Genomic DNA, 56,872 nt, shown 5'->3' with positions numbered 1-56,872 from the left:
GGCCCGGCGGGTGGCGAGCCCCTGGGTGGTGCCGGTGCTCGGCGCGGACGCCGAGGCGGACGAGCCCTGGCTCGCGACCGCGTTCGTCCCCGGGCCCTCGCTCGTCGAGGCGGTCGGCGCGCACGGCCCCCTGCCGTCGTCCGCCGCGCGGACCCTCGGCCGGCTGCTGGCCGAGGCCCTCGCGGGCCTGCACACGGCCGGACTCGTGCACCGGGACGTCAAACCGGGCAACGTCCTGCTGGCCCTAAACGGGCCGCGGCTGATCGACTTCGGTGTCGCCCGCGCCGAGGACGACACCGCCCTGACCGCCTCCGGCCTGGTGGTCGGCACCCCCGGTTTCCTCGCCCCGGAGCAGGCCCGCGGCGAACCGGCCGGCCCCGCGAGCGACGTCTTCGCGCTGGGCGGTGTCCTGACCTACGCGCTGACCGGCCGCCCGCCCTTCGGCACCGGCGAGCCGGAGGCCATGCTCTACCGCACCGTCCACGACGAACCCGTCCTCGACGGGATCGAGGACGGCCCGCGTGCCCTCGTGGCCCGCTGCCTGGCCAAGGACCCGGCTCAGAGACCGACCGCCGAGGAACTGCGGCGGCTGCTCGCCGCGCCCGAGGACGGGGCGGACGGGTCGGACGGGGGTGGCTGGCTTCCCGACGCGGTCGCCCGCATGATCGCCGTACGCTCCGCCGAAGGGCTCGCGCTGCCCGAGATCGAGCCCACGGCCCTCGACGAGCCCGGTGCGACCCGCCCGGAGACGGACGGCGGCCCCGAGGACGCCGCCCGCCGTCCGGGACGCCGCCGGCTGCTGCTGGCCGGCGGGGCCCTGGTGCTGGCCGCGGGCGGCGGGACGGCCGCCGCACTGCTCGCCACCCGCGACGACGGGAGGAAGACCCCGACCGCCACTCGCCCCGTCCACGTCCTGGGCGTGCACAGCACGACGGGCGCCTCCGCTGCCCTCCTCAGCCGGCCCTGCGAGCGCGCGGCCCGGCTCGCGGTCGCCCAGCACAACGCCACCGCCGGCCGCGCCTACGACCTGGAGGTGCGGGTCCTGCGCGATGGCGGCGACGCGGCGAGCGCCCAGCAGGTCGCCGGACGTTTCACCGCGGACCGCGCCGTGGTCGCCGTGTTCGGGCCGGTCGGCGAGATCCCGATGCGGACGGCGTCGGCCGTCTACGGACAGGCCGGACTGACCAACGTCTCCAGCACCACGGGCCAGCAGGACTACTTCGTCACCTCGCCCACGTCGACCTTCCAGACCGGCACTCCGCACACCGTGCTCGGCGGCCTGATCGGGTTGCACGCCCTGCTGACCAAGCAGCTGGGCCGGATCGGCGTGGTCCTCGACCGGTCCGGCGGCACCGCCGTCCAGGACCAGGGCAGCCTGCTGGTCAGCCAGTGGCGGGACACCCTCGGCGGCGCGGTCGTGCCCAGGGTCGTGGCGGAGGACACCGGCGACGGCCCGGCGACGGTGCGTTCACTGCTCACGTCCGACGTCACCGCCTTCGCCTATCTGGGCCCGCTGGACGCCACGGTCCGCGCCTCCCGGGACCTGGCCGCGGCCGGTTTCCGGGGCCCCCGCTGGATGCAGCACCTGCTGTACGGCTCGGACTTCCCGCGCCTGGCGGGCGCCGCTGGCGAGGGCTGGTACGTGGTCGACTCCGCCGTGGATGCCTCCGTACTGACGTCGAAGAGGGCACGCGACTTCACCGCCGCCTGGCGCAGGCGCTACGGCGCCGTCCCGGAGCCGCACGCCGCCGAGGCGTACGACACGGTACGGATGCTGCTCACCGAGTTCGCCCGCACGGTGCCGGCCGGGGCGGGCGGGCGCCCGGTGCGGGCCGAACTCGGCGAGCGGCTGGCGAAGGCCAGGTACCGGGGCATCGCGAAGACCTACGCCTTCGGGGACTACCACCAGTACCAGGCGGGTTCGGACGGCTGGGAGGAGAGCACCTTCGTGCACGTGGTCCACGACGGGCGCTTCCGGCAGGTGGGGTCGATCGGGGACCTGCACCGCGCGAGCAAGGCCCAGGGCTGACGGCGGAATCGGAGGGCGCACGGCATGGAACGGCTCCTGTCCTCCGACCCGTCCGTGATCGGCGGGTACCGGCTGGTGGGCAGGCTCGGCGCGGGCGGCATGGGCGTGGTCTACCTGGCGCGCTCCCCGCTCGGGACCTGGTGCGCGCTGAAGTCGATCCGCTCCGAGCACGCCGACGATCCCGGCTTCCGGGCCCGCTTCCGGCGGGAGGCGGAACTCGCGGCGCGGCTGACGGGCCGCTGGACCGTGCCCGTCGTCGCGGCCGACGCCGAGGCCCGCTCCCCGTGGCTGGCCACCGCCTACGTGCCCGGTCCCTCCCTCGCGGAGGCGGTCGCCCGGCACGGCCCCTGGCCCGAGACGCATCTGTTCTCGCTGGGCGCCGCGCTGGCGGAGGCCCTCGACGGGGTGCACGCCTGCGGACTGGTCCACCGGGACGTGAAACCGGCGAACATCCTGCTCGCCGCCGACGGGCCGCGGCTGATCGACTTCGGGATCGCCCGCGCGGTCGGGGCGACCGCGCTCACCGCGGACGGGTCCGTCATCGGCTCGCCCGGCTACCTCTCACCGGAGCAGGCACGCGGGCGCACCGTCGGCCCGCCGAGCGACGTGTTCTCCCTGGGCTGTGTCCTTGCGCACGCGGCCACCGGCCGGCCGGTGTTCGGCTCCGGCGGGGCCGCGGGCGTGCTGTACCGGACCGTGCACGAGGAACCCGACCTGGACGGTCTGCCCGACGGACTCGCCGGGATCGTCCGGCCGTGTCTGTCCAAGGATCCGGAACAGCGGCCGGGCATCGCCGAACTCCGGGACAGGCTGGGGCCGTTCGACGAGCGGCTCTGGCTGCCGGAGGGGCTGCCCGCCCTGGTCGCCGCCAGGGCCGCGCGGGTCCTCGACCTGCCGGTGCCGGACGCCACCGTCGCCGACGGCCCTCCCGCGAACGCCGAGGTGCCGGACGCCGGGGGGCCGGGAGCAAAGAGGTCCGACGCAAAGAGGTCCGACGCAAAGAGGCCCGACGCAAAGAGGTCCGACGCCGGGACGCGGGGCGACGCGACGGGCCTCGCGGCGGGGGCACCCACCACCCGTCGGCGTCTGCTGGCCGCCTCGGGCGCGGTCCTCGGCGTCTCGGCGGCCGGCGCGGGCACCTGGTGGTGGCGGTGGGGCCGCCCCGCCCCCTCCGCCCCGGCCGGCTCCGCTCGGCGTCCCCGGCGGGTGGTGGCCCTGCTGGGAGACCGGTCCGACCCCGCGTTCACGGCCCATGAACGCGGTGCCCGCCTCGCCGTCGACCAGCACAACCGGAACCCCTCCCGGCCCTTCACCCTCGCCCTGCGCACAGCCGACGACGGCGGCACCGCCCGGAGCTCCGCCGCCACCGCCACCGCGCTGGCCGCCGACCCGGAGGTGACCGTGGTGATCGGCGCCGGAACGAACACGACCGTGCCGGCGGCCGTCCCCGTGTGCACCCGGGACCGGGTGACTCTGCTGGTCACCCGCGCCGACACCGACCAGCTGGACGGCGTCAACGAGACCACCACGCTGTTGCTGCGCTCCACGAGAACCGCCGGGCCACCCGCGATCCTGCGCTATCTGAACCGGGTGGTGAGACCCTCCCGCACGGTGGTCGTCCACGACCTGACCGACGCCGTGGACGCACTGCAGACGGTCCGGATCGTCACCGTCTACGGGAAGCTCGCCGGCGCCACCACGGTCGAGGAGGTCGCCGCCGGCCGGGACTTCACGGCGACCGCCCGGCGCATCGCCGCCCGCCCCGACGACGCGGTCCTCTTCGCGGGCGTACGTCCCGACCGCGCCGCCGCCTGTGCCCGCGAGCTGCGGGAGGCGGGGCACCGGGGCGCGCGGGTGGCCACCGAGCACGTGCTCGGCGGCCGGTTCCTCGCGGCGGCCGAGGGCTGGCGGGTGGGCACGGCGTACACGGACGCCGCCGTCGATCCGCGCACCGCGAAGTTCGCCGCTGCCCACCGCGACCGCTACGGCTCCGCCCCCGCCCCCTGGGCGGCCGAGGCCTACGACGCCGTACGCTTCGCCGCCCACGGCCTGACCGCCGCCGGCGACGAGGCCCGCGCCGCCCTGCGCTCCGAACTCCTGCGCCGCCCCTGGCAGGGCATCACCCGCAGCGTCCGCTACGACCCGGACTCCCAGTTCTTCGAGGCGGCCGAGGACAGCGGCGAGTTCCTCTACGAGGTGACAGGCGGCGCGGCTCGCTTCGTGGCCCGCGCCGGCGACCTCGGCGGCACGACCTGAACCTGGGCTGAGGAGGCCGGCAGGCGGGTCAGCCTGCGGTCTTCTCCCACACCGACACGTGCTGCCGGCTCTCGCTCGTGAAGGGCTCCCGCGTCCACCCGTCCCACCGCTCGCACAGCCGCATCCCGGCCAGCCGTGCCATCAGGTCGAGCTCCGAGGGCCAGACGTAGCGGAAGGGGACGGCGAGATACGAGCCGTGGCCCTCCCCGTCGACCCGTACGTGGTGCGAGCTCATCGACTGGGTGGCGACGTCGTAGAGATCGAACCCGAGCCGTCCGTCCCCGACATGGAACGGCACGGCGTTCTGCCCGGGCGGCAGCCTGCGCAGATCGGGGACGCCGACCTCGACGACGAAGCGGCCGCCGGGTTCCATGTGCTCGGCGACGTTGCGGAAACAGTCGACCTGGGCGTCCTGCGAGGTGAGGTTCATGATCGTGTTGAAGACCAGGTACGCCAGCGAGAAGCTGCCCTCCACCCGGGCTGTCGCGAAGTCCCCGATGGTCACGCCGATCGCCTGACCTCCCGGCTTCGCCCGCATCCGCTCCACCATCGCCCGGGACATGTCGATGCCGTGCACCTCGACACCGCGCCGCGCGAGCGGCAGAGCGACCCGTCCCGTGCCGATGCCGAGCTCCAGCGCCCGCCCGCTCCCGGCCAGCTCGGCCAGCAGGTCCACGGCCGGATCCAGCCGCGCCGCTGCGAACATATCCGCCGATGACTCGTCATACCCCGCCGCGACGGACTCCCCGAAGTAACCGTCCTCATCGATCACCGGGGGACGGTACTGCGGGGACGGTGGACGGCGCGCGCGAATTTCGCTTCAGCAGCGAGACTTCCCGGAGGCTCCGCGAACGAAGGCGGAGAAGGCGGCCGGGCCGAGGGTGAGGACCCCGGCGGAGGGGTTCTTGGAGTCGCGGAGTTGGGCCCGCATGACCTGCCGGCCGCCGATCTCCCGGTGCAGCACGGCTTCGTCCAGCACCACCCACAGCACGGGCGGCTCCTCCCGCTCCAGGATGCGTTGGCGATCGAGTCGCGCCGCCACCAACTCGTCGAGCCGGTCCGAGTGCTCCACCCCGATCACGGCTCGTGCGTACTCCTCCGTCTGCAGCAGCCCGTAGATCAACTGGCACTGATACGTCGAGAGATACCCCGTCGTCTCGATCTGGCCGATCAACGACCCCGTACAGAACACGATCGACCCGAGTGATTTCTGCGTCAGTCCCGCCGCCTCCCGAACCCGGCGCAGCTCGTAGCCGTAGTAGTCCAAGGGTGACGCGCCGGGATCAAGTTCGCGGATATGCACGGCCACCACCTCCCATCACGCAGAGTAACTGAACGACTGCGCAGAGATCCCGGGTTGTGGAAAACCGGCAAATTAATGCAAGCACGCTTGCTTGTTTCTGGGCCCCCTGCCATGCTCGCCCCATGGCCGACCCGACGCCCGTCATCGACGATCTGCGTGCGGAGAGCGAGGAACTCGACCGGCTCGTGGCCGAGTTGAGCCCGGAGCAATGGGCGCTCGCGACTCCCGCACCAGGCTGGACCATCGCCCACCAGATCGCCCACCTCGCCTGGACCGATCACTCCTCGGTGCTGGCGGTGACCGATCGGGAGGCATTCTCCCGCGAGGTCGAGCAGGCGCTGGCCGCACCCGGCGACTTCGTCGACAACGGCGCGGAGGAGGGAGCCGGGAAGCCGCCCGAGCGGCTGCTCGCTGACTGGCGTGCCGGACGCGAGGCGCTGGAGGAGGCCCTGCGCTCCGCACCCGAGGGCGCCCGTTTCCCCTGGTACGGGCCGCCCATGTCCACCGCCTCCATGACCACCGCCCGTCTCATGGAGACCTGGGCCCACGGTATGGACGTGGCCGACGCCCTCGGCGTGAAGCGCACCCCCACCGACCGGCTCCGGCACATCGTCCGCCTCGGCGTCCGCACCCGCGACTTCGCCTTCGGCGTGCACGGGCTTCCCGTGCCGTTCGAGGAGTTCCGCGTGGAACTCGCCGCGCCATCGGGGGAGTTGTGGCTCTACGGCCCCGAGGACGCGGACGACCGCGTCACCGGCCCCGCCCTGGATTTCTGCCTCCTCGTCACCCAGCGCGCCCACCGCGCCGACCTCGCCCTCGAAGCCGTCGGCCCCGACGCCGACCGCTGGCTGGACATCGCCCAGGCCTTCGCCGGGCCGCCGGGTGCCGGGCGCCCGCGCAAGGGGGAGGGCGCATGACGGCGGCCCTGCGCGTCGGCAACGCCTCCGGCTTCTACGGCGACCGTTTCGACGCCATGCGCGAGATGCTCACCGGTGGCGAGCTGGACGTGCTGACCGGGGACTATCTGGCCGAGCTGACCATGCTGATCCTCGGGCGGGACCGGCTGAAGGACCCCGGCGCCGGATACGCCCGTACCTTTCTGCGGCAGCTGGAGGAGTGTCTGGGGCTCGCCCACGCGCGCGGGGTGAAGATCGTCGTCAACGCGGGCGGGCTCAATCCCGCCGGACTGGCGGATCGGGTACGGCAGTTGGCGGACCGGCTCGGCATCCCTGTGCGGATCGCCCATGTCGAGGGCGACGACCTCACCGCCGTCCACCCGAGCAGCCTCGCCGCCCACGCCTACCTCGGCGGCTTCGGGATCGCCGCCTGTCTGCGGGAGGGCGCGGACGTCGTCGTCACCGGGCGCGTGACGGACGCCGCGCTGGTCACCGGGCCTGCCGCCGCCCACTTCGGATGGGGACCGGGGGAGTACGACCGGCTCGCGGGGGCCGTTGTCGCCGGTCATGTCCTGGAGTGCGGGACGCAGGCCACCGGCGGCAACTACGCCTTCTTCACGGAGGGGGGTCGTGACGTCCGGAGGCCCGGGTTTCCCCTCGCCGAGATCCATGAGGACGGCAGCTCCGTCGTCACCAAGCATCCCGGCACCGGCGGCTTCGTCGACGTCGGGACCGTCACCGCGCAGCTGCTGTACGAGACCGGGGGCGCCCGGTACGCGGGGCCGGACGTCACCGCCCGGCTGGACACCGTACGGCTCACCCAGGACGGGCCGGACCGGGTGCGGATCGACGGGGTGCGCGGTGAGGCACCGCCGCCGACCCTCAAGGTCGGCCTCAACCGGCTCGGCGGCTTCCGCAACGAGGTCGTCTTCGTCCTGACCGGCCTCGACATCGAGGCCAAGGCCGCGCTGGTGCGGGAGCAGATGGAGCCGGCGGTGAGCAAGGTCGCCGATGCGCGCTGGGAGGTGGCGCGCACCGACCGGCCCGACGCGTCCACCGAGGAGACGGCGAGCGCGCTGCTGCGGCTCGTGGTGCGGGACCCGGACCAGGAGGCGGTGGGGCGGGCGCTGAGCGGGGCCGCCGTCGAGCTGGCGCTGGCCAGCTACCCGGGGTTCCATGTGCTGGCCCCACCCGGAAAGGGTTCGCCCTACGGGGTCTTCGAGGATGTGTACGTCCCCCATGGTGCCGTCGACCAGGTGGCCGTCCTCCACGACGGGCGCCGGGAGCCGGTGGCGCCGGCCCACGACACCCTCGTACTCGACGATCCACCGGCCGTAGAACTGCCGGAACCGCTTCCCGCCGGGCCCCTGCGCCGTGCTCCGCTCGGGCTCCTCGCCGGGGCCCGCAGTGGGGACAAGGGCGGGAACGCCAACGTGGGGGTGTGGGTGCGGACGGACGAGGCCTGGCGGTGGCTCGTCCATGAGCTGACGGTGGACCGTTTCCGGGAGTTGATCCCCGAAGCCGGCGAACTGCCCGTCACCCGGCACGTCCTGCCGAACCTGCGCGCCCTGAACTTCGTGGTCGAGGGGATCCTCGGGGAGGGCGTCGCCGCCCAGCACCGCTTCGACCCGCAGGCCAAGGCGCTCGGCGAATGGCTGCGCTCCCGCCACCTGGACATCCCGGAGGTCCTGCTGTGACCGTCATCGAATCCGGCCTGGACATCGCCGGTCCGGACTACCGGGCCAACCGCGAGGCCATGCTGGCCAAGCTCGCCGACCTGACGGCCGAGCACGCGAAGGCGCTGGCGGGCGGCGGTGAGAAGTACGTCCAACGGCACCGCAAGCGGGGGAAGTTGCTGGCGCGTGAGCGGATCGAGCTGCTGCTCGATCCGGACTCGCCCTTCCTGGAGCTGTCGCCGCTGGCCGCCTGGGGCAGCGAGTACACCGTCGGTGCCTCGCTCGTCACCGGCATCGGGGTGGTGGAGGGCGTGGAGTGTCTGATCACCGCCAACGACCCGACCGTGCGCGGCGGTGCCAGCAATCCCTGGTCGCTGAAGAAGGCGCTGCGGGCCAACGACATCGCCCTCGCCAACCGTCTGCCCTGCATCAGCCTGGTGGAGTCGGGCGGCGCCGATCTGCCGTCCCAGAAGGAGATCTTCATCCCCGGGGGCGCCATCTTCCGGGATCTGACGCGGCTTTCGGCGGCCGGGATCCCGACCGTCGCGGTCGTCTTCGGCAACTCGACGGCGGGGGGCGCGTACATCCCCGGCATGTCCGACCACGTGATCATGGTCAAGGAGCGCGCCAAGGTCTTCCTCGGCGGGCCGCCCCTGGTGAAGATGGCCACCGGTGAGGAGAGCGACGACGAGTCCCTCGGCGGTGCCGAGATGCACGCACGCGTGTCGGGACTCGCGGACTACTTCGCCGTCGACGAACCCGACGCGCTGCGGCAGGCACGGCGGGTGGTCGCCCGCCTCAACCACCGCAAGGCGCACGCCGATCCGGGGCCGGCCGAGCCCCCCAAGTACTCCGCCGACGAGCTGCTGGGCATCGTCCCGGGGGACCTGAAGATCCCCTTCGATCCGCGCGAGGTCATCGCCCGGATCGTCGACGCCTCCGACTTCGACGAGTTCAAGCCGCTGTACGGGACGAGCCTGGCGACCGGGTGGGCGACCCTGCACGGCTATCCGGTCGGCATCCTGGCGAACGCCCAGGGGGTGCTCTTCAGCGAGGAGTCCCAGAAGGCGGCCCAGTTCATCCAGCTCGCCAACCAGCGCGACATCCCCCTGCTCTTCCTGCACAACACCACCGGCTACATGGTCGGCAAGGAGTACGAGCAGGGCGGGATCATCAAGCACGGCGCGATGATGATCAACGCGGTGAGCAACAGCCGGGTCCCGCATCTGTCGGTGCTGATGGGCGCCTCCTACGGCGCCGGGCACTACGGCATGTGCGGGCGTGCGTACGATCCCCGCTTCCTGTTCGCCTGGCCGAGCGCCAAGTCGGCCGTCATGGGCCCGCAGCAGCTCGCCGGCGTCCTGTCGATCGTCGCCCGGCAGTCGGCGGCCGCGAAGGGGCAGCCGTACGACGAGGACGGCGACGCCGCCCTGCGGGCCATGGTGGAGCAGCAGATCGAGTCGGAGTCGCTGCCGATGTTCCTGTCGGGGCGGCTGTACGACGACGGCGTCATCGACCCGCGCGACACCCGCACCGTCCTCGGCCTGTGTCTGTCGGCCGTCCACACCGCGCCGTACGAAGGTGCGCGCGGCGGCTTCGGCGTCTTCCGGATGTGAGGGATCCAGTGACTTCCATGATCACTTCCGTACTGGTCGCCAACCGGGGCGAGATCGCCTGCCGGATCTTCCGCACCTGCCGCGAGCTGGGCATCCGGACGGTCGCGGTGCACTCCGACGCCGACGAGAACGCGCTCCACGCGCGCGTGGCCGACGCGGCGGTACGGCTGCCGGGCGCGGCACCCGCGGAGACGTATCTGCGCGGCGACCTGATCGTGAAGGCGGCGATCGCCGCGGGCGCGGACGCCGTGCACCCCGGTTACGGCTTCCTGAGCGAGAACGCCGACTTCGCGCGGGCGGTCCTCGACGCCGGCCTGGTCTGGATCGGGCCGCCCCCGTCCGCCATCGAAGCCATGGCGTCCAAGACCCGCGCCAAGGAGCTGATGGGGCTCGCGCCCCTGGCCGAGGTGACCGAGGCCGACCTGCCGGTGCTGGTGAAGGCGGCCGCGGGCGGCGGGGGGCGCGGGATGCGGGTCGTGCGCCGTCTTGAGGAGCTGGGCGCCGCTCTGGAGGGCGCGCGTGCCGAGGCCGCGAGCGCCTTCGGAGACGGCGAGGTGTTCGTCGAGCCGTACGTCGAGAACGGCCGCCATGTCGAGGTGCAGGTGCTCGCCGACGCGCACGGCACCGTGTGGGCGCTGGGTACGCGCGACTGCTCCCTCCAGCGGCGCCACCAGAAGGTGATCGAGGAGGCGCCCGCGCCCGGGCTCTCCGAGGCGCTCGAAGAGGAGTTGCGCGCGCTGTCCGTGCGCGCCGCGCGCGCCGTCTCGTACGTCGGCGCGGGCACGGTGGAGTTCCTCGTCGCCGACGACAAGGCGCACTTCCTGGAGATGAACACCCGCCTCCAGGTGGAACACCCGGTCACCGAGGCCGTGTTCGGCATCGACCTGGTCGCGCTGCAACTCCGGGTCGCCGAGGGACACGCCCTCGACGGCGAACCGCCACGCGCGCGTGGCCACGCCGTCGAGGCCCGCCTCTACGCCGAGGACCCCGCGCGGGACTGGTCCCCGCAGACCGGCACCCTGCACCGCCTCGCCGTCCCCGGCATCCGCCTGGACACGGGCTACGAAGACGGCGACACCATCGGCGTCCACTACGACCCGATGCTCGCGAAGGCCGTCGCCCACGCCCCCACGCGCGCGGAGGCGGTCCGCAGACTCGCCGGAGCCCTGGAACGCGCCACGGTCCACGGCCCCACCACCAACCGCGACCTGCTGATCCGCTCCCTGCGCCACGAGGAGTTCACCGCGGCCCGCATGAACACGGGCTTCTACGACCGCCACCTGGCCGCCCTCACCGAACCGGCCCCCGACCCGCACGCCCCCCTGGCCGCCGCCCTCGCCGACGCCCGCGCGGGCGGCTCCCGCTTCGGCGGCTGGCGCAACGTCCCCTCCCAGCCGCAGGTCAAGCGCTACGCGGCGGGGGACGAGGAGCACGAGGTCCACTACCGGCACACGCGCGGGGGCGGCCTGGCGGCGGACGGGGTCCGGGTCGTGCACGCCGCCCCCGACCTCGTCGTACTCGAAGTGGACGGCGTACAGCGCAGGTTCGCGGTGTCGAGGTACGGCGACGAGGTGTACGTGAACGCCACGGCGCTCACGGCCCTGCCCCGCTTCCCCGACCCCACCGCCCAGCACGCCCCCGGCTCCCTCCTGGCCCCCATGCCGGGAACGGTCGTGAAGGTGGCCGAGGGACTGGCCGTAGGAGCCGCCGTACGGGCCGGGGAGGCCCTGCTGTGGCTGGAGGCGATGAAGATGCAACACAAGATCGCGGCACCCGTCACGGGAAGGCTCAGCGCCCTCCACGTGACCACAGGCCGGCAGGTGGAGGTCGGCGCGCTGCTGGCCGTCGTGGAGGAGGAGCAGTGAGCGTCATGATCGAGACCGAGGAACACAAGGCCCTGCGAGCCGCCGTCGCCGCCCTCGGCAAGCGCCACGGCCGGGACTACGTCCGCGAGGACCTCTGGTCCGAGGCGGCCAAGCTCGGCTACCTGGGCGTCAACCTCCCCGAGGAGTACGGCGGCGGAGGCGGCGGGATCGCCGAACTCTCCATCGTCCTCGAAGAACTCGGCGCCGCCGGCTGCCCGTTGCTGATGATGGTCGTCTCCCCGGCGATCTGCGGCACGGTGATCGCCCGCTTCGGCACGGACGCCCAGAAACACGCCTGGCTCCCCGCCCTCGCCGACGGCACCCGCACCATGGCCTTCGGCATCACCGAACCCGACGCCGGATCCAACTCCCACCGCATCACCACCACCGCCCGCCGCGACCCCGACACCGGCGACTGGCTGCTCACCGGCCGCAAGGTCTTCATCTCCGGGGTCGACATCGCCGACGCGACCCTCATCGTCGGCCGCACCGAGGACTCTCGCACCGGCCGCCTCAAGCCCTGCCTCTTCATCGTCCCGCGCGACGCCGAAGGCTTCACCCGACGCCAGATCGACATGGAACTCCAGGCCGCGGAGAAGCAGTTCGAACTGGTCCTGGACGACGTACGGCTGCCCGCCGACGCCCTGGTCGGCGACGAGGACGCCGGTCTCCTGCAGCTGTTCGCCGGCCTCAACCCCGAGCGGATCATGACGGCCGCCTTCGCGATCGGCATGGGCCGCTACGCCCTCGGGCGCGCCGTCGAGTACGCGCGCGACCGCGCCGTCTGGAACACCCCCATCGGCGCCCACCAGGCGATCGCCCACCCCCTCGCCCAGGCCCACATCGACCTCGAACTCGCCCGCCTGATGATGCAGAAAGCAGCCCACCTCTACGACGCCGGGGACGACGTCGGCGCGGGCGAGGCGGCGAACATGGCGAAGTACGCGGCGGGGGAGGCGTGCGTGCGGGCGGTCGACCAGGCCGTGCACACCCTCGGCGGCAACGGCCTCACCCGGGAATTCGGGCTCGCCTCGTTGATAACCGCCTCGCGCGTGGCTCGTATTGCTCCGGTGAGCCGGGAGATGATTCTCAACTACGTCTCCCACCAGACCCTGGGCCTGCCCAAGTCGTACTAGGAGGAACCGTGTTCCGGAGCGAGTACGCCGATGTGGCGGCCGTCGACCTGCCCATCCACGACGCGGTTCTCGGCCGAGCCGCCCAGTACGGTGACGCTCCCGCCCTGATCGACGGGACCGACGGCACCACCCTCACCTACGAACAACTCGACCGCTTCCACCGTCGCGTCGCGGCCGGGCTCGCCGAGGCCGGCGTCCGCAAGGGCGACGTACTCGCCCTGCACAGCCCCAACACCATCGCCTTCCCGACCGCCTTCTACGCCGCCACGCGCGCGGGTGCCTCCGTCACCACCGTGCACCCGCTCGCCACGCCCGAGGAGTTCGCCAAGCAGCTGGGGGACTCGGCGGCCCGCTGGATCGTCACCGTCTCCCCGCTGCTTCAGGCCGCGCGCCGGGCGGCCGAACTCGCGGGCGGAGTACGGGAGATCTTCGTCTGCGACAGCGCGCCCGGTCACCGCTCCCTCATCGACATGCTGGCCTCCGCCGCCCCCGAACCGGCCGTCGACATCGACCCCGCCGAGGACGTCGCCGCGCTGCCCTACTCCTCCGGGACGACCGGCATCCCCAAGGGCGTGATGCTCACCCACCGGCAGATCGCCACCAACCTCGCCCAGCTCGAGTCCGTCATGCCGGCCGGACCGGGCGAGCGCATCCTCGCCGTCCTGCCGTTCTTCCACATCTACGGCCTGACCGCCCTCATGAACGCGCCCCTGCGGCTCGGCGCCACCGTCGTCGTCCTGCCCCGCTTCGACCTCGACACCTTCCTCGCCGCCATCCAGAACCACCGCATCACCGGCCTGTACGTCGCTCCGCCGATCGTCCTCGCCCTCGCCAAGCACCCAGCGGTCGACCAGTACGACCTGTCGTCGTTGAGGTACATCCTCAGCGCCGCCGCCCCCCTGGACGCCCACCTCGCCGCGGCCTGCTCCCGGCGGCTCGGCCTGCCGCCCGTCGGCCAGGCGTACGGCATGACGGAACTGTCCCCCGGCACCCACGTCGTCCCCCGCGAGGCCATGCCGGACGCCCCGCCCGGCACCGTCGGCAAGCTCATCGCCGGCACCGAGATGCGGATCGTCTCCCTCGACGACCCCGACAAGGACCTCGGTGTCGGCGAGTCCGGCGAGATCCTCATCCGCGGCCCCCAGGTCATGAAGGGCTACCTGGGCCGCCCCGACGCCACCGCCGCCATGATCGACGCCGACGGCTGGCTGCACACCGGCGACGTCGGCCATGTGGACGCCGACGGCTGGCTGTTCGTCGTGGACCGGGTCAAGGAACTCATCAAGTACAAGGGCTTCCAGGTGGCCCCCGCCGAACTCGAGGCACTGCTGCTCACCCACCCCGGCATCGCCGACGCCGCCGTCATCGGTGTCTACAACGACGACAACAACGAGGTCCCGCACGCCTTCGTGGTCCGCCAGCCCACCGCCACCGACCTCTCGGAGGGCGAGGTGATGATGTACGTCGCCGAACGCGTCGCCCCCTACAAGCGCGTCCGCCAGGTCACCTTCATCGACGGCGTCCCCCGGGCCGCCAGCGGCAAGATCCTCCGCCGACAGCTGCGGGAACCCAGGGAGCGCGCATGACGCTGATCGGACGTACCCGCGCGCGGGGCGTCGAGACCCTCAGCCTCGACTCCACCGCCAACCGCAACGCGCTCTCCGCCGCCCTGGTCGGCGAACTCGCCGGCGCACTCACCGACTGCGCCAAGGACAGCGACGTCCGCGCGGTCGTCCTCACCCACACCGGCAACACCTTCTGCGCGGGCGCCGACCTGCGCGACCCACCGCCCCCGGACGCCCTCGTCGGGCTGCTGCGGCAGATCGTCGAACTGCGCAGACCGGTCGTCGCCCGGGTCACCGGACACGTCCGCGCCGGCGGCCTCGGACTGCTGGCCGCCTGCGACATCGCGGCCGCCTCCACCGACTCCACGTTCGCCTTCACCGAGGTCCGCATCGGCGTGGCCCCCGCCGTCATCTCCCTGCCGATCCTGCCCCGCACCGACCCGCGCGCCATCGCCCGCTACTACCTCACCGGCGAACGCCTCGACGCCGCCGAGGCCGCTCGCATCGGCCTGCTCACGGCCGCCGGGGACGACGTGGACGCCGTACTCGAACCCGTCCTCGACGGCCTGCGCCGGGCCGCGCCCCAAGGACTGGCCGAGACGAAGGCACTACTCACGGCCAGGGTCCTGGAGGCCTTCGACCGGGACGCGGCCGACCTCACCGCGCTCTCCGCCCGGCTCTTCGCCTCCCCGCAGGCCCGTGAGGGAATGACGGCCTTTCTGGAACGACGGGATCCCCTATGGGTGCTGTGACCACCGACCAGCGCGAGGAACGCGCCGAGCGCGTGCCCAAGCAGGACCGCAGCCGGGCCACCCGGCAACGGCTCCTGGAAGCCGCCGTGGCCTGCCTCGCCGAACACGGCTGGGCCGGCTCCACGGTCACCGTCGTCGCCGAACGCGCCGGCGTCTCCCGGGGCGCCGCCCAGCACCACTTCCCCACCCGCGAGGACCTGTTCACGGCGGCGGTGGAGTACGTCGCCGAGGAACGCTCCACCGCCCTGCGCGCCCTGTTCCCCCAGGGCGCCGCGGACCGCCGGGTCGTCGTGGCCGCCCTCGTCGACCTCTACACCGGCCCCCTCTTCCGCGCCGCCCTCCACCTCTGGGTCGCCGCCTCCAACGAGGACCAACTCCGTCCCCGGGTCACCGAGTTGGAATCCCACGTCGGCCGCGAGACCCACCGCATCGCCATCGAGCTCCTGAACGCCGACGAATCCCGCCCCGGCGTCCGCGAAACCGTCCAGGGCCTGTTGGACATGGCCCGCGGCCTCGGCCTCGCCAACCTCCTGACGGACGACACCGGGCGGCGGGAGCGGGTGGTGGGGCAGTGGGCGGAGATCCTGGACCGGGTCCTCGGAGACGCGGCTGACGGCGGCCGAGCCACCGGGGACGGACCCGCCGGCGGCTGAGCGCGGGCCGGGTCCGGACGCCAGGGGCCGAGCGCGGCCGGGTCGCTAGGGGCTGAGCCGTTCCACGCGCCAGCTTCCGTCCGGCTCCGCCACGTAGCGCAGCCGGTCGTGCAGGCGGTTCTCGCGGCCCTGCCAGAACTCCACCGTCTCCGGGGCCACCCGGAAGCCGCCCCAGTTCGGCGGCACCGGCACCTGTTCGCCCTCCGGGTAGCGGGCCGCGAGTTCGGCGTAGGAGGCGTCGAGTTCGGCGCGGGAGGGGATCACGCTGGACTGGGCGCTGGACCAGGCGCCGAGCTGGGAACCGTGCGGGCGGCTGCGGAAGTAGGCCGCGGTCTCGTCGCGGCCGGTGCGGCGGCCGACGCCGCTGACGATGACCTGGCGGGCCATGGGGTGCCAGGGGAAGAGCAGCGAGACGTACGGGTTCTCGGCGAGGTCGCGGCCCTTGCGCGAGTCGTAGTTGGTGTAGAAGACGAAGCCCTGCTCGTCGAACCCTTTCAGCAGCACGGTCCGCGAGCTGGGGCGGCCCTGGGCGTTCGCCGTGGAGACGATCATGGCGTTCGGCTCGAAGAGATGGGCCTCGGTCGCGGCCTGCGCGAACCAGTGCGCGAACTGCTCCACGGGCGTGGCGGCCAGCTCGGACTCGGCGAGGCCCTCGGCCCGGTACTGCTTGCGCATCGCGGCGGGATCGAGGGGGACGGCGTCTCGGTCGGTCACGCGGTCATCTTGCCGTACGCATGAGTGCCGCGACGAAGCGCCTCCGCGGCACCGAATGAGCACCGAAGTGGCACCGAAGCGCTCAGCGAAGTGGCACTGAGTGCCGTGAACCCTCCCCAAAAGTGGCACTCGGAGATATCGTGCTGATGCCGTTCCGGTTGAACGACCAACCGCGCGGGGCATCACCAGGGTGGCCGCCAGGACCGCGAGTCGCACGAGCCGCCGGGGATCCGACGGGCCGGGCCGCCAGAGCCGCACACACACGAGGAGCCGCCTGATGTCCGACTTCGTACCCGGACTCGAAGGAGTCATCGCGTTCGAGACGGAGATCGCCGAACCGGACAAGGAGGGCGGCGCCCTGCGGTACCGGGGCGTCGACATCGAGGACCTGGTCGGTCACGTCTCGTTCGGCAATGTCTGGGGGCTGCTGGTCGACGGCGCCTTCAATCCCGGTCTGCCGCCCGCCGAGCCGTTCCCGATCCCCGTGCACTCCGGTGACATCCGGGTGGACGTCCAGTCGGCGCTGGCCATGCTCGCGCCCGTGTGGGGCCTCAAACCCCTGCTCGACATCGACGCCGACGACGCCCGCGAGGACCTGGCCCGGGCCGCCGTCATGGCGTTGTCGTACGTCGCCCAGTCGGCGCGCGGCCAGGGCCTGCCGATGGTGCCGCAGCGGGAGATCGACAAGGCGCACTCCATCACCGAGCGGTTCATGATCCGCTGGCGGGGCGAGCCGGACCCGAAGCACGTCGCCGCCGTCGACGCCTACTGGACCTCCGCCGCCGAGCACGGCATGAACGCGTCCACGTTCACGGCCCGGGTGATCGCCTCCACCGGCGCCGATGTCGCCGCCGCGCTCTCGGGCGCCGTGGGGGCCATGTCGGGCCCGCTGCACGGCGGAGCGCCCTCCCGGGTGCTGCACATGATCGAGGAGATCGAGCGGACCGGGGACGCAGAGGCGTACGTCAAGCAGGCCCTCGACAACGGCGAGCGGCTCATGGGCTTCGGGCACCGCGTGTACCGCGCCGAGGACCCCCGCGCGCGCGTGCTGCGCCGTACCGCCCGCGAGCTGGGCGCGCCGCGCTTCGAGATCGCCGAGGCCCTGGAGAAGGCGGCCCTCGCGGAGCTCCACGCCCGCCGGCCGGACCGGGTGCTGGCGACCAACGTCGAGTTCTGGGCGGCGATCGTCCTGGACTTCGCCGAGGTCCCGGCGCACATGTTCACGTCGATGTTCACGTGCGCGCGTACGGCCGGCTGGTCGGCGCACATCCTGGAGCAGAAGCGGACGGGCCGGCTGGTGCGGCCGTCGGCACGGTACGTGGGCCCGGCGGCCCGCAGCCCGCGCGAGATCGAGGGGTACGACGGCATCGCCCGCTGAAACGCAGACGACCCGCGAGCTCTGGTCCCTCCGCCTCAGCGAAGGAGCCGGCCGGACGTACCGGCGAGCTCGCGGGTCGGGTGACTGCTTGGGATTGGGCCGGCTGCACGTTTCGCTCACGTGCTGGTCCGGCACCGCACTCGGTGTGGTGGCGAGCCGCTAGCCCGCAGTCACCTCACGCGTCCGGGTTTCACTCATTTACCCGATCACCTCCTTCCTGTGCTGCGCCACACATTAGGAAGAGCCCGGGCACGGTTCAACCGTTTTTTCGGGATGTTGACGCCATGGACTCCGGCGTAAGGCTGTGCCCGTATCCGTCTCCCCGCTGCAGGAGCCGCAGATGCCAGTGGGAAACGTTGATCCGTCCCTTCGGCGTTGTGAGGCTGTGCTGCCCTCTGGCTCGGACGGAGATACGGTCGGTCCATGTACCCGCCCACTTGCCGGAGGGCATGGCGGCTCGTACAAGGTCGCCGGTCACGTAACCGAAGTGCATCTTGGCGCGGGCTCGACGGAGGCGGGGGAAACCGAATCGGTCCGGGGTTGTGCGGGCGTAGGAGCCCCGGCCTGTGGCCTTGACGACCAGCACCTGCCTGGGGAACCGCACGATCACATCGCCGGCTTCGCGATCAAGGTGCCCGACAGAGGATTTGTCGAACGCTGGAGCGATCTTCGTGCTAGCGCACGCCCCGAAAGCGATGGACGTATCTCCGCAGCTCACCTAGCTTTCGGCGCATGACACAGCGACGCGCGATTCTCAGTGGTTCGGTGTTCGAGGAGCGGATCGGGTATGCGCGGGCCGTGGTGGACGGGGACTGGGTGCATGTGTCCGGGACCACCGGGTTCGACTACGCGGCCATGACGATCTCCGAGGACGTCGTCGAGCAGGCCGAGCAGTGTCTGCGCAATATCGGGGACGCGCTGGGGCGGGCCGGTTGTGGATTCGAGGATGTCGTTCGGGTGCGTTATCTGTTGCCGGAGCGGGAGGACTTCGAGCCGTGCTGGCCCGTGCTGCGCCGGGTCTTCGGTGAGGTGCGGCCGGCGGCGACGATGATGGTGTGCGGGCTGGCCGACCCCCGGATGCGGATCGAGGTCGAGGTGTACGCGCGGCGCAGGACGCTGCGGATCGAGGCCGTGCACGGGGAGGACATGCTGGAGGAGTGGCGGGACGTGCACAACGCCGTCGTGCCGCCCGCCGCCATGTCCCTGGACGATGCGCGGGGGCGGCTCGGGCGTTGTCGGATGGAGAACGCGTATCTCGGGGACGTGCTCGTGGGGTGTTCCACCGTGCGGCCGCCGGAGGGGGAGGGCGCGGTGGCGACCGTCATCGCGCGTGTGCTGCCCGAGTACCGGGGGCGCGGCTTCGGGACCGCCCTGTACGAGAGGGGGCTCGCGCACGCGCGTGTGCTGGGGGCCAAGGGCGTGGAGACGTGCGTGCTGGCGGCCAACGAGGACGGGCTGCGGTTCGCCGAACGGCGCGGGTTCGTCGAGGTGGAGCGGTACGTGCTCGACGGGGAGAGCGATCTCTGGGTTGATCTTCGGCTGGGTCAGGGGTGATCGTGTAGGGGAGTGGCCGGCAACGATTCTCTCAATCTTGGGGAACTCGGTGTGTGCTGCGTCACGTTCCAGTTAGATGATTGCGAGTGAGCGAACCGACGCGCCGTACCTGCGGACGCAGCTGGCAGGGGGTCCAGGTGAGTGCTTCCCGGCGTAGTGGGACCACCGATGAGCTCGGGCCGGACGAGCCCGAGCGGGCCGGCCCCGTGGGCCCAGACGGCTCGGATCTGCTCGCCGCGCTGCTCGACGGGATGGACGCGGCGCTGTGCGCCTTCGACGCGGACGGGGTCGTCACCCACTGGAACCGCGAGGCCGAGCGGATTCTGGGCTGGACCGCGGCCGAGGCGGTGGGCCGGCACGGATTCGCGGGCTGGGCCGTGCGGGAGGCCGACGCGGAGGAGGTCGAGGGGCGGCTGATGTCCGCCATGCAGGCCCCCGGGCGGCAGGTGCACGAGTTCGCGTTGCTGACCAAGGACGGCGGGCGGGTGCTCGTACGGACCCAGTCGGCCGCCGTACGAGGGCCGGACGGGAAGCCCGCGGGGGTCTACTGCGCCTTCAGCGAGGTGCACACGCAGATCGATCTGGAGCGGTCGATCGCGCTGAGCGAGGCGCTGTTCGAGGACGCCAGCTGGGGTGTCGTGCTCGTCGACGCGGATCTGCGGCCGGCGGTGGTCAACGCCCATGCCGCGCGGGCGCTGGGCATCGGGCGTACGTCCGCTCTGGGGCGGCCGCTCGGGGAACTGCTCGCGCAGGGCGTCGAGGAGTTGGAGAGCGCGTTCACGCACGTCCTGGCGGAGGGTGCGCCGCCCGCGCCCGCCGAGATCTGGGTGAGCGTGCGCACGGCGGAGGGTGAGCAGCGGCGGTGCTGGCGGTGCGGGTTCGTACGGCTGGCCTCACCGCTCGCTGAGGAGCCGGTGCCGCTCGGGGTGGGATGGCTCTTCCAGGACGTGACCGAGGGCAAGCAGGGCGAGCAGGAGGCGGCACTGCTGCGGTTCAGGTCCATCCAGTTGCACCGGGCGGCGCGGGCGGCTGCCGAGTGCGAGGATCCGCGGGAGGCGGCGACGGTCCATCTGGACTTCGCGCTCGCCGGGTTCGCCGATCACGCGCTGATCGACCGGGTGGCCGGGGGCGCGGTGGCCGACGCGGCGGCGGAGGGGCCGGTCCGGTTGGTACGGGTCGCCGCCACGCCGTCCGGTGGGCCGGGGCCGAGTCTGCTCACCGGGAAGGCGGGGCTGCCCGTGCGGTACGGGCAGGGGCATCCGGCGTTGCAGTGCGTGGAGCGGGCGGGGTCGGTGCGGGCGAGTGTGGGAGCGGCCGGCGGTGAGCAGGCGCGGGAGTGGGCCGCGGCCCGGCAGTGGCCCGCCGATGTGGTGCACGCGTTGTGCGCGGTGTTGCGCAGTCGGGGGCGGACGTTGGGAGTGGTGACGTTTCTGCGGGGGAGCGGGCGGAGCCAGTTCGAGCGGGCCGACGCCGTGTACGCGGAGGACGTGGCCGTCCGGATCGCCGCCGTGCTGGACCTGGCGGGGGTTGTGGACGCGGGCTAGGCAATTCTGTGTGAGGCCGGCGGCGGGCCGGGTGGATCCAAACGGCCGGCCGGCTCCAAGCGGACATGGTGAAGTCCGCAGCGGTTCGGTAGCGCCCCCGAAGGGGCGCGGGGCTGCGGTCGATGTGCGGCTCCGCCGCGCGGGCGCGACCGGCCACGACGGCGCCGCGGACGACCGACGGCACAGCGCGGCACTTCCAGCGGAGCGCTTAGCGCCGGTAGAAGATGCGGTCCGCGTACTCGGTCATCACCCTGCCGTTCCAGTCGTGGCCGCCGTCCACGTTGCCCGACCTCAGCAGCGGGGGCTCGATGCCCCGCTCGGCCAGAGACCCCGCTGCCGTCGCCATCACGGCCTGCATGATCGCGCTGGTGACGACCGTGGAGGCGGGGGCGAAGGGGGCCGGGACGGTGTCCAGGGTGAGGGTGGCGTCCCCGATGGCGATCTTGGAGTCCAGGACGATGTCGCAGTGGTCCTTGAGGTAGGTGCCCGAAGCGTGGCGGGAGCGCGTCTCCCTCGTGTACGCCACGGACGTGAGGCCGATGACCTTCACGCCGAGGGCGCGGGCTTTCATGGCCATCTCCACGGGGAGCGCGTTGCGGCCGGAGAGGGAGATGATGACCAGCGCGTCGCCCGCGCGGAGCGGGGAGGTGTCCAGGACGGCGCTCGCGAGTCCGTCGACGCGCTCCAGGGCGGAGCCGAGCGTGGCCGGCATGACGTCGACGCCGACGACGCCGGGCACGGCGAGCAGGTTCATCAGGGCGAGCCCGCCGGCGCGGTAGACGACGTCCTGGGCGGGCAGCGAGGAGTGGCCGGCGCCGAAGGCGAAGAGGCGGCCCCCGTCGGCGACGGTGTCGGCGAGCAGCGCGCCCGCCGCCGTGACGGCCTCCGCCTCCTCGTCCCGGACCCGTCGCAGAAGCTCGATCGCGGCGTCGAAGAACTGGTCGGCCAGTGTGGCGTCGCTCATGCGGGTCCCTTTCGGGGCGGGTGGGGGCGGCTGTGTCGCGGATCACCGTGCGGTCTGGACCACTGCCGTGTCAATACGGCGGCGCAGGCCCCTTGGCCGAGGGCGTGGGCCCCGCGTTTCCACGGCGCGGCACGGTTGTCAGTGGTATGCGTCAGAATTGACTCCAGGGCCAGCGCACGCGCCGGGAAGCTGCTCGTGCTTCCGGCAGATCTCATCGAGGGGCACGTATGTCCGGACTGATCGACACCACGGAGATGTATCTCCGCACCATCCTCGAGCTGGAGGAGGAAGGTGTGGTCCCCATGCGTGCCCGGATCGCCGAGCGGCTCGACCAGAGCGGGCCGACCGTGAGCCAGACGGTGGCGCGGATGGAGCGGGACGGACTGGTCGCCGTGGCAGCCGACCGGCATCTGGAGCTGACGGACGAGGGCCGTCGCCTCGCCACGCGCGTGATGCGCAAGCACCGGCTCGCGGAGTGTCTGCTGGTCGATGTGATCGGCCTGGAGTGGGAGCAGGTGCACGCGGAGGCGTGCCGCTGGGAGCACGTGATGAGCGAGGCCGTCGAGCGCCGCGTGCTGGAGCTGCTGCGGCACCCGACGGAGTCGCCGTACGGGAACCCGATCCCGGGCCTGGAGGAGCTGGGCGAGAAGGACGGCGCGGACCCGTTCCTGGACGAGGGCATGGTGTCGCTGGCGGACCTGGACCCGGGGTCGGACGGGAAGACGGTCGTGGTGCGTCGTATCGGCGAGCCGATCCAGACGGACGCGCAGCTGATGTACACGCTGCGGCGCGCGGGTGTGCAGCCCGGCTCGGTGGTCAGCGTGACGGCGTCGGCCGGCGGTGTGCTGGTGGGCAGCGGCGGCGAGGCCGCCGAGCTGGAGGCGGACGTCGCCTCCCATGTCTTCGTCGCCAAGCGCTGACGGCGTCCGGCCGCTGACGACTTCCGCTACCGGTGTGACGAAAGGGGCGTCGTGCCGGTCCGCGCGGGGTGAGGTCACGGCCCGGAATCTGTGCGCCGAAATCGGAGCGCTCGGCCGGATCGCGTGCCAGGCTGTCGCGTGAGGCATATGACCGAGGGGGGAAGAGGGATGTGCCGCGGACGTGTGGATGGCCCCGGCGCCTTGTGGCGCCGGGGCCTGTCCTCCCCTGTGCTGACCCGGAGCCCCGAGCTCTCAGGGTCATTCCCCTCGGACCGGTTTCCCCGAGCGGTCCGCCTCCCGTTGAAGATCTCCCCGCGGTGGCGGCGATCATTCCTTGAGCGGGGTCACTCGAACGAGGGGTGTTGTCCGGCGAGACGGCATTTTCGAATACGCATTCGATAGTCTGCGAGTGACGGGGGACGCGGAATCTGCGCTTCAGGAGTGAGTGCACGGCAACGGCAGGACACGGTTCACAGGACCGGCCGGCTCGAGCGGGAGCGGTCCGAGCGGAGCTAGGGGGGTGCCAGGACCATGGCGCGACGCATCGACGTGACCGGGGCGGGCGGCGTACGCCTCGCGGCTTGGGAGTTCGGGGACCCGCCCAAGACCGACCCCGCCAAGACGGACCTGCCCAGGACCGACCCGCCCGGCCTCGTACCCGGACAGCCGGGACCGCCGGACCGGGCGGCGCCGCACGCCGACCAGGAGCGCGCGCCCGGGGTGCTGTTACTGCACGGCCTGATGGGCCGCGCCTCGCACTGGGCGTCCACCGCCCGCTGGCTCTCCGAGCGGCACCGGGCCGTCGCGCTCGACCAGCGGGGACACGGCCAGAGCGACAAGCCCCCACAGGCCGCGTACACCCGTGAGGCCTACGTCGAGGACGCGGAGGCCGCCCTCGAACAGCTCGGCCTCGCCCCGGCCGTCCTCATCGGCCACGCCATGGGCGCGCTGACCGCCTGGCAGCTCGCCGCGAAGCGCCCCGACCTGGTGCGGGGCCTGGTCATCTGCGACATGCGAGCCTCCGCCCTCGGCGCCGCCTCGCAGCGGGAATGGGCGGACTGGTTCCGGGCGTGGCCCGTCCCCTTCGCCACGCTGGCGGACGTACGCAAGTGGTTCGGTGAGGACGATCCCTGGGTGGAGCGGCCGAATCCGGCGCGCGGGGAGTTCTACGCCGAGGTGATGCACGAGTCCGCCGACGGCTGGCGGCCGGTCTTCGAACCCGAGCAGATGCTGAAGTCCCGGGAGACCTGGGTGTACGACGCGCACTGGGAGGAGCTCACCCAGGTGCGCTGCCCGGCGCTGGTGGTGCGGGGGCTCGACGGGGAGCTGGGGCGGGCGGAGGCGCAGGAGATGGTGCGGGTGCTGCCCCGCGGGGAGTACGCGGAGGTCGCCGACGCCGGCCACCTGGTCCACTACGACCAGCCGGAGGCCTGGCGGGCCGCGATCGAGCCGTTCCTGGACTCCGTGCTCAGCACGCCCTGATCCGCTCAGCAGCGCCTCGCCCTCACCCCTTGCTCACCGCTGTCAGGATCTCCGGGAGCCGGGCCGCCGTGCGCGGTGCCGCCAGACGCAGGCCCGCCCAGGTGATCGCCGCCCCGTAGGCCGCGCCCAGGGGCAGCAGGACCCAGCTCCAGCCGGCGCCGCCCTCCACCACGTTGACCCAGATCGTCACGGCGATGACCGGGGAGGACAGCAGGGCCGCCGAGACCATGCCGCCGAAGATGGAGATCCAGGCGAGGCCGCTCTGGCCGGGGGCGACGTTCTTGTAGCCCTCCTGCGGAATGGAGTACGGGAAGCGGGCCGAGGTCCACGCGCCGGTGGCCAGCATCGCCCCGAGCAGGGCGAAGGACAGGCCGAGCACCTCGGGCAGGCGCGGCCAGTCGTCGAGCATCGCGGTCGTGAGGACCGTGACCAGCGTGGCGTACGGCAGGGTGATCACCAGCAGCGCCAGCGCCCGCCCGCGCAGCTCGACGTAGGCGTCGTGCGCGGAGGAGATCGTGGTCGCCACCATCCAGAACGCGGACGTGTCCTGCCCGAACTGGTTGTACATCTGGATGCCGAGCATCCCGGCGGCGAAGCACGCGAAGTAGATGGAGCCGGTGCCCTGCAGGGCGTTGAACACCGGCACGATGAGGCCGATGGCGAGCGACGTCACCCAGGCGGCCTTGGTCTTGGGGTCCCGCCACACGTACCGCAGGCTGCGCTCCATGACCGTCCCCGTCCGCCCGGCGGGCAGCAGCCGGGCCGGCCCCCCGGACGTCCGCTCCCGCCGGCCGGGCTCGGTGTCGCTCTGCAGGGTGGAGCCGTCCGGCGAGGTCATCAGCCGGGTCAGATGCCCCGCCCATACGGCGATCAGCGCCACCAACGCCCCGGCACTGAGGGCGAGTTGAGCGGCGGCGATGCCGTACGACCCTTCGCTCACCGAGTGCACCGCACCGATCGCCGACGCGGGCGGCAGCCACCGCACCACGTCCCCGACCGGCGCGAGCTGCGCCAGCCCGCTCGAACCCAGGCGCTGCGCACCGAAGTTGACCAGCTGCGCCCCGATCGCGATGACCAGCCCGCTGAGCACCGCGAGGTCGCGGCCCCTACGGCTGGTCAGCAGGCGGATGTTGGCGGCGGCCACGGCCCGCGCGAGGGCCACGCACACCAGCAGCGCGAGGACGACGGCGATGACCCCGACGGCGTAGGCCGCACCTCCGTGCGCGACCGCGACCGTCGAACCGATCAGCAGGAGCAGCGTGAACAGCGGTCCGATGCCGACCAGCGAGGCCGCGAGCAGTGCCCGCACCAGCGGCCGGGGCCGCAGCGGCAGCATCACCAGCCGGGTGGGGTCGAGCGTCTCGTCGCCGCCGGGGAAGAACAGCGGCATCACCGCCCAGCCCAGCGCCAGCACGGCCGTCAGCAGCACGACCACGGCGTCGATGTGCGCGTGCCCGCGCACCGCGATCAGCCCGAGCAGCTGCAGCGCCCCGAACAGCAGCACGACGACGGCGGACGCGACGTACGCGGCCCGCCGGCCCCCGGACTGCCTGAGCCCGTTCTTGAGCAGTGACAGCTTCAGCCGTACGACGGTCCCGGTGATGTCGCCCGTCATCGCGCGCCGCCGCCCAGCCAGTCCAGATCGGTACCGGCGTCGCGGCCGCCCGCACCGACGAGCTGGAGGAACGCCTGCTGCAACGAGGGGGCGTCGCCGCGGACCTCGGCGAGGGTGCCGTGGGCGCGGATACGGCCGGCGGCCATCACGGCGACCCAGTCGCACAGGGACTCGACGAGTTCCATGACGTGGGAGGAGAAGACGACGGTGGCGCCGGAGGCCGTGTACCGCTCCAGTACGCCCCGGATGATCTGCGCCGACACCGGGTCGACGCCCTCGAACGGCTCGTCGAGGAAGAGCACTTCGGGATTGTGCAGCAGTGCGGCGGCGAGCCCGATCTTCTTGCGCATACCGGTCGAGTAGTCGACGACGAGCTTGTGCTGGGCGCCGGCCAGGTCGAGCACGTCGAGCAGTTGTGTGGCCCGCTTGTCGACCTCGGCGCCGGGCAGTCCGCGCAACCGGCCGGAGTAGGCGAGCAGTTCCCTGCCGGACAGCCGCTCGAAGAGCCGCAGCCCTTCCGGCAGCACCCCGATCCGCGCCTTGACGGCCACCGGATCGCGCCACACGTCATGCCCGACGACCTCGACGGTCCCCTGATCGGGCCTGAGCAGCCCGGTCACCATGGAGAGGGTGGTCGTCTTGCCGGCCCCGTTGGGTCCCACCAGTCCGATGAACTTCCCCGCGGGCAGCTCAAGATCGATCCCGGCAACGGCAACCTGCTGCCCGAACCGTTTCCAGAGACCCTGTACGCGTACGGCGGCTGACGTCATGCATGAACCCTACGGTGAGGTCACCTCTCCCGACCGCACGCATAGGCAAGCGGGGAGATCAGCTCCTCCGCGTCCGGCAGCCACCGGTTGGCGGGGGTGGGCCGGCAGGCCCACTGCACGGCTCCCCGGGATCCGTATCGCGTGGGGGGCGCGGCCACGTACGCCCCCTCGCCCAGTGCGACCAGATCGAGGGACGACGGGGACCAGCCCAGCTTGCGAACCAGGTCGGGAACCTTCGCCGACGCACCCGGCAGCACGAAGAAGCGCATCCGGCGGTCCGGCGTCAACGTCACGGGACCCAGCGTCAACTCCATGCGCTCCATGCGGGCCAGCGCCAGAAACCCGGCCGTCTCCGGGACGGAGATCGCGTCGAACGTCCGCCCCGTGGGCAGCAGGATCGACGCCGTCGGCTGCTTCTGCCACATCCGGCGGGCGACGGTAGCGCTGCCCGTCGCCTGCGTCGCCCAGTCCTCCCGTGCGGGATGCGCCCCCGGCGCATCGCACCCGGCCTCGCCGCAGGAGCAGTGCTGCACCCCGTCGACGGCTTCCAGCCAGGTGCCGGGGAAGACGTCCCAGTGACGCTCCTCGGCGTAGCGAACGGCGGTCTCCAGCAGCGATTCTCCGCGCTGCTTCGGGATTCGGGCTGCTTCGGGCCCCGCGATGGTCTCGTCCACGATGAACACAACTCTAGTGATCACCGGGGGTTACGCATGCCACATGCGCGGGGGAGGGGCAACGATTCCGCATCGGGGCGCATGGGTGCACGCGTGGGGGCGCAGAGGAGGGACTCCGGTGTGATCTGGGTAGCCAGTAGCGGGGTCGGCATCAGCTTTTACCCCGGCAATCCTCGCATGCCTCGCATTTTCGGTATGTCCGCGGGGCATTGATCTTCCCGGCCGGATCTTTTCGCCCCCCACGGCGAGGGATCCGGTAGGGAAGGACACGCCAACTCGGTGCGTGGGCAGGCACCGCAGCCACAGGGGGTAGTGCCAATGGCCGCAAGGCCTCTCGTCGCGCGGCAGCCGAACGAACGGCTGCAGGCGCTCATCCAGGAGGCGGGGTGCTCGAACGCCGGGCTCGCCCGCCGGGTCAACATGTGCGGCGCCGAGCACGGCCTCGACCTGCGCTACGACAAGACGTCCGTGGCCCGTTGGCTGCGCGGACAGCAGCCGCGGGGCCGGGCGCCCGCGATCATCGCGGAGGCGCTGGGCCGCAAACTCGGCCGTACGGTCACGATCGACGAGATCGGCATGGCCAACGGCAAGAACCTCGCCTCGGGCGTCGGGCTCCAGTTCTCGCCGACGGTACTGGGAGCCATCGAGCAGGTCTGCGAGCTGTGGCGCAGCGACGTCGGGCGGCGGGACTTCCTGTCCGGCTCGTCCGTCGCAGCGTCCGCGCTGGTGGAGCCGAGCCGGGACTGGCTGATCTCCTCACCGGACGCACAGGTGGCGCGCTCGGCGGGCCCGCGCGTCGGACAGTCCGACGTGGCGGCCGTGCGGGCGATGACCCAGGCCCTCGTCGACCTGGACCACCAGTACGGCAGCGGGCATGTGCGCCCGGTCGTCGTGCACTACCTCAACAGCGTCGTCTCCGGGCTGCTGGCGGGGTCGTACCGGGAGGCGGTGGGCCGTGACCTGTTCGCCGCGGTCGGCCGACTCACCGAGCTCGCCGGGTACATGGCCGTCGACACCGGCCAACCGGGCCTGGCCCAGCGGTACTACATCCAGGCGCTGCGGCTCGCGCAGGCGGCGGGCGACCGGGGGTACGGCGGCTATGTGCTGGCCGCCTCCATGAGCCATCTCGCCGCGCAGCTCGGCAACCCACGGGAGATCGCGCAGTTGGCGCGGGCGGCGCAGGAGGGGGCGCGGGGGCGCGTCTCCCCGCGCGCGGAGTCGATGTTCTACGCGGCGGAGGCACGCGGCCACGCCCTGATGGGCGACGCGCGGGCGGCCCAGCTGGCGTCCGGGCGGGCGGTGAGCGCGCTGGAGGCGGCCGACACCGACTCCGGGGACGACCCGGCGTGGATCACGCACTTCGACGAGGCGTATCTGGCCGACGAGTTGGCGCACTGCCACCGCGATCTCGGACAGGCCGAGGCGGCCGCGCGGTGCGCGGAGGAGTCGCTGGCCGGGCTGCCGGAGACGAAGGCGCGCAGGCGGGCCATCGGGTACGTGCTGCTGGCCACCGCGCAGGTGCAGCAGCGAGAGATCGAGCAGGCATGCAACACCGGCCTCAAAGCGGTCGAGTTGCTGGAGACCCTGCGCTCCAACCGGGGCGCCGAGTACCTGGAGGACTTCCAGCAGCGGCTCGAGCCGTACCGGGAGGAACCGGTGGTGCGGGAGTTCGGGGCGCGGATGGAGTTGCAGGCGGCGGCGTGAGGGCGGGTGACCGGCCGGTCCCGGGTGCGTGAAGCTGCGGGAAACGGCCGGTTGCCGTGCGGGTTCGCACGCGCGGTGGACATAAGGAGCGTGCTGTAGAGCGATTCTGTTACCGCTGTCACAGGTAAGGAGGTTGAGGCCTGAGCTGCGTGGCACCCGGCTCGGGGGACCCGGTAGCGTGAGCCGACGATTCACAAGGCCCCCCATGTGTAGGAGTCCCGGTGACGCAGAGTGGACAGGGCGAGAAGCCCTCGCCGCGCGAAGCGCGCGAAGGCATCGTGCTGCCCTCCGACGGCGGCGAACCTTTGCTCCCGGGCATGCTGAACGCCCAGCCCGCGGCACCGGGCGGTCACACCGGTTCCTACGGCGGCTCCTCCGCCCAGCAGCAGGCCGGCCCGCAGAACCCGGCCGCGGCCCCGCCCGGCGGCCAGTCCTGGGGCACGCCCTGGGGCCCCGACCAGCACCAGAGCCCGGCGCCGCCCCCGGCCCAGTCCTGGCCGAGCCCGCCGGACCAGTCCTGGGCGGCCCCCGACCAGTGGACCACCTCCGCCTCCCAGCCCCTGCCGCCGGCCGACGACGGCTACGGCACCCCCGTCGGCTCCGGCGGCTTCAGCGCCCCCCTGCCCCCCGCGGCCGACGAAGGGGCGACCCAGTACATACCGCCGGTCATCGGCTCCGGCATGCCCGCCGGTGCGCCCGTGCCCGGCAGCGAAGGCGCCACCCAGTTCCTGCCGCCCGTCCCCGCGAACGGCGACGAGGCCGCGACCCAGTACATCCCGCCGGTCGGCCCGGGCGCGCTACCGCCCGAGGTCGGTGCGCCGACGGGGGCCGGGACGACCGGGTTCCCGGGGCACGCCCCGCAGACGGGAGCCGGAGCGGCCGGGTTCGCGGGGCAGGGTGCCCAGGCGCACGCCCCGCAGGGCGCGACCGGCGCTACCGGATTCCCGGGACCTCAGGCGCACGACCCGCACGCGGGGGCCGGGCCCATGCCCGCCGCCGGGCCGGACGCGCAGCCCACGCAGTTCCTGCCGCCCGTGACCGATCAGGCCCCCTACGGTGCCCAGCCCGGCGGCGACCGGCAGCCGCCCGCCGAGTTCGACAACCTGTTCCGCAGCGGGCCGGGCGCCGACAGCCCCGCCGGGGCCACGCAGCAGCTGCCCCGCTACGAGCAGCCCCCCGCCGCCCAGCCGCCGTACGGGCAGCAGTCGGCGCCCTCGTACGGTCGGCAGGCGCCCCAGCCGTCGTACGGCCGGCAGACGCCCGCCTCCTACCCGCCGCCGCAGGAGACGCGCGGGGGCCGTGGCCGGTCGAAGGTGCCGCTCATCGCGGCCGTCGGCATCGGCATCGTGGTGATCGGCGTCGGGGCCGGCGCGATGCTCGGCGGAGGTGGCGGCAAGGACAAGAACCAGACCGTCTCCGCCACCGCGCCCGCGTCCGGCGGATCCTCCTCGGCGTCCGCGGCGGACCCCGCGAAGCAGCAGGCCGTCGCTCTGGACAAGCTGCTGTCCGACAGCGGCAACAGCAGGGCCTCGGTGATCGCCGCGGTGGCGAACGTGAAGGCCTGCCGGAACCTGGACGGCGCGGCCTCGGACCTGCGCGACGCCGCCAAGCAGCGCACCCAGCTGGTCACCAGCCTCTCCGGCCTGTCCGTCGACAAGCTGGCGAACCACGCCGAGCTGACCACCGCCCTCACCCGGGCCTGGCAGGCCTCCGCGGCGGCCGACAACCACTACGCGGCCTGGGCCGACCAGGTCGGCGGCAACAAGAAGGGCTGCAAGAAGGGCCAGGCCCGCACCACGGGCCAGACCGCGGCCGGCAACCGCGCGAGCGGCACCGCCAGCCAGCGGAAGGCCGAGGCGGCCGACCTGTGGAACGCGATCGCGAAGACCTACGGCCTGACCCAGCGCCAGCCGACCCAGCTGTGAGCGAGCGGCGCGCGGGTCAGTCGACCCGCGCGTCCTGCAGGGCCCTCGTCGTGTCCACGAAGCCGTTGCGCGCCGCCACCAGCTGGCCCTGCCTGACCACCTGGAGGGTGACGTCGGCGTTGACGACGCGGGAGAAACCGATGCTCGCCAGGGGCCCCTGGGCGCCCCACCGCAGGGTCGGCGTGAGACCGCCGGTGGAGACCTTCAGCCCGTCGTCCAGGGCCCGGCGGATCGCGTCGGAGGTCACGTCGCCGCCACCGAGCGACTGGACGACCTTGGTGAGCACCGTGTAGGCGATCCACGTCGTCTGCACCCCGGCGTCCGCGGCGTCGATCCGGTTGTCCCCGAAGGCCTGCGCGCTGATCACCTTCTTCATCCCGTCCCAGCGCGGGTCGCCGGCCGGCGGGTACCAGCCGGTGATGTACGCACCCTCGTACGGGCCCCTCTGCGCGCCGGACTCGTTGATGGCCGTCTGGTCGACGCTGTCCAGGGTGGCCGCGGTGCGCACCGCGGGACGGCCCTGGCGAGCCCGCTGGAAGGAGTCCATGAAGGTGCTGGTGCCGTCCCCGAGCGAGGGGATGACGCACCCCTCCTTCGTGGGGTCGCCGGTCGTGGCGTCCAGCGCGTCGGCCGCCGGCTGCGTGTACTCGGTCGTGTCCTCCGCCGCCCGCTGGTCGATGGCCGGCTTGTGCCCGCCCGCCCCGAGCCCCGCGTCGAGCATGGGCGGCAGCTCGTCGCCCGCGATGGTGTCGGCGCGTACCAGCGCCACGGGGCCGCAGCTCGCGGCGAGTTCCTTGCCGAGGCCGGCCAGCAGCGTGGGCTGCCCGCCGTTGACCGGGTAGGACAGCGGACTGGTGAACTCGGCGGTGGTGACGCCGTATCCGCCTATGTAGGGGATGCCCGCGCCCTCCAGGTCGGGCAGGTAGGAGTCGCCGAACTGGCTGTAGGAACCGACGACGGCGACGACCCCGGCCTTCACGGTGTCGCGTGCGCACTTGGCGGCGGCCACGCTGTCGTTGTGGTCGTTGCAGGTCAGGACCTTCAGCTTGCGGCCGTTGATACCGCCCTTGGCGTTGATCCAGCGCGCGTAGGCCTGCGCGAAGGCGGGCATGCCGGGCTTGTTGGTGGCACTGGTGTCCTGCGGGGCCCAGGTCATGACGGTGATCGGGTCATCCCCGCCGCCCCCCGTGGCACCGGGGATGACCCCGCATCCTGCGGCGAGGGACGCGCACGCGGCCAGGGCCCCCGCCATGCGGACGGTTGCTCTGACGGGCCGGTTGAGTGTGGGGAGGAAGGTGCTGCGGGTGCGTCGCCTGCCAGTCATGGGCACACACGCTTCCGCCACATCCGTAACCCGGGGGTGACCCTCGGTTATCGAGCGGTGACACGAAGGTGAATTACGGGGGTCGGAGAGGGGCCCGGTGGGAAGAACGTACGATCAGTGACCGTGCAAGGTACGGAGAACCCTTCCCGACGCGGGCGTCGCTCATCCACCATGGGCGGCATGCCACTGAACGACATGCCGTGGTGGCGCTGGCGCAGCAATGTGCGCTCCGCGCTGCACATGCTCTCCGACCCGGTGTTCCAGCAGAACGTCTGGCTGGCCGGGGTCGACGGGTACGGGGACGTCACCGACGCCGTGTACCGCCTGGTCGAGGACACCTGGCTGGACAACTGGTCCGCCGAGAAGTACGTCGGCACGATCTTCCGCGACTCGCAGGAGGCGGCCCTCGTCGACACCGCGGTGCTGCGGGTGCTGCGGATCATGCACCAGGTCGGCCCGGACGCCCCGGTCTCCGTGTACATGGAGAACGCCGGGTGGCCGGACGCGGTGCGGGCGGCGCGGGACGCGCACGTGCGGATGGCGATGGCCGACGGCGAGGACCCGGACACGCCGCCGCGCACGCTGGAGCTGCTGCGGATCATGACGCGGTCCGCGTGACGGACGCGGGTCCGCCCGGCGCCCCGCTCGTGGGACCATGGCGGGCATGAACGAGCAGTCCACCCGAACCGAGGCGACCCCCGCCGACCAGTACGTCCTCACGCTCTCCTGCCCTGACAAGAAGGGCATCGTGCACGCCGTGTCGAGCTATCTCTTCATGACCGGCTGCAACATCGAGGACAGTCAGCAGTTCGGCGACCACGACACGGGTCTGTTCTTCATGCGCGTGCACTTCTCGGCGGACGCCCCGGTCACGGTGGACAAGCTGCGGGCGAGCTTCGCGGCGATCGGAGACTCCTTCCACATGGACTGGCAGCTCAACGAGGCCGACGAGAAGATGCGGATCGTGCTCATGGTCAGCAAGTTCGGGCACTGCCTGAACGACCTGCTGTTCCGGACGCGGATCGGGGCGTTGCCGGTGGAGATCGCGGCGGTGGTGTCCAACCACACGGACTTCGCGGAGCTGGTGGGTTCGTACGACATCCCCTTCCACCACATTCCGGTGACGAGGGAGACCAAGGCCGACGCGGAGGCACGGCTGCTGCAGCTCGTCCGCGAGAACGACGTGGAGCTGGTGGTTCTGGCCCGCTACATGCAGGTGCTGTCGGACGACCTGTGCAAGCAGCTCAGCGGGCGGATCATCAACATCCATCACTCCTTCCTGCCGAGCTTCAAGGGTGCGAAGCCGTACCACCAGGCTCATGCGCGGGGTGTGAAGCTGATCGGGGCGACGGCGCACTATGTGACCGCCGACCTGGATGAGGGGCCGATCATCGAGCAGGAGGTCGAGCGGGTGGGGCACGACGTCACACCGGACCAGCTGGTGGCGATCGGGCGGGACGTGGAGTGCCAGGCGCTGGCGCGGGCCGTGAAGTGGCATGCGGAGCGGCGGATTCTGCTCAATGGCCGACGGACGGTTGTGTTCGCCTAGTGGCTCGGAGGGTTCTGGGTTCGTCGGCGGCTGCGGGTGAGTGGGACCCGTTCGCGCAGTTCCCCGCGCCCCTGAAAAAGCTCAGCTGAACGTGCCTTCAGGGGCGCGGGGCTGTATCGATTTGCGGCTCCGCCGCTCCCCGCGCCCCGGCGCCGCGTCGGCCGCTGCACGGCGCCCCCGCGGCGCGACCAGCCACGAATCACCCGCAGCCGCCGACGAAGCCGCAACCAGCCCCTACATCCGGCTCATCGCCGCCGCCGCGAACAGAACATCCCGGATGGCCTGACGGTCACCCACCTGTCCAGCTGCCGCTTCCTCCGGCGGCACGTGGCCGGCGGCCAACCGGCAGAACTCCACACCGTCCAGGGCCACATGCGCGACCTCGAACTCCTCCGAGCCCACCGCCGCCGGGGAGTCCAGGGGGATCAGCCACTCGCCGCCGCCCGAACCCTCGATCTCCAGGCGCAGGCTGCGGCCGGGTGCCCCGGCGACCCCGAGATGGCGGCCCTCCGCGGCCGCGGCAAGCCCCGACCGCCGGCGTTCCGCCAGCACCGCGGGCAGCATGCGGGCCGCCAGGTCGATCATGCGGTGCAGATGACGCGGGGACGGCGGCTCGTACGGGTAGTCGACCGCCTCGGCGATGTCCTCCGCGTGCACCCAGCACTCGAACGCGCGGTCCAGCATCGCGTCGTGCAGCGGCAGTTCGAAGTCGCCGTACGAGACGGCCAGCCGGGCGGAGCCCGAGCCGCCGGTGAAGGAGACGGTGCGGACGAGGTCGTGGGTCTGCTCGCGCCACGGCGCCCTGATGCCCCGGGTCGGCGGGAAGTGCGAGGTGCGCCAGTACGCCTCGGTGCGCGCCGCCGGGGTGGGGCCCTCGGCGACGATCTCGCCGAGGGGGTCCTCCAGGCCGAGTGCGACCGCGACGAGCCCGTCGACGGAGAGGAGATGGGCGATGACCCCGGCGACCGTCGTACGGCGGCTCTCCGCGCCGTCGCCCTCGAACCAGCGCAGCCGTACGGGGGCGTGCCACTCGGCGTCGCCTATGTCCTGCAGCAGGGCGTCGAGCCGGGCCGTCTCCGCGTCGTACGGCGCCGCCCACCCGGGCACCGGGATGCGCGGAGGGCGCCGGCCGAGGCAGCCCGCCAGGACGCGGGTGCGCAGCGCGGGGTCCAGGTCCAGGCTCTCCGGCGGGTGCAGCAGGCCCACGGCCTCACGCAGCCGCCGTGCCTCGTCCGCGCAGGTGCCGCAGCCGCCCAGGTGTTCCTCGACGGCCGCCGTCTCCTCCGCCGAGCACGCGGCCAGCGCCCAGGCGCCGAGCAGCGACTTCAACACCTGATGCTCCAGCACGACCGGCACCGCGACGGACGCGGGCAACGGCAGCTCCCCGTCCTCGACGGAGGCACGAGGCATGGGTATCCGCGGCGACCGCCACGCACCACCACCCGTCCCGCCTGCGGCGGCACCTTCCCCGGCTCCACCGCCGGCCGTCGGCTGCCCTTGGCCGCCACCGCCCGCGGGCCCGCCAGAGCCGCGCACACCGCTCCCCGGCCCGCCGTCCCCGCCGGCGCCCGGCCCGCCTCTGGTGGCACCCTCCCCGGCTTGTCCGGTTCCCGGTCGGTCCGGCGCGGCAGGTCCGGTCGCGGTGCCCGGATTCTTGGCGCCGAAATCTCCGTCGCCCGGCTGCTGCTGCCGCTCCTCCTCCTTGGCCTCCCCGCCCTCGAAGTCGCCGTTCTCGTCGAACGTTTCGAAGTCGCTCACACCGCACCCCCGGGTTCGGGCGGGGTGCCGGTGTCGTGGGCCGTGGACAGGAGTTGGAGGCCCAGGCGGAGGCGGCGGCGGGCCTCGTCCTCGGTGACGCCGAGGTCGGCGGCGGTCTGGCGGTAGTCGCGGCGCTGGAAGTAGGCAAGGTCCAGCGCGGCGCGCAGCGGAGAGGGCATGGAGGTGACGATGTAGTCGGCACGGGCGGCGACCGAGGCGCGTCGGACCCTGCGTTCCAGTTCCTCGGGCGAGCCGCCGGTGCCCTGGGCCAGCGCGGCGGTCTCCGTGGCGCGCAGCCGCTGCACGGCGAGGCGGTGGGTCAGCGTGGCGACCCAGGTGCGCAGCGGGCCCTCCTTGGGGTCGTAGCGCTCGGGGTGCTCCCAGACATGGACGAAGACGTCACGCGTGATGCCGTCGGCGGCGCTCTCGTCTCCGAGGACGCGATGGGCGAGGCCGTGCACGAGCGAGGCGAACCGGTCGTAGAGCTCGCCGAGCGCGGCCGCCTCACCGCGTGCCAGTCGCTGCTGCATCTTGCGGTCCCAGCGGGGCGGTGCGTCCTTCTTCGCCATGCGGCCCCCCTCACCCGTGTTCTCGCCGGTGCCCAGCGTGCGCCCACCGTCTTCTCGAATGTAGTCGGCACCCATGTCGGCGCACGCCCCTTTGTCGCAATGCGCGCCCCCGAGAGAGCCGCAGGTGATAGTGGGCGTTCGCCTACCCGGTGCAGAACTGATCGAACAGGATCGAAGGCGACTAAAACAAGCCTCTTTCGATCGCTTTCCGTTTCCGTCGCGGAGTTTGCGGGCAAGGCCGCTGGGCAGCCGCGCTGCAAGGAAGCGTAGGAACGGCTTCCGTTTTGCGGGGGGCCGGCGAGCGAAGGGCATGGTGGTGACTTTTCATGTGACCGGCGACGAGCAGGGCGACTGGGCCGTGCTGCGTGTGTCGGGCGAGCTGGACCTGGTGTCGTCCCCGGTGCTGCGGCAGCGGGTGCACGACGCGGTGGCCGAGGGCCGCCACAGTCTCGTCCTGGACCTCTCCGAGGTGTTCTTCTGCGACTCCAGCGGAGTCGGCGTACTGATCGCCGCCCGCCGGCTCTTCCGCTCCTGCCACGGCAACCTGCGCCTCATACTCCCGGCGCAGGGCGCGGTCGACGGCTCCCACGTCAACCGGGTCCTGGGCGCCCTCGGGGTGCGCCGTCTGTTCGACGTGTACGCCGGTCTGGACGAGGCCGTCACCGAAGAGGCCGACCCGCTCTCGGCGTAGGCGCCACCGGATGTCACGGGATGTCACGGAATGTCACCGTGTCATTGCCACACGGTTGTCCCGGAATTCACCCGGTCCTGGTACAAGTGCCGCTCCACCGCGCCCCGGCAGGCCAGCTCGTCGTACGCTCCGTCCAGATATATGCACCCGACGCGAGTAAGGCGGCCTGAGAAGACATGGTCAGCAGCGAGTACGAGCGCAGGATCGCCGCCCGGTTCGCCACCTTCGACCAGGACGGCAACGGCTACATCGACCGCGAGGACTTCGGCACGGCGGCCAAGGCGCTGCTCGCCGAGTTCGCCGTCGCGGCCCGCTCCGACAAGGGGCAGGCGCTGTACGCCGGCGCGGAGGCGTTCTGGCAGGGCATGGCCGGGATCGCGGACCGGGACGGCGACCAGCGCATCACGCGTGAGGAGTTCGTCACCGGCGCGGTCAAGCGGCTGCGGGACAACCCCGAGCGGTTCGCCGAGATCGCCCGCCCCTTCCTGCACGCGGCGATCGCCGTGGCCGACACGGACGGCGACGGAGCCGCCACCGTCGCCGACACCGCGCGGGTGCTGCGGGTGCTCGGGGTCGACCAGGCCGTCGCCGAGGCGGCCGCCGCGGGCCTCGACGGCGACAGCGACGGCAGGGTGGGAGAGGCCGAGATCGTCCCGGCGTTCGCCCGCTACTTCACGGTGCCCGAGTAGCGCTCCCGGCCACCGCGGTCCCCGAGTAGCGCTCGCGCAGCTTGTACTTGAGCACCTTCCGCAGCGTCTCGTTGCGTGGGAGGGCGTCCACCGCCTCCAGCTGCTCCGGCAGCTTGTGCACGGACAGTCCTTCCGCGCGCAGGTACGACGTCATGGCGGCCAGGGTCAACTCCTCGGCCCCGGGTGCCTGTTCCACGACCGCGCACACCCGCTCGCCGCGCTCGGCGTCCGGCAGCCCGATCACGGCGACGTCCCCGACCGCCGGATGCGCGGCCAGCAGATCCTCGATCTCCTTCGCGGAGATGTTCTCGCCCTTGCGGATGATCACGTCCTTCAGTCGCCCGGTGAGCACCAGATGCCCGCTGTCCTTCACGAACCCCAGGTCCCCGGTGCGCAGGAACCCCTCCTCGTCGAAGGCCTCCGCCGTCTGCGCGGGGTCCAGATAGCCCTGGCACACCGCCTCCCCGCGCAGCCGCACCTCCCCGTCGACGACCCGTATCTCCATCCCCTCCGGCGGCCGCCCCTCGGTCGTCGCGAGGTTCTCCACGGTGTCGTCCGGCGCCCCCATGGTGATCATCGGCACCTCGGTCATCCCGTACCCGTGGGTGAGCTGCACGCCCATCTCCCGTACGACGGCGTGGTACACCTCCGGCGGCTTGGGCGCCCCGCCGCCCGCGAGCAGCCGCAGCGTGGGTATCACCTTGCGCCCCGGCTGTTTGCGCTGCTCGGCCAGGAACATCGAGTAGAACGCCGTGGACCCGCCCGCCACCGTCACCCCGTGCCGGCGATAGCCCTCCAGCGCGTCCGGCAGTGCGAACTGCTCGAACATCACCGCCGGGAAGCCGTACAGCAGCAGCATCACCGTGTAGTCGGGCCCGGCGATGTGCGCGTAGGGGAAGGCCATCGAGCCCACGTCGTCGGCCGACAGGCGCAGGGCGTGGGCCAGGCACGAGCCGCCCGCGATCAGTGAACGGTCCGTGTGCAGCACGCCCTTGGGGTCGGAGGTCGTGCCGGAGGTCCAGTAGATCCAGCGCACGGAGGTGCCCTCGACGGGCGGCGGGGGCAGTACGTCCGGGTCGCCGTCCGGCAGGTCGTCGTAGGCCTCGAAGACGCCCTTGGCGCCGAGCCGCCGGGCCATCTCGGTGTGGTCGAAGCCGCGCCAGGTGCCCGGCACCGCGAAGAACTCCGCCTTCGACTCCCGTAGCGCGAAGCCGACTTCGCGGTCCCGGTAGAAGGGGATGACCGGCGTCTGCACGGCGCCCAGGCGGGCCAGCGCGAAGGAGAGCAGGGCCGTCTCGATCCGGGTGGGCAGCTGCCAGGCGACCACCGTGCCGGGGCGCACACCCATGTCGTACAGACCGGCCGCCACGCGCTCGGCCCGGGTGCGCAGATCGCCGAAGGCCAGCGTGCGGTCGTCCTGGAGGAGCACGGGACGCCCGGGGGTGAGCCGGGCGCGGCGCTCCACCAGCTCCCACAACGTGCGGGAGGAACTCAGGGTGTGCGGGGTCTCGGTCATGTCTGCCCCCTGCCTTGGCTGACGACTCGTCAGGTGACATGCTATCTGACGGGTCATCAGATACGTACTGTCCGGCGGAGGGGAACCATGACCGAACTGCCCCGCATCATCAGCGTCGACGACCATGTGATCGAGCCCGCGCACCTCTTCGACACGTGGCTGCCGGCGAAGTACCGGGACCGGGGGCCGCAGCCGCTGACCGCGGGGATCGGTGAACTCGCCTACGTGGGCGGCAAGTACCAGATCACGATGGACCCCGAGGGCCCGCCGACGGACTGGTGGATCTACGAGGACCTGAAGTTCCCCTACAAACGCAACATCGCCGCCGTCGGCTTCGACCGCGACGAGATGACCCTGGAGGGCATCACCCGGGAGCAGATGCGGCGCGGCTGCTGGGACCCGAAGGCGCGCCTCGCCGACATGGACCTCAACCACGTCGAGGCCAGCCTCTGCTTCCCGTCCTTCCCGCGCTTCTGCGGGCAGACCTTCGCCGAGGCGCACGACAAGGAGGTCGCGCTGGCCTGTGTACGCGCCTACAACGACTGGATGGTCGAGGAGTGGTGCGGCGACAGCGGCGGCCGGCTCATCCCGCTGTGCCTGATCCCCCTGTGGGACGTCGATCTGGCGGTCGCGGAGATCCGGCGCAACGCCGCGCGCGGGGTGCGCGCGGTGACCTTCTCCGAGATCCCCACCTACCTCGGGCTGCCGTCCATCCACTCCGGCTACTGGGACCCGTTCTTCGCCGTCTGCCAGGAGACGGGGACGGTCGTCAACATGCACATCGGCTCGTCCTCGCAGATGCCGGCCGCCTCCCCCGACGCCCCGCCCGCCGTGCAGGCCGCGCTCAGCTTCAACAACGCGATGGCCTCGATGATGGACTACCTCTTCAGCGGGGTTCTGGTGAAGTTCCCGACGCTCAAACTCGCCTACTCCGAAGGGCAGATGGGCTGGATCCCGTACGCCCTGGAACGCGCCGACGACGTCTGGGAGGAACACCGCGCGTGGGGCGGGGTGCGCGACACGATCCCCGAGCCGCCGTCGACGTACTACTACCGGCAGATCTTCTGCTGCTTCTTCCGCGACAAGCACGGAGTCGCCTCGCTGGACGTGGTGGGCCGCGACAACGCCACCTTCGAGACCGACTACCCGCACGTCGACTCGACCTTCCCGCACACCAAGGAGGTCGCCCTCGACCATGTCAAGGGCCTCGACGACGAGACGATCCACAAGCTGATGCGGGGCAACGCGATCCGCATGCTGGGCCTGGACCTCGACCGCTGATGGACCTGTCGTACACGCCCGAGGAGGAGGAGTTCCGGGCGCGGCTGCGCGAATGGCTCACGAAGGTGCTGCCCACGCTGCCCGCGAAGCCGTCCCCGGACGACTGGCCCGCACGCCGGGCGTACGACCTCGGCTGGCAGCGGTTGCTGTACGACGCCGGGTACGCCGACGTCCACTGGGACGCCTCGCCGACGGTCCGGCTCATCTTCCTGGAGGAGACCGAGAAGGCCGGCGCCCCCTACGTCGGCGCGAACTTCGTGGGCCTGCTGCACGCCGGGCCCACCATCGCCGCCGAGGGCACGGACGAGCAGCGCGCGCGGTGGCTGCCGCCGATCCTGCGCGGGGAGGAGGCCTGGTGCCAGGGCTTCAGCGAACCGGACGCCGGCTCCGACCTCGCGTCCCTGCGGACGCGTGCGCGCAGGGACGGCGACGACTACGTGGTGAACGGCTCCAAGATCTGGACGTCCCACGCCGAAGTGGCCGACTGGTGCGAGCTGTTGGTGCGCACGGACGCGGAGGCGCCGAAACACCGGGGCATCAGCTGGCTCGCCATGCCGATGGACGCGCCGGGGATCACCGTGCGGCCACTGCGGACCCTTGCCGGGTCCGCCGAGTTCGCCGAGGTGTTCCTCGACGACGTGCGGGTGCCTGTGGCGAACCGTGTGGGGGACGAGAACGACGGGTGGCGGGTCACGATGGTCACGCTGTCCTTCGAGCGCGGCACGGCGTTCGTGGGGGAGGTCGTCGCCTGTCGTCGGGTGCTGGGTGAACTCGCCGACGAGGCCCGGCGCAACGGGCGTTGGGACGACCCGGTGGTGCGGCGGCGGCTGGGGAGGCTGAACGCGGAGTTCCGGGCGCTGTGGCGGCTCACGCAGTGGAACGTCAGCGAGGCGGAGGCCTCCGGCGGGGTGCCGGGGGTGGGGGGCTCGGTGTTCAAGCTGCGGTACTCGCACGCGCGGCAGGAGCTGTACGACGCGGCGGCGGAGGTGCTGGGGGAGAGGGCGTTGGATCTCGATCGGCCCTGGGTGCTGGATCGGTTGTCGTCGTTGTCGTACACGATCGCGGCCGGTACGTCGCAGATTCAGCGGAACATCGTGGCCGAGCGGATATTGGGGCTGCCGAAGGGGAGGTGAGCGGTGCGGTTTCAATTGAGCGCGGAGCAGGTCGCGTTGCGGGGGGCCGTTCGGGGGTTCTTGGGCCGTCGTTCGTCTGCGGGTGTGTGGGGGCTTGTCGCGCCCCGCGGCGGAGCCGCAAATCGACACAGTCCCGCGCCCCTACTCGGCGTTGCAGGAGCCGGGGTTGATCTGCCCCGTCTTGACCGGGGGCTGTGGCGGGACCTCGGAGACCTCGGGTTCTTTTCGTTGCGGTTGTCCGAAGCCGATGGGGGCGCCGGACTCGGGCTGTCCGAAGCCGTGTTGGTGTTTGAGGAGGCTGGGCGGGCCCTGTTGCCCGGGCCGTTGGTCGCCACGCACCTTGCTGCCGGGGTCGTGCCCGGTGCGGCTACCGGGGAGACCGTTGTCGCGGCAGTCGACGGGCGGCTCGTGGAGTGGATGGAGGAGGCTGACGTCGTGCGGGCGGGGGCCGAGGGGGCCGTGCCTGTGCGGTCCGTGGATCCGTTGACGCCCTTGCACCGGGTGCCCGCGCCCGGGCGAACCGATCCTGTCGCGGTTCTGCTCACGGCGGCCGAGCAGTTGGGAACCGCCACGCGCGTGTGTGAGCTGGCGGTGCAACACGCCCGGACGCGTGAGCAGTTCGGGCAGCCGATCGGGGCCTTCCAGGCGGTGAAGCATCTGTGCGCGCAGATCCTGGTGCGCGCCGAGGTCGCCCGAGCCGCCGTCTACGCGGCCGCCGTCACGGCCGACGCGGCCGACATCGCCGCCGCGCGGCTGCTGGCCGACGAGGCGGCCGTGCACGGCGCCCAGGACTGTCTCCAGGTGCACGGCGGTATGGGCTTCACCTGGGAGAGCGAGATTCATCTGCATCTGAAGCGGGCCTGGGTGCGGGCGCAGCGTGCGGGTGGCGGTACGGAGAGTGAGGAATTGCTCGCCGCGGAGCTGACGAGCTGACGGTGTGAAAGGCGGCTGGGCTGGGGATCGTCGACGACGCGCGCGTGTGTGTGTCGCGGATCGTGGCATACCGGAATCACGGAGCGTTGATATCGGGTTGTGTCCTATGCGTGACCCGTCACGGCCCGGAGTCGGCTGCGCGCTCCGGTACCTTCTGTGGGATGCGAGTGGTTCCGAGCACGCGCCACGCCGGTGTTGCCCCTGGGGCGAGGCCGGATCAGGCCTGTTCGACTGCTCGTGGTGAGCGTCGCACAGTATGCCGCACGGGTACTCCTTCCCGCTGGAATATGCCCGAAGCGCTTGTTGGGGTGACTGTACGTCAACCATGCTGTCGTGCAAGGGATTCACGTTCCGTGACCCCTGCCTTGGGCTCTGCTCTGGCTGTTGTTCTGGCCATGCAGAAAATGGCTACGATCGTGGCCCTCGTCGCGGTGCGTGCGTGGCGTGAGGTCATGTGTCCGCCGGTTCGGATGGTGTGAGCGGTGCAGGTGCTTCAGGTGCAGCTGGAAGTCCGGCCCGACCCCGCAGAGGTGGGGCGAGCCCGGAAATGGGCGCGTTCGCGCCTCGCCGGGCCCGGTGTCGGGGTCGACGACTCGCTTGCCGAGACGCTGATCCTGCTTGTCTCCGAACTCGTCACCAACGCCGTCGTGCACACCGGCCGGCCCGCCGTGCTCCGGCTGTCCCTGCCCGGCAGCGGGGCCGGTTCGGCCACCGTCCGCCTCGAGGTGGCCGACGCCAGCTCCCGGGCGCCGGTACCCCGCTGTGTGGACGGCGACGCGACCGGCGGCCGGGGGCTCGCCCTCGTCGACGGGCTCGCCGACCGCTGGGGCTGGAGCCCCGACGGCGCGGGCAAGCGCATCTGGTGCGAGCTGGACCGGTGCGACGGGGCCGCGCGAGCCGCCGTGGCGTACCCCGGGAGCGCGTCGGCCTATGAGGGGCTGGCGTTCGAGGCGGTGTGACCCGACTGGTGCGTCCGGTACGCGGGGGCCGGTGCACGGGTGTCGGTGTGCGGGTGCGGCGAACGCCGCCCTACCCCGTCCCGCGTCGACCGTGCGCCGGGGTGTGCCCCTGTGCGCGGCGCCCGCAAAACGGGATGCAAGTGACAAATGGCCAAACGGGTGTTGACGCCTCGTGTCCGTCTGATCACGCTTGAGGGCATCGATTCGCCGCGAGGGGACGGCGAGGTCCCCGGCGACGGGTGCCCTCGGCGAGTGCGGGTCGTGGATCGGCGTCGGCGGTGCGCGGTGCGGTGCTCGGGGCGGGCAGCGCGCGCCGCCGTCCGGTGCCGGTGCGGGGGTCGACGCTAGAGAACGGCGACGGGGGCCACCGGGGTTCCGGTCGCGCCGACGAAGGGCTCAGGCATCGCGGACAGCAGGAACGCGTACCGGCCGGTTTCTCCACAGGCTGTGGACAACTCCTCGAGATTCCAGTTCTGGCCCTGCAGCATCCCCATCTCCACCAGGTCGAGCGCGTGCACGGGCAGCCAGAGGTCCTCGATCTCGGGCGGGAAGATCTCGAACGTGAGGGTGTCGTTGGCGACCGCGGCCACGTCGCGCGCGTGGAACCACTCCGGTGTGCGCACCGACAGCCCCGGCGACGGGTAGCCGTACCCGTCCCGGTCCCCGGCGAGATACACCTGGATCTGCCCGGTCCGTACGAGCACGACGTCCCCGGCACGCACGCGCGTACCGGCGAGGTCCTCGGCCGCCTCCAGGTCCTCCGGTGTGACGGCGTGCCCGCCCTCCAGCCGGTCCACGCCCCGCGCGCGGGCCACGTCCAGCAGCACCCCGCGCGACACGACGTGCCGTGCCTTGTCGATGCCGGCGAACTCGGCGCCGCTGTGCGCGGTGACGGTGTCGGCGGGGCGGCCGTTGTAGAGCTTCCCCGAGTGCGAGGCATGGGTCAGCGCGTCCCAGTGGGTGCCCGCCTGCAGGCCCATCGTCACGGCGTCGTCGCTGCACGCCACCGTGCCCGGGCCGAACAGCTCCTGGTTGATCTGCACCATGGCGTGCAGCGGATTGACCCGGCCCGGGATCATCCCCGACTGCACGCCGTCGTGCTTCAGGGGCAGGGCGAGCGGGACGCGGCGGCCGGTGCGGACGGTCGCTGCGGCCTCGCGGACGACCTCGTCGGTGATCAGGTTGAGGGTGCCGATCTCGTCGTCGGCTCCCCAACGCCCCCAGTTGTTCACGCGCTTGGCGATCTCATGGAATTCGGCGGGCAACGACATCGGCCCTCCCCGGGGCTTGTCTCCAGGTATCTGACGCGCCATAAAATCTAACGGTCCGTCAGAAACCGCGGGAAGGGGCCGGGCGTGGGGAACTTCTTGGCAGGCAAGGTCGTCGCCGTGACCGGTGCGGGGCGGGGCATCGGCCGGGCGGTGGCGCTGGCCGCGGCGGCCGAGGGAGCGCGGGTCGTGGTCAACGACTACGGCGTCTCGGTGGACGGCGCGTCACCGACGAGCGAGGTCGCCGAGGCGGTCGTCAAGGAGATCGAGGCGGCCGGCGGGGAGGCGGTCGCGGTCGCCGACGACGTGTCCACGATGGCCGGCGGCGCGCGGGTCGTTGAGGTGGCGCTGTCGTCGTACGGGCGGCTGGACGGGGTGGTCTGCGTCGCCGGGATCCTGCGGGAGCGGATGCTGTTCAACATGTCCGAGGAGGAGTGGGATCCGGTGGTCGCCACGCATCTGAAGGGCACCTTCACTGTCTTTCGCGCCGCGTCCGCCGTCATGCGCAAGCAGCGGGCCGGGACGCTGATCGGGTTCACCAGCGGCAATCATCAGGGGTCCGTCTCGCAGGCGAACTACAGCGCGGCGAAGGGCGGGATCATCTCGCTGGTGCGGAGCGCCGCGCTGGGCCTGAACAAGTACGGGGTGACCGCGAACGCGGTGGCTCCTGTCGCCCGTACGCGGATGTCGGCCAATGTGCCGATGGAGCTCTCCGAAATCGGGGAGCCGGAGGATGTGGCCGCGCTGGTGGTGTATCTGCTGTCCGAACGCGCTCGGGAGGCCGGGGTGACGGGGCAGGTGTACACGGTCGCCGGGCCGAAGATCGCGGTGTGGGCGCAGCCGAGGGAGTTGCGCGCCGCGTATGCCTCCGGCGGTTGGACGCCGGAACGGATAGCGGAGTTTCTGCCGGGGTCGGTGGGGGTGGATCCGATGCCGATGCTTGCTCAGTTGGCCGCGATGGAGAAGGCGGCGGGGCGTGGGGAGAGGCCGAACGCCCAATAGCTCGGGTGGCTGTGTCGTAGGGCGGGTGCGGGTTCGTTTGGGCTGATCGCGCCCACGCGGCGGAGCCGCATATCGATACAGCCCCGCGCCCCTGGGTAGGTCGAGTCGGCGGCGTCGAGAGGAGACCCTCGTGGACTTTGGATTCACTGCCGAGGACGAAGCGTTCCGGACGGAGGCGCGGGCCTGGCTGGCCGAACACGTCGACTCCGAGCAGGACCGGCGCACTTGGGAACGCACCCTCGGGAAAGCCGGCTGGATCGGGCTGGGGTGGCCGGAAGGCGGATTCGGGAACCGGACCGCCGGACTCACCCGACAAGTCGTCTGGGCCGAGGAGTACGCGCGGTCCGGGGCGCCTGTGCGGTCCGGGCATATTGGGGAGAAGTTGCTCGCGCCCACCCTCATCGCGCACGGCAGTGACGAGCAGAAGGGGCGGTTTCTGCCGCCCATTGCCGCCGGGGAGGAGCTGTGGTGTCAGGGGTACAGCGAACCCGGGGCCGGGTCCGATCTGGCCGGGGTGCGGACCTCCGCCGTGCGGGAAGGGGCGGAGTTCCGGATCAGTGGGCAGAAGATCTGGACCTCGCTCGCCCATGAGGCGGACTGGTGTTTCGTGCTCGCCCGGACGGAAGTCGGGTCGCGTCGGCATCACGGGCTGAGTTTTCTGCTCGTGCCCATGGATCAGCCGGGGCGGATCGAGGTGCGGCCGATCCGGCAGATGACCGGGACCAGTGACTTCAACGAGGTCTTCTTCGACGGGGCCCGCGCGCGGGTGGAGCATCTGGTCGGCGGTGAGGGACGGGGCTGGCAGGTGGCGATGAGCCTGCTGGGGTTCGAGCGCGGGGTGTCGACCCTGGCTCAACAGATCGGGTTCGCCCAGGAGTTGACGGAGGTCGTGCGGGGCGCCCTGCGCAGTGGTGCGGCCGGGGATCCGGTGGTGCGGGAGCGGATCGTGCGGCTGTGGGCCGAGTTGCGGGTCATGCGGTGGAACGCCCTGCGCACGCTGGGCGGTTCCGGTGACCCGGGCGCGCCGAGTGTGGCGAAGCTGCTGTGGGCCAACTGGCACCAGAGGCTGGGGGAGTTGGCGGTGCTGGTGCGGGGGGCGGGGGCGGCCGTGAGTGGTTCGGACTGGTCGGCTTCGGCGTCGTACGAACTCGACCCGGATCAGCACCTGTTCCTGTTCTCGCGGGCCGACACCATCTACGGCGGCTCGGACCAGGTGCAGCGCAACATCATCGCCGAGCGGGTGCTCGGCCTGCCGAGGGAGCCCAAGGGGGTCGTCTGATGCGCGGTGTGGTGTTCGACGGTAAGCGGGTCGAGGTCGTCGACGACCTGGAGGTGCGGGACCCGGGGCCCGGGGAGGTGCTGGTCGCGATCTCGGCCGCCGGGCTGTGTCACAGCGATCTGTCCGTGGTCGACGGGACCATCCCCTTCCCCGTGCCCGTGGTGCTGGGCCACGAGGGGGCGGGGGTCGTGGAGGCCGTGGGGGCCGGGGTCACGCACGTGGCGCCGGGGGACCATGTGTCGCTGTCCACGCTCGCCAACTGCGGCGCCTGCGCCGAGTGCGACCGGGGGCGGCCCACCATGTGCCGCAAGGCGATCGGGCGGCCGGGGCGGCCCTTCACGCAGGGCGCGCGGGAGGTGTACCAGTTCGCCTCCAACTCGGCCTTCGCGGAGCGGACCGTGGTGAAGGCCGTGCAGGCGGTGCGGATCCCGAAGGACATTCCGCTGCCGTCCGCCGCGCTCATCGGGTGCGGGGTGCTGACCGGGGTCGGGGCCGTGCTCAACCGGGCGCGGGTGGACCGGGGGGACTCGGTGCTCGTCATCGGGACCGGCGGGATCGGGCTGAACGTCATCCAGGGGGCGCGAATCGCGGGGGCGCTCAGGATCGTCGCCGTCGACGCCAATCCGGCGAAGGAGGAGGTGGCCCGGCGGTTCGGGGCCACGGACTTCCTGACCTCCACCGACGGGGTGAAGGAGATCCTGCCGGACGGCGCCGACCACGCCTTCGAGTGCGTGGGGCGGGTCGAGCTGATCCGGCAGGCGATCGACCTGCTCGACCGGCATGGGCAGGCGGTGCTGCTGGGGGTGCCGGCGGCCACCGCGGAGGCGTCCTTCCTCGTCTCCGCCATGTACCTCGACAAGTCCATCCTGGGCTGCCGCTACGGCTCCTCGCGCCCGCAGCGCGACATCGCCCTCTACGCCGAGCTGTACCGGGCGGGACGGCTGCTGCTGGACGAGCTGGTGACCGAGACCTACCCCGTCGAGGACTTCGAGAAGGCGAAGGCCGACGCGGAGGCGGGGCGGGTGGCGCGCGGGGTGCTCACGTTCTGACGGTGCGGGATGCACACGTTCTGACCGCGCGGGGTGCTCAGGCCCTGACGCCGGCGCGGAAGGTCCGGCGGTACGCGGTCGGGGTCACCCCCAGGGCCGCCTGCAGATGCTGGCGCATCGACTGGGCGGTGCCGAAGCCGGCCTCCTGCGCCACCTGGTCCACCGACAGGTCGCTCGACTCCAGCAGCTGCCGGGCCCGCTCCACGCGCTGCTGGGTGAGCCACTGGCCGGGACTGACGCCGACCTCCTCGCGGAAGCGGCGCGTGAAGGTCCGTACCGACATCGCTTCCTGGGCGGCCATGTCGCGCAGCTGGATCGGCTCGTGCAGTCTGCCCAGCGCCCAGGCGCGGGCGCCGGTCGTGGTCGCCACCTGGGGCTCGGGGACCGGGCGGTGGATGTACTGCGCCTGTCCGCCGTCGCGGTGCGGCGGTACGACCGTGCGGCGGGCCACCTCGTTGGCGACCGCCGTGCCGTGGTCGCGGCGGACCATGTGCAGGCACAGGTCGATGCCGGCCGCCACCCCGGCCGAGGTCAGGACGTCGCCGTCGTCGATGAACAGCACGTTCGGGTCGACGTCGACCTTCGGGAAGAGGCGCTGGAGCTGGTCGGTCTCCGCCCAGTGCGTGGTCGCGGGGCGGCCGTCGAGGTAGCCGGCGGCGGCCAATACGAAGACGCCCGTGCAGATCGAGGCGAGCCGGGTGCCGAGGCGGATGTGGGCGAGGGCGGCGGCCAGCTCGTCGGTGAGGACGCCCTCCTCGAAGACCGGGCCGAGTTCGTACGACGCCGGGACGATCACCGTGTCGGCGGTGGCCAGCAGCTCCGGGCCGTTCTCGACCTGGATCGAGAAGTCGGCGTCCGTGCGCACCGGGCCGGGCGGCCGGACCGAGCAGGTGAGGACCTCGTAGAGGTGGCGGCCCAGGGGGTCCTTGGGACGGCCGAAGATGCGGTGCGGGATGCCCAGCTCGAAGGGGAGCAGGCCGTCCATGGCGAGGACGACGACGCGGTGCGGGCGGAACTCCATGGATTCCATGGCCGTACCCCTGTCGGGAGTCATGGCCCGATTCTAGCGAATGCTGTCCTTCGGGCCAGTGGTGACGACGGGTTCCGGCCGGGATGCTCTATGTCGTGACCCAGACAACCGAGGCGGCAGCCGCCGCAGAGGAAGCCCCGTCCGCCGGAAAGACCCACCGCATCCACCGTGCCTGGTTCGTCGCCGCCGTCACGTTCGTGACGATCATCGGCGCGGCCGCCTTCCGCTCCCTGCCCGGGCTGCTGATCGACCCCCTGCACCAGGAGTTCGGCTGGTCGCGCGGCACGATCGGCGCGGCCGTCTCGATCAACCTCGCGCTGTACGGCCTGACCGCGCCCTTCGCGGCGGCGCTGATGGACCGCTTCGGCATCCGCAAGGTCGTCGCGGTGGCCCTGACGGTCATCGCCCTCGGTTCCGGTCTGACGGTGTGGATGAACTCGGCCTGGCAGCTGCTGCTGTGCTGGGGCCTGCTGGTCGGCCTGGGCTCGGGCTCGATGGCGCTGGCCTTCGCGGCCACGGTCACCAACCGCTGGTTCACCGAGCGCAGGGGCCTGGTGACGGGTATCCTGACCGCCGCGTCCGCCTCCGGCCAGCTGATCTTCCTGCCGGTGCTGTCGTGGATCGTCGAGCACCACAGCTGGCGTCCGGCGGCGGTCACGGTCGCCCTCGCGGCCCTGGCGGTCGTGCCCTTCGTCTGGCTGCTGCTGCGGGACCATCCGGCGGACGTGGGGGTGAAGCCGTACGGCGCGAAGGAGTTCGTGGCGAAGCCGGCGCCCGCGCAGGGCGCCGCCCGCCGCACGGTGCGGGTGCTGGCCTCGGCCGTCCGCACCGGCCCCTTCTGGCTGCTGGCCGGCACCTTCGCGATCTGCGGCGCCTCCACCAACGGCCTGATCCAGACCCACTTCGTGCCCGCCGCGCACGACCACGGCATGCCGGTGACGGCGGCGGCCTCGCTGCTGGCGGTGATCGGGGTGTTCGACGTCGTCGGCACGATCGCCTCCGGCTGGTTCACCGACCGCTTCGAGCCGCGTCGCCTGCTCGCGGTGTACTACGCCCTGCGCGGCATCAGCCTCCTCTTCCTGCCGATGCTCCTGGCGCCCTCGGTCCACCCCCCGATGCTGTTCTTCATCGTCTTCTACGGCCTCGACTGGGTCGCCACCGTCCCGCCCACCGTCGCCCTGTGCCGCGAGCACTACGGCGACGACAGCGCCATCGTCTTCGGCTGGGTCCTCGCCTCCCACCAGGTCGGCGCCGCCCTCGTGGCCTTCCTGGGCGGCGTGGCCCGGGACGTCTTCGGCTCCTACGACATGGTCTGGTACGCCTCAGGAGCCCTGTGCGCGGCGGCGGCCCTGATGGCGTTGGTGATCAGGCGAAGGCCGGCACGTCCCGCCGGAGAGCTTGCGGAGATGGCCACTCCCCTCCCGGCCTAGGGCAGGAAGCCCTCGGGCATGGACCGGCCGTACAGCTCTTCCAGACCGATCAACAGCACTCCGCCCCGCACGGCCTCGGCCCGCACAGCGTCGCTGAAGCCCGCCGCACTGAAACACGCGAGGCCGCAGTGCGATGTGTCCATGCCGCGCCCGGCGAGCAGGTCCCTAGCCCGGGCGAGGCGCTCGAGGTGGGCGACTGCCATGACGGTGCCCCACTTCGCCTCGCCGAGCAGGGCGACCGATGGGCGGTTCCCGCCTGACCCCTGCTCGACGACGGCCACGTCGACCTCGATCTGTCGGCGCTCTCTCGGATCGGTCACAACACCGCTTCCCACCTCACCCAAAGAGGTGCTGAGCGGTGTCCTTCCAGGGCCCAGCACGTACTCACGGCACATGGCTTCGAAGTGCGGGCCGGCCACCTGTGCTGCAAAACGCTGTCCTGCATGGGCCCAAACCTCGGCGGCTTGGCCCCCTTCGAGTCGGGCCCAGGCCGGCCGCATTACTGCTTCGTAGAAGTTGATCAAGGGCTCGGTGATGCGGTACTGCGATTTTCCGGATCGGAAGACATCGGCTTCCCGTACCAGGAGATGACTGTCCTCCAGGACATTGAGCGGGTGCGAGATGTCGACGGACTTGCGACCGATGTATCCCGCGCTGCCTCCGCGCGTGGTGTTGCCCTGCGCCACGGCGGCCGGCACGGAGTGGTAGAGCGCCGTATCCCGGATATCGGCCTCCTCGGCGAGCAGGTACCGGGCCTCTCGGAAGAGAGGACTGAACGGAGAGAGGACCGTGCGGCAGATCCAATCGTCGAAGCCGTCCAGACCGGCAGGGACATCGTCCGCCAGAAACTGGCGGCGGTACGCGGGGGTGCCACCGAGCACCGCGTGCAGCTGGGCGGCGAGACGTGGATCGGCGGCGACTCCCCAGAAGTCCGCTGCCGCACGGTATCCGAAGGGGCGCACGACCAGTACTGGCCTGGATTCGAGTCCCGGACGACGAACCCCAGGCCGATGTGGAAGCGAACGAGAACGTTCTTCGCCACTCGTGTATCCACCACCTGGCCCGCCTCGGGCTCTCGGCCGAGGATGTGATGTCGTGGCGCCCAGCCGCTCCGAAGAGGGGCAGGCCACGCAAGGGCGCTTGACCGCTTACAGGAAGCGCCCCTTGTGGAACAGCAGAGGCGCTTGGTCGCCGTCGCCAGTGCCCAGGGCCTCCACCCGGCCCACCACGATCAGGTGGTCGCCCCCGGTGTGGACCGCGTGGATCGTGCAGTCGATCCAGGCGACCGCGCCGGTCAGGCGGGGTGAGCCGGTGGCCGGGGCCGGGTCGTGGGGCACGCCCGCGAACTTGTCGGCGCCCCTCACCGCGAAGGCGCGGCACAGGTCGCCCTGGCCGGCGGCGAGGATGTTGACGCAGAAGACGCCGGCACGGGCGATGCGCGGCCAGGTCGTCGACGTGCGGCCGACCATGAAGGCGACCAGGGGCGGGTCGAGGGAGAGCGAGGAGAAGGACTGGCAGGCGAAGCCGGCCTCGGGGGGCGCCGTCACGATGGTGACGCCGGTCGCGAAGGTGCCCAGAACGCGGCGGAACTCGGTCTGGTCGACGGGGGCGCGCTCGTCCTCGCCGACGCACCGCAGCTCAGGGCGCGGCAGCGGCTCCACGGGGACCGTGGCCCCGGTCGACCTGAGGTATCGGACGGCGGCCGCGGCCGCTCCTGCGTGTCCCATCACCCCTCCATTGAAGCTGACGGTTCGTCAGATGGGAAGGTCAACGACCCTGGTAGTCGGGGCTTCTGCGCTCCACGAAGGCCCGCACGCCTTCCTGGGCGTCCCGTGTCGTCATGTTGATCTCCTGCGCGGCGGCCTCGGCGGCGAAGGCGGTCGCGCGGTCGGTGTCCAGGGAGGCGTTGACGAGCTGTTTGGTGAGGGCGAGGGCGCGGGTGGGGCCGGTGGCGAGGCGTTCCGCCCAGGCGCGGGCCGTCTTCTCCAACTCCTCGTCGGGGACGACCCGGTTGACCAGCCCCAGGCGTTCGGCGTCGGTGGCGGAGAGCGCGTCGCCGAAGAACATCAGCTCCTTGGCGCGCTGCGGGCCGATCAGGCGGGGGAGGAGGTACGCCCCACCGCCGTCCGGGACCAGTCCCCGGCGTACGAACACCTCGATGAACTTCGCCGACTCCGCTGCCAGTACGAGGTCGCAGGCGAGGGCGAGATGCGCGCCCAGGCCGGCCGCCGTACCGTTCACCGCCGCGATCACCGGCTTCTCGCAGTCCAGGACGGCGGCGGTCAGCCGCTGGGCGCCGAGGCGCAGGACGCGGGCCACATCCCCCGCCACCCGCTCGCCGGCCGCCGCGCCACCCCGCAGGTCCGCGCCCGCGCAGAAGCCGCGCCCGGTCCCGGTGATCACCACCGCCCGGACGTCCGGGTCGGCCGACGCGTCCGCCAACAGCCGGATGAGCAGGTCCCGTTGGTCGGGGGTGAGGGCGTTGAGGGCCTCGGGCCGGTTGAGGGTGAGGTGGGTGACCCGGCCGTCGGTCGTGTGCAGGATCCCGGTCACCGGCACACCACCAGCGCGTCCAGCGCCACCGCCCCCTGCCCCCGGGGCAGCACCATCAGCGGGTTGATGTCGAGCTCCGCCAGCTCCTCCCCGAGCTCCATCGCCATGCGCTGCACCCGCAGGACGACCTCCACGAGCGCGTCCACGTCCGCCGGCGGCCGCCCCCGCACCCCCTCCAGCAGCGCCCGCCCGCGCAGGTCGGCCAGCATGGCGTGCGCCTGGTCCTCGCCGAAGGGCGGCACCCGTACGGCGACGTCGTGCAGCACCTCCACCAGCACCCCGCCGAGCCCGACGGTCACCGTCGGTCCGAAGAGCTCGTCGTGGGTGACGCCGACGACCATCTCCACGCCCCGCTCGACCATCTGGCAGACCAGGACACCGTCCAGCGAGACGCCCTCGTAGCGGGCGATGTCCGTCAGCTCGCGGTAGGCGTCCCGGACCTGGCTGGCGGAGGTCAGTCCCACCTTCACCAGGCCCAGCTCGGTCTTGTGGGCGATCTGCGCGCCGGACGCCTTCATCACCACGGGGTAGCCCACCAGCCCGGCCGCGCGGACGGCCGCCGCCGCGCTGGTCACCAGCTGCTCGCGCGGTACGCGGATGCCGTACGCCCGCAGCAGCTGCTTCGCCGCGTGCTCGCTGAGCTGCTGGCCCGGGCGCATCAGCGCCTGCGCCTTGCGGAAGGAGGGGGAGGTGGTGCGCGGGGCCTCGTCGAAGGGGGAGCGGTAGTGGGCGACGAAGCGGTGGTGGTCGAGGTAGGCGCGGACGGCGGTGATGCAGTTGGCGACCGTGCGGAAGGTCGCGACGCGGGAGGAGCCCAACAGGACCTCTCGGTACGCCGGTTCGGTGCCCACCGGGGATCCCCACACCACGCAGACCAGCTTGTCCGTCCGCTCGGCCGCGTCCACCAGGTCCCGGACGAGCTTGTCGCTGAGCGGCGGGAAGGGGCCCGTGATCGGACAGATCAGCACGCCGACCGCAGGGTCGTCGAGGATCGCGTCGATGATCTTCCGGCCGCGTTCGTCGCCGACCGGGTGCCCGCCGTTGTCGACGGGGTTGGCCACGCTGAGGTACTCGGGTATCCACTGGTGCAGCTCGGTCTGCTTGGCTGCGGACAGCTCCGGCAGCGACAGCCCCGCCTCCGTCGCCAGGTCGGCGAAGTGCGCGCCGGTGCCGCCCGAGATGGAGTAGACGACGACCCCGTCCGCCCGCGGCGGCTTCGCGCGGGCCAGCAGGGCGGCGGTGTCCTGGAGTTCGTCCAGGCCGTCCACCCGGATCACGCCGAACTGCCGCATCGCCGCGTCCACCACCGTGTCCGCGCCGGTCAGCTTGCCGGTGTGCGAGGCGGCCGTGCGGGCGCCGGTCTCGGTGCGGCCCACCTTCACGGCGACGACCGGTACCTTGCGCCGGGCGGCGCGGTCGGCGGCCAGCAGGAAGGAGCGGCCGTCCTTGAGGCCCTCGACGTAGCAGGCGATGGCGCCGACCTCGGGCCGCTCGGCGAAGTAGGAGAGGAAGTCGGCGGTCTCCAGGTCGGCCTCGTTGCCGGTGGGCGCCCAGTGGGAGAGCCGGATGCCGAGTTCCTGGAGGGAGAAGACGGGTCGGCCCTGGTGTCCCGACTGGGTGATCAGGGCGATGGCCGGTCCGTCGAGGTCGTCGCGGAACCGCTCGAAGGCGTTGAGGTTGGTGTTGGGCCCGAGCAGCCGCATCCCCGAGCGCCGCACGGCGAGCGCCAGCCGCTCCTGCGCGGCCGCGCCCTCGGCGCCCGTCTCGGCGAACCCGGAGGCGAAGACCACCGCGAACCTCACCTTGGCCTCGGCGAGTTCCTCGACCACGGCAAGCGGGTCGGCGACCAGCAGCACGGCCAGGTCGACCTGTTCGGGCAGGTCGGCGACGGACGGGGAGCAGGGTATGCCGAAGACGGACGCGCGGTTCGGGTGGACGGGGTGCAGCCGGGCGCCGACCCGCTCGGCCCAGGCCACCAACTGCCGGGTGATGCCGGTGTTGGGCCGCCCCTCGGTGTCCGAGGCGCCGATGACGGCGACGGACTCGGGGCGGAAGAACCGGTCCAGGTCGGGGACGTCGGCGTACAGCGGTCGCCCGCCGACGTCCAGTTCGTCGACCTCGGCGGGCCTGCCGTGGACGGCGGGCCCGGGTTGCTCGCCGCAGGCGATGACCCGGGCCCGGCGGGAGTCGGTGGTGAGGGTGCCGTGGGTTGATCCAAGCATCGGTCCGCCCGCTCCTCTGAGACAGCCAAATAACTGACGCTCTGTCAGATTACTGAACTGACGCAGTGTCAGGAATGGGCGTGCAGCCAAAGTTGGTGAACCCGCAACCGATCAACCGGCTCAGAGCTCGGCCAGCACCTCCTTGGCCACCCGCTCGCCCGAGCGCACGGCTCCGTCCATGTAGCCGTTCCAGTACGTGGAGGTCTCCGTGCCCGCCCAGTGGATGCCGCCGACCGGCTTGCGCAGGGAGGTGCCGTAGTCGGTCAGGACACCGGGCGGAGCGTAGGCGACCGGGCCGCCGCGGGAGAAGCCCTCGTTGTTCCACCGCTGCAGGACGAAGGAGGTCGGTGACTTGGCCTTGTCGCCGAAGTAGTTGACGTAGTCCTTCAGGACGGCCGTCTTGACCTCGTCGACGCTGGAGGCGTCGTACGCCCGCATCTCGTCGGCCTCGATGAAGCCCATCAGGGCGCCGTAGGAGGCGTCCGGCGGGGAGTTGTCGAAGGTCGAGCGGACCACGCCGGAGTCGCTGACGACCTGGCCGTTGAGGCCGTCCGCGCGCCAGAAGGGGGTGTCGTAGACCGCGATCGCCTTGCCGATCGAGCCCATCGGCAGCCGCTGGCTGAGCTGGTCCCGGGCGGCGGGGAGCAAGGGGTCGTAGGTGATGCGGGCCGCCAGCGGGGGCGGTACGGCGACGACGACCTTCTTCGCCGTCACCGTGATCCCGTCGGCCGTGACGACGTACTTGGCGCCGGACTGCGCGATCGAGCGCACCGGTGCGCTCAGCACCACCCGGTCGCCGAGGGTGGCGGCCAGCTTGATCGGGACCTGCTGGGAGCCGCCGACGAAGCGGGACTCCTGGGCGCCGTTCGCGGTGTCGGTGAGGCGTTCCAGGGTGCCGACGTTGTTCTCGTCGCCGGCGGCGGCGATGTAGAACAGCACGTAGAGCAGCGACAGTTCGCGCGGCTGCGCCGAGAAGATCGACGTACAGGCCACGTCCAGCAGGAACTTGGCCGAGGGGATGACCGCGTTGGCGTTCAGCCAGCTCTCGAAGGTCTGCTTGTCCCATTCGGCCGCCTTGGCGGCCGTCCAGGGCGCGTCCACCGGCACCTTCTTGGCCATGTCGTCCAGCGAGGCCTGCACGATCGCCGCGTTGGCGAGCCCGGCCACGTCGATCGGCGGGACCGAGCCGAGGACGCCGTCGGTGGCGTACGGGGTCCGGGTGCCGTCCTTGTACAGGAGGTTCTTGCCGGTGTTGTAGGTCGTGAAGGTCGCCACGCCCAGGGAGTCGGCGAGGGCCTTGATGCGGTTCTGGGTGGGGCCGATGAACTCGCCGCCGCCCTCGGTGAACCCGCCGCCTGCCAGTTGCAGGTTCACGACCCGGCCGCCGACACGGTCCCGGGCCTCCAGTACGGCGACCGTCTTTCCTCCGGCCACCAGGTCACGGGCCGCGGTCAGTCCGGCGAGACCGCCGCCGACGATCGCCACGTCGACGTCACGGCCGGCCGCCGCCGACGCGGTTCCGGCCGCGGTGCCGGTGAGGGTGGCGGCGCCCGCCGCCGCGGCGGCACCGCCGAGCAGGGAGCGCCGCGTCAGGGCGCGGGGATGGGGCTGTCTTTCGCGTGCCACGTGCATCCTCCGTATGGAGA

At 72.1% G+C, this 56,872-nt stretch carries 47 protein-coding genes and 1 pseudogene (1 of these 48 running past the window's edge); 29 read left to right on the top strand and 19 right to left on the bottom strand.

The genetic code is table 11. The features are described from left to right. Together ABZ453_RS17975 and ABZ453_RS17970 are read left to right on the top strand one after the other, a co-directional pair. Positions 1–2,029, top strand: the 3' portion of a protein-coding gene (locus ABZ453_RS17975; protein WP_359015917.1) for a bifunctional serine/threonine-protein kinase/ABC transporter substrate-binding protein. It extends 197 nt beyond the left edge of the window; only the last 2,029 of its 2,226 coding nucleotides appear in the window; its start codon lies beyond the left edge, outside the window; it ends in the stop codon at positions 2,027–2,029. Positions 2,030–2,053: 24 nt separating this feature from the next. Beyond that, complete coding sequence (locus ABZ453_RS17970; protein ID WP_359015916.1) at positions 2,054–4,285, top strand: bifunctional serine/threonine-protein kinase/ABC transporter substrate-binding protein; 2,232 nt, start codon at positions 2,054–2,056, stop codon at positions 4,283–4,285. Between the two features lie 28 nt (positions 4,286–4,313). On the opposite strand, the gene ABZ453_RS17965 is transcribed toward ABZ453_RS17970, so the two are convergent. The 3 genes and pseudogenes from ABZ453_RS17965 to ABZ453_RS17955 form a co-directional block, all read right to left on the bottom strand. Beyond that, positions 4,314–5,057, bottom strand: coding sequence for a class I SAM-dependent methyltransferase (locus tag ABZ453_RS17965; protein ID WP_359015915.1), 744 nt, complete (start codon positions 5,055–5,057; stop codon positions 4,314–4,316). A 48-nt stretch (positions 5,058–5,105) separates the two neighbouring features. After that, positions 5,106–5,216, bottom strand: coding sequence for a DUF397 domain-containing protein (locus ABZ453_RS17960; protein WP_359015974.1), 111 nt, complete (start codon positions 5,214–5,216; stop codon positions 5,106–5,108). Further along, a pseudogene (locus tag ABZ453_RS17955) lies at positions 5,202–5,588 on the bottom strand (DUF5753 domain-containing protein); the annotation flags it as partial. The pseudogene ABZ453_RS17955 and the gene ABZ453_RS17960, both read right to left, overlap by 15 nt. Positions 5,589–5,710: 122 nt before the next feature. Here ABZ453_RS17955 and ABZ453_RS17950 point away from each other — a divergent pair. From ABZ453_RS17950 to ABZ453_RS17915, 8 genes are read left to right on the top strand one after another with little or no spacing between them, the layout of a single operon-like run. Beyond that, a complete protein-coding gene (locus ABZ453_RS17950; RefSeq protein WP_359015914.1) occupies positions 5,711–6,505 on the top strand; it encodes a TIGR03084 family metal-binding protein in 795 nt (264 codons plus the stop codon). Next, positions 6,502–8,181 carry an acyclic terpene utilization AtuA family protein gene (locus ABZ453_RS17945; protein ID WP_359015913.1) on the top strand — a complete coding sequence of 560 codons (1,680 nt, stop codon included), beginning with the start codon at positions 6,502–6,504 and terminating at the stop codon, positions 8,179–8,181. Before ABZ453_RS17950 ends, ABZ453_RS17945 begins: the two co-directional genes overlap by 4 nt. Then, the gene (locus ABZ453_RS17940; RefSeq protein ID WP_359015912.1) at positions 8,178–9,776 is read left to right on the top strand and encodes a carboxyl transferase domain-containing protein; all 1,599 of its coding nucleotides are present in this window, start codon (positions 8,178–8,180) and stop codon (positions 9,774–9,776) included. The genes ABZ453_RS17945 and ABZ453_RS17940 overlap by 4 nt, the downstream gene beginning before the upstream one ends. Before the next feature lie 17 nt (positions 9,777–9,793). Next, a complete protein-coding gene (locus ABZ453_RS17935; RefSeq protein WP_359015911.1) occupies positions 9,794–11,641 on the top strand; it encodes a biotin carboxylase N-terminal domain-containing protein in 1,848 nt (615 codons plus the stop codon). Between the two features lie 5 nt (positions 11,642–11,646). Beyond that, positions 11,647–12,777: an acyl-CoA dehydrogenase gene (locus ABZ453_RS17930; RefSeq protein ID WP_359015973.1), complete on the top strand. Its 1,131-nt coding sequence runs from the start codon at positions 11,647–11,649 to the stop codon at positions 12,775–12,777. A gap of 8 nt (positions 12,778–12,785) precedes the next feature. Then, complete coding sequence (locus ABZ453_RS17925) at positions 12,786–14,363, top strand: 4-coumarate--CoA ligase family protein (protein ID WP_359015910.1); 1,578 nt, start codon at positions 12,786–12,788, stop codon at positions 14,361–14,363. After that, positions 14,360–15,094: an enoyl-CoA hydratase family protein gene (locus ABZ453_RS17920; RefSeq protein ID WP_359015909.1), complete on the top strand. Its 735-nt coding sequence runs from the start codon at positions 14,360–14,362 to the stop codon at positions 15,092–15,094. Before ABZ453_RS17925 ends, ABZ453_RS17920 begins: the two co-directional genes overlap by 4 nt. Then, positions 15,082–15,747, top strand: coding sequence for a TetR/AcrR family transcriptional regulator (locus tag ABZ453_RS17915; RefSeq protein WP_359015908.1), 666 nt, complete (start codon positions 15,082–15,084; stop codon positions 15,745–15,747). Before ABZ453_RS17920 ends, ABZ453_RS17915 begins: the two co-directional genes overlap by 13 nt. Positions 15,748–15,792: 45 nt before the next feature. On the opposite strand, the gene pdxH is transcribed toward ABZ453_RS17915, so the two are convergent. Further along, the gene (pdxH, locus tag ABZ453_RS17910; RefSeq protein ID WP_359015907.1) at positions 15,793–16,461 is read right to left on the bottom strand and encodes a pyridoxamine 5'-phosphate oxidase; all 669 of its coding nucleotides are present in this window, start codon (positions 16,459–16,461) and stop codon (positions 15,793–15,795) included. 277 nt (positions 16,462–16,738) lie between these two features. Here pdxH and ABZ453_RS17905 point away from each other — a divergent pair, with 277 nt between their 5' ends. The 3 genes from ABZ453_RS17905 (at position 16,739) to ABZ453_RS17895 (ending at position 20,937) form a co-directional block, all read left to right on the top strand. Then, positions 16,739–17,839: a citrate synthase 2 gene (locus tag ABZ453_RS17905; protein WP_359015906.1), complete on the top strand. Its 1,101-nt coding sequence runs from the start codon at positions 16,739–16,741 to the stop codon at positions 17,837–17,839. A 732-nt stretch (positions 17,840–18,571) separates the two neighbouring features. Then, positions 18,572–19,393 (top strand): GNAT family N-acetyltransferase, encoded by an 822-nt coding sequence (locus ABZ453_RS17900; protein WP_359015905.1) that lies wholly within the window; start codon positions 18,572–18,574, stop codon positions 19,391–19,393. A gap of 137 nt (positions 19,394–19,530) precedes the next feature. Further along, positions 19,531–20,937 carry a PAS domain-containing protein gene (locus ABZ453_RS17895; protein WP_359015904.1) on the top strand — a complete coding sequence of 469 codons (1,407 nt, stop codon included), beginning with the start codon at positions 19,531–19,533 and terminating at the stop codon, positions 20,935–20,937. 208 nt (positions 20,938–21,145) lie between these two features. Here the strand turns inward: ABZ453_RS17895 and ABZ453_RS17890 are convergent, their stop codons facing one another. Then, positions 21,146–21,901: an SIS domain-containing protein gene (locus ABZ453_RS17890; protein WP_359015903.1), complete on the bottom strand. Its 756-nt coding sequence runs from the start codon at positions 21,899–21,901 to the stop codon at positions 21,146–21,148. Between the two features lie 227 nt (positions 21,902–22,128). On the opposite strand from ABZ453_RS17890, the gene ABZ453_RS17885 reads away from it, so the two are divergent. Continuing rightward, positions 22,129–22,821, top strand: a complete 693-nt coding sequence (locus tag ABZ453_RS17885; protein WP_359015902.1) for a metal-dependent transcriptional regulator — start codon at positions 22,129–22,131, stop codon at positions 22,819–22,821. A 531-nt stretch (positions 22,822–23,352) separates the two neighbouring features. Beyond that, entirely contained in the window at positions 23,353–24,303 is a 951-nt protein-coding gene (locus tag ABZ453_RS17880; RefSeq protein WP_359015901.1) for an alpha/beta hydrolase, read from the top strand. 22 nt (positions 24,304–24,325) lie between these two features. On the opposite strand, the gene ABZ453_RS17875 is transcribed toward ABZ453_RS17880, so the two are convergent. Genes ABZ453_RS17875 through ABZ453_RS17865 form a run of 3 tightly spaced genes read right to left on the bottom strand, consistent with a single transcriptional unit; the run spans position 24,326 to position 27,371 of the window. Beyond that, on the bottom strand, positions 24,326–25,918 hold the full coding sequence (locus ABZ453_RS17875; RefSeq protein ID WP_359015900.1) for a transporter: 1,593 nt from the start codon (positions 25,916–25,918) through the stop codon (positions 24,326–24,328). Next, entirely contained in the window at positions 25,915–26,688 is a 774-nt protein-coding gene (locus ABZ453_RS17870) for an ABC transporter ATP-binding protein (protein ID WP_359015899.1), read from the bottom strand. The genes ABZ453_RS17875 and ABZ453_RS17870 overlap by 4 nt, the downstream gene beginning before the upstream one ends. 20 nt (positions 26,689–26,708) lie before the next feature. Then, positions 26,709–27,371, bottom strand: a complete 663-nt coding sequence (locus ABZ453_RS17865) for a bifunctional DNA primase/polymerase (protein ID WP_359015972.1) — start codon at positions 27,369–27,371, stop codon at positions 26,709–26,711. A gap of 309 nt (positions 27,372–27,680) precedes the next feature. Here ABZ453_RS17865 and ABZ453_RS17860 point away from each other — a divergent pair, with 309 nt between their 5' ends. Further along, positions 27,681–29,066, top strand: a complete 1,386-nt coding sequence (locus ABZ453_RS17860; protein ID WP_359015898.1) for a transcriptional regulator — start codon at positions 27,681–27,683, stop codon at positions 29,064–29,066. 221 nt (positions 29,067–29,287) lie between these two features. Further along, on the top strand, positions 29,288–30,991 hold the full coding sequence (locus ABZ453_RS17855) for a hypothetical protein (RefSeq protein WP_359015897.1): 1,704 nt from the start codon (positions 29,288–29,290) through the stop codon (positions 30,989–30,991). Positions 30,992–31,007: 16 nt separating this feature from the next. Here ABZ453_RS17855 and ABZ453_RS17850 read toward each other — a convergent pair whose 3' ends face one another. Continuing rightward, positions 31,008–32,315, bottom strand: a complete 1,308-nt coding sequence (locus tag ABZ453_RS17850; RefSeq protein WP_359015896.1) for an ABC transporter substrate-binding protein — start codon at positions 32,313–32,315, stop codon at positions 31,008–31,010. A 117-nt stretch (positions 32,316–32,432) separates the two neighbouring features. On the opposite strand from ABZ453_RS17850, the gene ABZ453_RS17845 reads away from it, so the two are divergent. Both ABZ453_RS17845 and purU read left to right on the top strand, forming a co-directional pair. After that, positions 32,433–32,933: a hypothetical protein gene (locus ABZ453_RS17845; protein ID WP_133045583.1), complete on the top strand. Its 501-nt coding sequence runs from the start codon at positions 32,433–32,435 to the stop codon at positions 32,931–32,933. Between the two features lie 46 nt (positions 32,934–32,979). Next, on the top strand, positions 32,980–33,864 hold the full coding sequence (purU, locus tag ABZ453_RS17840) for a formyltetrahydrofolate deformylase (RefSeq protein WP_359015895.1): 885 nt from the start codon (positions 32,980–32,982) through the stop codon (positions 33,862–33,864). Positions 33,865–34,098: 234 nt separating this feature from the next. Here purU and ABZ453_RS17835 read toward each other — a convergent pair whose 3' ends face one another. Then, the gene (locus ABZ453_RS17835; RefSeq protein WP_359015894.1) at positions 34,099–35,622 is read right to left on the bottom strand and encodes a zf-HC2 domain-containing protein; all 1,524 of its coding nucleotides are present in this window, start codon (positions 35,620–35,622) and stop codon (positions 34,099–34,101) included. Continuing rightward, positions 35,619–36,191, bottom strand: coding sequence for a sigma-70 family RNA polymerase sigma factor (locus tag ABZ453_RS17830; RefSeq protein ID WP_359015893.1), 573 nt, complete (start codon positions 36,189–36,191; stop codon positions 35,619–35,621). Before ABZ453_RS17830 ends, ABZ453_RS17835 begins: the two co-directional genes overlap by 4 nt. A 310-nt stretch (positions 36,192–36,501) precedes the next feature. Between ABZ453_RS17830 and ABZ453_RS17825 the strand changes: the two genes are divergently transcribed. Both ABZ453_RS17825 and ABZ453_RS17820 read left to right on the top strand, forming a co-directional pair. Next, on the top strand, positions 36,502–36,882 hold the full coding sequence (locus tag ABZ453_RS17825; RefSeq protein WP_359015892.1) for an STAS domain-containing protein: 381 nt from the start codon (positions 36,502–36,504) through the stop codon (positions 36,880–36,882). A 176-nt stretch (positions 36,883–37,058) separates the two neighbouring features. Further along, positions 37,059–37,571 carry an EF-hand domain-containing protein gene (locus ABZ453_RS17820; protein ID WP_359015891.1) on the top strand — a complete coding sequence of 171 codons (513 nt, stop codon included), beginning with the start codon at positions 37,059–37,061 and terminating at the stop codon, positions 37,569–37,571. Here the strand turns inward: ABZ453_RS17820 and ABZ453_RS17815 are convergent. Then, positions 37,555–39,087 (bottom strand): AMP-binding protein, encoded by a 1,533-nt coding sequence (locus ABZ453_RS17815; protein ID WP_359015890.1) that lies wholly within the window; start codon positions 39,085–39,087, stop codon positions 37,555–37,557. The two genes, ABZ453_RS17820 and ABZ453_RS17815, sit on opposite strands and share 17 nt — an antisense overlap. A gap of 87 nt (positions 39,088–39,174) precedes the next feature. Between ABZ453_RS17815 and ABZ453_RS17810 the strand changes: the two genes are divergently transcribed. The 4 genes from ABZ453_RS17810 (at position 39,175) to ABZ453_RS17795 (ending at position 43,393) form a co-directional block, all read left to right on the top strand. After that, on the top strand, positions 39,175–40,368 hold the full coding sequence (locus tag ABZ453_RS17810) for an amidohydrolase family protein (protein WP_359015889.1): 1,194 nt from the start codon (positions 39,175–39,177) through the stop codon (positions 40,366–40,368). After that, positions 40,368–41,501, top strand: coding sequence for an acyl-CoA dehydrogenase family protein (locus ABZ453_RS17805; RefSeq protein WP_359015888.1), 1,134 nt, complete (start codon positions 40,368–40,370; stop codon positions 41,499–41,501). The genes ABZ453_RS17810 and ABZ453_RS17805 overlap by 1 nt, the downstream gene beginning before the upstream one ends. A gap of 3 nt (positions 41,502–41,504) precedes the next feature. Further along, positions 41,505–42,434, top strand: a complete 930-nt coding sequence (locus ABZ453_RS17800; RefSeq protein WP_359015887.1) for an acyl-CoA dehydrogenase family protein — start codon at positions 41,505–41,507, stop codon at positions 42,432–42,434. Between the two features lie 497 nt (positions 42,435–42,931). Continuing rightward, positions 42,932–43,393 carry an ATP-binding protein gene (locus ABZ453_RS17795; RefSeq protein WP_356763297.1) on the top strand — a complete coding sequence of 154 codons (462 nt, stop codon included), beginning with the start codon at positions 42,932–42,934 and terminating at the stop codon, positions 43,391–43,393. A gap of 344 nt (positions 43,394–43,737) precedes the next feature. Here ABZ453_RS17795 and ABZ453_RS17790 read toward each other — a convergent pair whose 3' ends face one another. Then, positions 43,738–44,664: a cyclase family protein gene (locus ABZ453_RS17790; protein ID WP_359015886.1), complete on the bottom strand. Its 927-nt coding sequence runs from the start codon at positions 44,662–44,664 to the stop codon at positions 43,738–43,740. Between the two features lie 84 nt (positions 44,665–44,748). Here ABZ453_RS17790 and ABZ453_RS17785 point away from each other — a divergent pair, with 84 nt between their 5' ends. The 3 genes from ABZ453_RS17785 to ABZ453_RS17775 all read left to right on the top strand — a co-directional run bounded on the left by ABZ453_RS17785 (position 44,749) and on the right by ABZ453_RS17775 (position 47,991). Next, the gene (locus ABZ453_RS17785) at positions 44,749–45,663 is read left to right on the top strand and encodes an SDR family NAD(P)-dependent oxidoreductase (RefSeq protein WP_359015885.1); all 915 of its coding nucleotides are present in this window, start codon (positions 44,749–44,751) and stop codon (positions 45,661–45,663) included. Between the two features lie 130 nt (positions 45,664–45,793). Next, positions 45,794–46,942, top strand: a complete 1,149-nt coding sequence (locus ABZ453_RS17780) for an acyl-CoA dehydrogenase family protein (protein WP_359015884.1) — start codon at positions 45,794–45,796, stop codon at positions 46,940–46,942. Then, positions 46,942–47,991 carry a Zn-dependent alcohol dehydrogenase gene (locus ABZ453_RS17775; RefSeq protein WP_359015883.1) on the top strand — a complete coding sequence of 350 codons (1,050 nt, stop codon included), beginning with the start codon at positions 46,942–46,944 and terminating at the stop codon, positions 47,989–47,991. The genes ABZ453_RS17780 and ABZ453_RS17775 overlap by 1 nt, the downstream gene beginning before the upstream one ends. A 37-nt stretch (positions 47,992–48,028) precedes the next feature. Here the strand turns inward: ABZ453_RS17775 and ABZ453_RS17770 are convergent, their stop codons facing one another. Beyond that, positions 48,029–49,045: a helix-turn-helix domain-containing protein gene (locus ABZ453_RS17770; protein WP_359015882.1), complete on the bottom strand. Its 1,017-nt coding sequence runs from the start codon at positions 49,043–49,045 to the stop codon at positions 48,029–48,031. Between the two features lie 71 nt (positions 49,046–49,116). Here ABZ453_RS17770 and ABZ453_RS17765 point away from each other — a divergent pair, with 71 nt between their 5' ends. Beyond that, positions 49,117–50,451 (top strand): MFS transporter, encoded by a 1,335-nt coding sequence (locus tag ABZ453_RS17765; protein WP_359015881.1) that lies wholly within the window; start codon positions 49,117–49,119, stop codon positions 50,449–50,451. On the opposite strand, the gene ABZ453_RS17760 is transcribed toward ABZ453_RS17765, so the two are convergent. The 5 genes from ABZ453_RS17760 to ABZ453_RS17740 all read right to left on the bottom strand — a co-directional run bounded on the left by ABZ453_RS17760 (position 50,448) and on the right by ABZ453_RS17740 (position 56,858). After that, a complete protein-coding gene (locus tag ABZ453_RS17760; protein WP_359015880.1) occupies positions 50,448–51,332 on the bottom strand; it encodes a hypothetical protein in 885 nt (294 codons plus the stop codon). The genes ABZ453_RS17765 and ABZ453_RS17760 overlap by 4 nt on opposite strands. Positions 51,333–51,599: 267 nt before the next feature. Continuing rightward, entirely contained in the window at positions 51,600–52,178 is a 579-nt protein-coding gene (locus ABZ453_RS17755; protein ID WP_359015879.1) for a flavin reductase family protein, read from the bottom strand. Positions 52,179–52,218: 40 nt separating this feature from the next. Beyond that, complete coding sequence (locus ABZ453_RS17750) at positions 52,219–53,010, bottom strand: enoyl-CoA hydratase (RefSeq protein ID WP_359015878.1); 792 nt, start codon at positions 53,008–53,010, stop codon at positions 52,219–52,221. After that, the gene (locus ABZ453_RS17745; RefSeq protein ID WP_359015877.1) at positions 53,001–55,226 is read right to left on the bottom strand and encodes an acetate--CoA ligase family protein; all 2,226 of its coding nucleotides are present in this window, start codon (positions 55,224–55,226) and stop codon (positions 53,001–53,003) included. The genes ABZ453_RS17750 and ABZ453_RS17745 overlap by 10 nt, the downstream gene beginning before the upstream one ends. A gap of 120 nt (positions 55,227–55,346) precedes the next feature. After that, the gene (locus ABZ453_RS17740) at positions 55,347–56,858 is read right to left on the bottom strand and encodes an FAD-dependent oxidoreductase (protein ID WP_359015876.1); all 1,512 of its coding nucleotides are present in this window, start codon (positions 56,856–56,858) and stop codon (positions 55,347–55,349) included. Positions 56,859–56,872: the final 14 nt, after the last annotated feature.

Origin of the sequence: Streptomyces sp. NPDC005799, from assembly GCF_040630525.1 — a bacterium.
GTDB classification, from domain to species: domain Bacteria; phylum Actinomycetota; class Actinomycetes; order Streptomycetales; family Streptomycetaceae; genus Streptomyces; species Streptomyces griseorubiginosus_B.
This window is presented reverse-complemented; position numbering and strand designations above follow the sequence as displayed.

What these genes read in the sequence shown, in the direction of transcription:
- ABZ453_RS17970 (WP_359015916.1), top strand. Translation starts at nt 2,054, where the DNA reads ATGGAACGGCTCCTGTCCTCCGACCCGTCCGTGATCGGCGGGTACCGG.
- ABZ453_RS17960 (WP_359015974.1), bottom strand. Translation starts at nt 5,216, where the DNA reads ATGCGGGCCCAACTCCGCGACTCCAAGAACCCCTCCGCCGGGGTCCTC.
- ABZ453_RS17950 (WP_359015914.1), top strand. Translation starts at nt 5,711, where the DNA reads ATGGCCGACCCGACGCCCGTCATCGACGATCTGCGTGCGGAGAGCGAG.
- ABZ453_RS17945 (WP_359015913.1), top strand. Translation starts at nt 6,502, where the DNA reads ATGACGGCGGCCCTGCGCGTCGGCAACGCCTCCGGCTTCTACGGCGAC.
- ABZ453_RS17935 (WP_359015911.1), top strand. Translation starts at nt 9,794, where the DNA reads ATGATCACTTCCGTACTGGTCGCCAACCGGGGCGAGATCGCCTGCCGG.
- ABZ453_RS17930 (WP_359015973.1), top strand. Translation starts at nt 11,647, where the DNA reads ATGATCGAGACCGAGGAACACAAGGCCCTGCGAGCCGCCGTCGCCGCC.
- ABZ453_RS17920 (WP_359015909.1), top strand. Translation starts at nt 14,360, where the DNA reads ATGACGCTGATCGGACGTACCCGCGCGCGGGGCGTCGAGACCCTCAGC.
- ABZ453_RS17915 (WP_359015908.1), top strand. Translation starts at nt 15,082, where the DNA reads ATGGGTGCTGTGACCACCGACCAGCGCGAGGAACGCGCCGAGCGCGTG.
- ABZ453_RS17905 (WP_359015906.1), top strand. Translation starts at nt 16,739, where the DNA reads ATGTCCGACTTCGTACCCGGACTCGAAGGAGTCATCGCGTTCGAGACG.
- ABZ453_RS17900 (WP_359015905.1), top strand. Translation starts at nt 18,572, where the DNA reads ATGACACAGCGACGCGCGATTCTCAGTGGTTCGGTGTTCGAGGAGCGG.
- ABZ453_RS17890 (WP_359015903.1), bottom strand. Translation starts at nt 21,901, where the DNA reads ATGAGCGACGCCACACTGGCCGACCAGTTCTTCGACGCCGCGATCGAG.
- ABZ453_RS17885 (WP_359015902.1), top strand. Translation starts at nt 22,129, where the DNA reads ATGTCCGGACTGATCGACACCACGGAGATGTATCTCCGCACCATCCTC.
- ABZ453_RS17880 (WP_359015901.1), top strand. Translation starts at nt 23,353, where the DNA reads ATGGCGCGACGCATCGACGTGACCGGGGCGGGCGGCGTACGCCTCGCG.
- ABZ453_RS17875 (WP_359015900.1), bottom strand. Translation starts at nt 25,918, where the DNA reads ATGACGGGCGACATCACCGGGACCGTCGTACGGCTGAAGCTGTCACTG.
- ABZ453_RS17870 (WP_359015899.1), bottom strand. Translation starts at nt 26,688, where the DNA reads ATGACGTCAGCCGCCGTACGCGTACAGGGTCTCTGGAAACGGTTCGGG.
- ABZ453_RS17860 (WP_359015898.1), top strand. Translation starts at nt 27,681, where the DNA reads ATGGCCGCAAGGCCTCTCGTCGCGCGGCAGCCGAACGAACGGCTGCAG.
- ABZ453_RS17850 (WP_359015896.1), bottom strand. Translation starts at nt 32,315, where the DNA reads ATGACTGGCAGGCGACGCACCCGCAGCACCTTCCTCCCCACACTCAAC.
- purU (WP_359015895.1), top strand. Translation starts at nt 32,980, where the DNA reads ATGAACGAGCAGTCCACCCGAACCGAGGCGACCCCCGCCGACCAGTAC.
- ABZ453_RS17830 (WP_359015893.1), bottom strand. Translation starts at nt 36,191, where the DNA reads ATGGCGAAGAAGGACGCACCGCCCCGCTGGGACCGCAAGATGCAGCAG.
- ABZ453_RS17825 (WP_359015892.1), top strand. Translation starts at nt 36,502, where the DNA reads ATGGTGGTGACTTTTCATGTGACCGGCGACGAGCAGGGCGACTGGGCC.
- ABZ453_RS17820 (WP_359015891.1), top strand. Translation starts at nt 37,059, where the DNA reads ATGGTCAGCAGCGAGTACGAGCGCAGGATCGCCGCCCGGTTCGCCACC.
- ABZ453_RS17815 (WP_359015890.1), bottom strand. Translation starts at nt 39,087, where the DNA reads ATGACCGAGACCCCGCACACCCTGAGTTCCTCCCGCACGTTGTGGGAG.
- ABZ453_RS17810 (WP_359015889.1), top strand. Translation starts at nt 39,175, where the DNA reads ATGACCGAACTGCCCCGCATCATCAGCGTCGACGACCATGTGATCGAG.
- ABZ453_RS17805 (WP_359015888.1), top strand. Translation starts at nt 40,368, where the DNA reads ATGGACCTGTCGTACACGCCCGAGGAGGAGGAGTTCCGGGCGCGGCTG.
- ABZ453_RS17790 (WP_359015886.1), bottom strand. Translation starts at nt 44,664, where the DNA reads ATGTCGTTGCCCGCCGAATTCCATGAGATCGCCAAGCGCGTGAACAAC.
- ABZ453_RS17775 (WP_359015883.1), top strand. Translation starts at nt 46,942, where the DNA reads ATGCGCGGTGTGGTGTTCGACGGTAAGCGGGTCGAGGTCGTCGACGAC.
- ABZ453_RS17770 (WP_359015882.1), bottom strand. Translation starts at nt 49,045, where the DNA reads ATGACTCCCGACAGGGGTACGGCCATGGAATCCATGGAGTTCCGCCCG.
- ABZ453_RS17755 (WP_359015879.1), bottom strand. Translation starts at nt 52,178, where the DNA reads ATGGGACACGCAGGAGCGGCCGCGGCCGCCGTCCGATACCTCAGGTCG.
- ABZ453_RS17745 (WP_359015877.1), bottom strand. Translation starts at nt 55,226, where the DNA reads ATGCTTGGATCAACCCACGGCACCCTCACCACCGACTCCCGCCGGGCC.
- ABZ453_RS17740 (WP_359015876.1), bottom strand. Translation starts at nt 56,858, where the DNA reads ATGCACGTGGCACGCGAAAGACAGCCCCATCCCCGCGCCCTGACGCGG.